Consider the following 57,671-nt stretch of genomic DNA (forward strand, 5'->3'; position numbering starts at 1 on the left):
TGCAGCAGGGTTCTTAATCGCTAGAATTCTAGAAGGTCCTCTGGTAGGGGTACTTGATATTGGTGGTTCCTTGATGACTGGTGTTGGTATTGGTATTCCAGCCCTTATGTTAGCATCAGGAGTAAGAGCACCAATAGATAATTTCCTTTTATCTTTAATAACAGGAGCAGGCATAGGTTTAGTTATAGGTGGAGTTATTATATTAGTAAGAAAGCTTATGCCTCAAGGGATTGCATCATCAGGAACAAATATTATGATGGGTGCAGGTAATGCCACTGGTAGATATCTAGGGCCTCTAATTATAATATCTGCCATACAATATGGAATTCCTGCAGGAATTGGATCTTTTATAGGAGCAGCAATATTCTATAAGCTTGATAAGCCAATAGCCGGTGGAGCCATACTAGGAGCTATGATTCTTGCCAGTTTCTTTCCTGTAATAGCATAGTTGAAAAAGAAGAATTTGGAAGATTCCTTCCTGATTCTTCTCTTTATTTAAGGAGTGATAGTAATGAATATATATGAAAAAATAGACTTGAACAAAGTAATTAATGCCAGCGGAAAAATGACAGCTTTAGGAGTTTCGACAATAAAGGATAGTGTTGGAGATTATATGAAGGAAGCTGCCATGAGCTTTGTTAAGATAGAAGATTTAATAGAAAAGGCAGGAGAACTTATATCTAAGTATACTGGTGGAGAAGACTCATGTATTACTTTAGGAGCTTCAGCAGGAATTGCTATATCTGTAGCATCCTGCATATCTGGCAATGATATTTCTAAGATTGAAAAACTTCCAATAAGTGAAGGGCTAAAAAATGAGGTTATTATTCAAAAAGGACATGCAATAAACTTTGGTGCACCAGTAACTCAGATGATAAGATTAGGGGGTGGGTTGCCAATTGAAGTTGGACAGTCAAATAAAGTAAACCCATACCATATAGAAGAAGCAATTAACGAGAAAACAGCTGCACTTATATATATAAAATCCCATCATGCAGTTCAAAAGGGAATGACATCAATAGAAAATATGGTTAATATATCGAGAAAGTATGATATACCTCTAATTATTGATGCTGCTGCTGAGGAAGACTTAAAAAAATATATTTTACTTGGTGGGGACTTAGTGATATATAGTGGCGGAAAAGCAATTGAAGGTCCAACATCTGGATTCATTACTGGAAGAAAGGACTTAGTAAAATGCTGTCGTCTACAGTATAAGGGAATAGGTAGAGCCATGAAAATAGGAAAAGAAAATATAATGGGATTGCTAAAGGCTATAGAATTATATGATAAAAATGATAATAGCAAAGAGGTTGTAGGTCAGAGAGAAGCTATGGAATGGTTATCGGATGAAGTTAATCAAATACAAGGTTTAGTGGCATCCATAGTAAAAGATGAAGCTGGAAGAGAAATATATAGGTGTCAGATTAAGGTTGAAAAAGATATATTAGGTGTAGATGCAAATTACATAATAGAAAATCTTGAAGAAGGAGATCCATCTATTTATACAAGGAATCACTATGCAAATATAGGAATTATTAATGTGGATCCGAGGCCTCTTAAAAGGGGAGAAGAAAGAGTTATACTTGAGAGAATAAAGGAAATAGTTAAAGATATTAAATAGGAGGTAATAGAATGGAGCTTAATAATTATAGTTTCTATAAAGATAGAGTTGCAATAAATCTATTGGCAAAAAACTTAGAAAATGCCAAGGAGGTTACTAAGGTATTAGATAATAATGCTGTGATTGGAATATTGTCTAAAGATTTTGCCACTGTAGATGAAGGTATAGGCTATGTTAATACTTGGAAAAATGATATTTCAGTTATATCCATTGGATTAGGAGGGGGAGACCCTAATCAATGGAAGATGGCAGCAGATATAGCTGCAGCAACTGACCCTGGTCATGTCAATCAAGTATTTACTAGTGCAGGTTTTACAGCTGGACTTTTAGAAGGGAATGGGTGCACTAATACAGTAGTTAATGCTCTAGTAAGCCCAACTGGAGAAATTGGGAAGGTAAAAATCTCAACAGGACCAATAAGCTCTCTTGGAGAAGATGCTATTGTAGATGTTGATATTGCCCTTAAAATGTTGAAGGATGTAGGGGTTAACTCAATTAAATTCTTCCATATGAAGGGTAATAAGTATTTAGATGAGTTAGCTGAAGTAGTAAGGGCATGTGTTAGAGTAGAAATACCTATTATCGAGCCAACGGGAGGAATAACTGTTGATAATATTTTCGATATAGTTAAGGTGTGTGTGGATGCTGGATGTGAAAAAGTGATCCCCCATGTTTATAGTGCGGCTATTGATAAAGAAACAGGGCTTACTGATCCAGATATAGTAAAAGATCTATACAATGAGATAAAGAAGGTTTTTGAGTAGAGGTGGTAATGTGTCATCTTATAAATTAGTAGCTTTGGACATGGATGGAACCCTTCTAGATGATAATCTAGAAATATCTAAGAAAAATAAAGATAGTATAATTAATTTGGTGAATAAAGGGACCCATGTAATATTAGCAACGGGTAGAACATTTAAAGCTGCAAGTTTCTATGCAAAGGAACTTAATTTAGATATTCCAATAATCACTTATAATGGATCATTAATTAAAGAAGTAATTACGGAAAAGATTCTTTACTCAAGGCATATTTCAAACAATGTGGCAAGGGAAATATTGAAGGTAGGAGAAGAACTAGATGTATATATTAAAGTTTATATTGACGATGTCCTTTATATTGAAGGTGAAGTAGAAGAAGCAGTATCTTTTTCTCGAAATCACAGGATAGATTATAAGGTAATAGGGAAATTAAGTGAAAATATTAATAAAGATCCTTATATGATAGTATTTAAGGATGATACAAGGAAAATAAATAAGATTATAGAGTACTTAAAAAAATCTAAAGATTTACCGGTATCATTTACTTTGTCAACTCCCAACTCTTTGGAAATAATGGATAAAGGAGTATCAAAGGCAAATGCTTTAGAATACTTAACTAATAAATTAGGTATACAAAGCAATGAAGTTATAGCTGTAGGTAATAGTCTTAATGACTATGAAATGATATCATGGGCTGGATTAGGTATAGCCATGAAAAACTCAGATAAACAATTACTAGATAAATGGGATACTATTTCTAAATATGATAATAATGAAGATGGTATTTCTCATATACTGGCTGAAAAGTTCTATAAAGGAGGAATTAATTATGCATAAAATAGATGTAGTAGTCAAAAATGAAACAGGTTTACATGCAAGACCAGCCACTATATTTATAACAGAAGCTTCAAAATACAAATCAGATATAACGGTTGAAAAAGATGGAAAAGAGTATAGTGGTAAAAGTATAATAAGTATTCTTAGTATGGGAGCTGTTAAGGGAGATAAGTTGACCCTATCCATATCCGGGGAAGATGAGAAGAAGGCTGCTACTGAGTTGGAAGGGTTATTTATCGACGGACTTACAGAATAATAGTGGTTTGTATGAAGAGCATTGAAAAATATATAGTTAAAATGAAATAGATTAATTGTATTTAAACTAAAATCAGCTGTCTAACCGATGATTTTAAAATCATTGGGTAGACAGTATTTTTTTATTATAAAAATAAAATCAATGTTTAAAAAATCTTCTATTCTGGCTATAGCCAAGTTGAAAGAAAATATGGAACATATTGACAAATATTGTGGGACAGCCCCTTTTTATTATATATTTTATAAATAATATAGTGATTTAAAAAAGGTTTTAATAAATATATCAAGGTAGAAAACAAATATATCTAAAGTTGTAGTTTTTATTAAGTTAAAAAAAGTTTATAATATTCTTGAAGGGGGAGGTTATTTATGACGATTCAGTTTAGAAATTATACTACAGAAGCAGGTATTACAGATGATTACTTTAAAGTACGAGACTTTCTAGTAAAATTAAGATCTACAAACTTTACATATGCTAGATGGGATTGGATGACAACTCATGGCTACTTAGCAAAAGAAGCAGTAGGTAAGATTGGTTTATGGGAGGATTCTGATAGGATAATAGGAGTAGCAACCTTTGATTGTCAACCTGGAACTGCTTACTGTTTAACATATCCACAATATGATTACTTAAAAAAAGAGATGCTATTATATGCAAAAGACAGTCTATCTAAGGATGAGAAAGTTACCGTAGTAATCCCTGATACGGATAAGTATTTTCAAGATGTTGCAGCTGATCTTGGATTTATTGCCACCGAGGAAAAAGAAGGCGATGCAATTTTTTACTTAGATAAAACAAGTACAGAGTATTCATTGCCAGAAGGATTTAAAATAACCACTATGAAAGAAACTTACGATTTATATCAGTATTATCGAGTTTTATGGAAGGGATTTAACCACGAGCTAAATGGAGAAGGAAAATTTGTTTTTTCTAAGGAAAAAGAAAAAGAAGGAAATGCTCAGATGAAGCGTCCTAATGTTGATTTAGATCTAAAAATTGCCGTGGTAGCACCAGATGGAAACTTTGTATCCTATTGTGGAATGTGGTATGACAAGGAAAATGATTATGCTGTAATAGAACCTGTAGCAACAGACCCAGATTATAGAAGAATGGGACTAGGAAAGGCAGCAGTTCTTGAGGGAATACGCCGTGTTGGAGAGCTGGGGGCGAAAAAGGTTTTAGTAGGTTCGACCCAGCAATTTTACTACAATATTGGACTAAGGCCTTTTTCTACAGCTACTGAGTGGAGAATTAAGTAAAAAACAAATCCTTACTTATTGAATGATTTTAAATTATGTATTTAGATGAGAAAAGTGCATATTAAAGTTTTATGTAAGATTAGCTTTTATGGCTCAGGTATTCAGCCACTTTACTATTTAATTTAAGGAAAAAGTGACTAAATAAGTCGTTTTTATCTGGATGAAATCTTGTAAAAGTATATTTAAATTGTAAAGATTCAATTTCATCAAATAATTAATATCTAAGATATTATTAAATATATAACTAGTATAGAAGTTTTCTTAGACTAAAGACCGACGGAACTTTTGTTTATAAGGAGAGTACTTAATGAATGAGATTTGAACATAAAACAAGAAGGATTCTTAAAAAATAGCATGGAATATTTAGGCGATGACTTTTTGAGTATTAACTGGAATAATTTCTAAGAATTTATTCCAGTTAATACTCTTTTTCTTTGATTTTCTAGGTAACTAGATAGAGCGTTATATGACTTATATTAATATACAATATTATAGTACTACTCACTTAAACTATAGGTTGCTTTATCGATTTTTTAATACCCACTCAATTATTTTTCTTGCAAAGCTCAGTTTATATTCTGGTATATTTGGTAAATTATCTAATGAAAACCAATCGGCTGCTTCTATTTCATCATTATCAATTTTAATTTCTCCGGAAGAGTATTCTGCTATAAATCCAAGCATAAGTTTATCTGGAAAAGGCCATGGATGACTACCAAAATATTTAATATTCTTTATTTCAATTCCAACTTCTTCTTTAACTTCTCTTCTAACACAGGTCTCTATAAATTCTCCTGGGTCAATATGTCCAGATATAAGACTGTACATATTAGGGGTAAAGTGAGGTGAACGTGCTAAAAGAATTTTGTCATCTTTTAAAATAGCAACTATTATAGCGGGAGTTATCTTAGGATAAATAACATGTCCACAGTTTAAGCACTTTATATGAGTCTCTTTAGGCTCTAATTTTACCTTTGTTCCACAACAACCACAATATTTATTTCTATTTAACCAATTTAAGAAATGCAAGGCACGTAGAGTAAGAAAGAATATATTTTCTTCAAGTTCACCATATGCTTCGCTTATGTGTTTTAAAAAGAAGTTTTCAACAGGATTTATTGTAGATACATTTGTAGCATAGTAATCAATATCATCTAAGGTTCCTATATAAATAATATTAGATACATCAATACCAAGTTTCTCAGCTTCATTAATTAATGGAAATTGAGTACGACCTTCACTTTTCTTAAATAAAAGTTGATTTTTATTAAATACAATACAATATGAAAGTTTATTAGAAGTACTTATAGATCTATCATTCATTTTAGCTTTCCCCCATAACAATTAAAATTTAAATCATAAAAATTGTACCATATTTTAAAATAATTACCAAATAAAACTATATATGAATTTATTTTATCTTTATTATGTTTCTTTGATAGAGATAAAAGTGTAAATATAGATAAAATGGTAATCTAATTGAACAGTAAAAGTTGATGTTATACGCATTAGAAATCTTTTAGATATTTTCTTTTGATTTCAGTGTACTGGTTGTATGAATAATGAATGCCTCCTAAGCTGAGTAGTAAAAAAACGTTAAATATCTTATATTGTGATATAATAAGCTATGGAAATCCCGTTATGTAAGGGAATTTGATAAGGAATTTGAAAATGATATTTCGAAATCTACTTGAAATAAAATAATTAAAATGAAATATGCTAACTTCGTGACGGATGAGCAGTTATCTGAGTTAAATAATTAATGGAGTTTTAGGTGATTTGATTTAAGGAGTTTTGTATAAATGATTGTTTGTTTTGGAACTAATAGGAGTTAATTATATGGATTATATTAAAATGATAGAAAGTATTATTAAATATATTGAAGAAAATTTAGAGGAAGAATTAAGATTAGAAGAACTTGCACAGAAATGCTATTTATCTAAATATTACTTTCATCGAATTTTCTCGGCTGTTATGGGATGCTCTTTGAAAGAGTACATTAATCAACGTCGATTAAATAAAGCATTATCCTATGTATTAGATACTTCTAAATCTATAGTAGAGATTGCCTATAAATTACAATTTGGATCTCAAGCCTCTTTTACTCGGGCTTTTAAAAACAAATTTGGATTTCCACCAGGTCGAGTACGTAAAGAATCAGAGGGGTTAAAACCTTCTCCTATTCCATTGGTAGTCAGAAGAGTAATGAAGAACTTTAATAGTGATGTAGTTACTGACTTTACATTTGTTGAGAAAGAAAGAGAAGTCCTAACAGGTTTTTATATGGATGTAGATTTATTAGATGAAGACATTCAATACAAAGTAAATAGTAAGGCTGAAAATCTTCTGAAGTCTATAAAGTCTAGTGAAGCATATAATGCTTTTGCAGTCTATTTTTATGATGAAGATAAAAAGAAAAAAAGTTGTATTCCAACGTTTTTCGGAATTGATTTAGAATCGAAAAATCAAAACTTAAATTGGCAGACATATGAGATACCAAGTATGCTTTATGCAAAATTTCGATATGTAGGTGATTTGCTGTATATAGGTGATACTGTTGTTACAGATTTAAAAAGATGGATGAAGATATCTAAAATTGAAATGATTGAAACGGAAATATCTTTTATACAAGCCTATGATAAGGAATACGACGAAAATGGTTTGTTTAATATTTATCTACCAATTGGAGAAATACCGCAAGAAATGTAAAGAATAGATACCTCCTTTAAATTATACTAAGAGTAGAAAAAAGGAGGTTATCATATGAAAATCGTTGCATATAATGGAAGTCCAAAGGGAAAAAATAGCGTGACTCATCTTATGCTTGAGGAAGTATTAAAAGGAGCTAGAGAGAAAGGTGCAGAGACTGTTAACTATACGCTCTCAGAGAAGAATATCAAGCATTGTAAGGGATGTTTTCATTGTTGGTTTGTGGAGAAAAACAAATGTATTCTAAATGATGATATGGAAGAGGCTATGTCTCATTTTGAGGATCTTGATATCCTTATATTAGGTACTCCACTTTATTTTGATAATGTATCTGGGATGCTAAAGGTATTTTTAGATAGGTGTATTGCCTATGGGTCATACTTTATAGAAAAAGATGAACATGGAGAAAGTAAGCACATTGATGCCTATAAGGAAAAGCATAATGGGAAGCCAGCTCCCAAAATTGTTATAATTAGCAACGGAGGATTTGGAGAAAAAAGTCAGTTTCAAGCTTTAGAGTTTATGATGAATCGAATGGCAAGAAATATGAGTTCAGAGGTTATTGCAAAAATATTTAGAGGACAGGGTCCTTTACTAGGCATGAAGGATGAAAAGTTGAGGCCAATTATTGATGATTATCGAAAATTGCTTCAACAGGCTGGTAGAGAAATAGTTATGGATAAATGCATTAGTATAGAAACACAAGAAAAGTTAGATATTCCACTTATACCTGTGGATATATATAACCAACAGATTAATAATAGATAAAGAATAAAGATGTATGGAAACTTAAGGGTTGCTCTAGTAGGATTAGTAGAGGCGATATTATCAATGATCTTCCTATATTATTATTTTATTCTGTTATCTAAAGTTAAGTAGCAAATTGTATTAAATTTAATTGTAGGATTTTAAAGCTATGAATTTTAACAATATAATAATAAGTATAGGTTATTAGGTAAATGAGAAAATTGCGTATTAAAATCTTAAGTAAAAATATATTTAATTTGTAAATATGCAATTTCCTCAAATACTAAAATACTTTTAAGGAGGAGGTTATATGAAAATATCACATCAATGTATTCATTGTCTTGCTAGACAAGCTATAGAAATAGCAGAAGAAGCTACAAGTGATAAAAAAGTGCAAGAGAAGATTATAAGAAAGTCTCTAGAGGAATTAGGGAAAATAGAATTTCATGAGACAGCCCCAGAGATAGCCTTTAGAATGCATCAGCATACTAAGAGTATTACTGGTATTGATGATCCTTATAAAAAATTGAAGGAGCAGTATAACGAAATTGCTGAAGAGATTTACGAAAGGATTATTGAAGAAAAATGGTTAGATAATGCAGATGATAGATTCGATATGGCGTGTAGACTTGCTATTGCAGGAAATATTATAGACTTTTCTGTTGGGCTTGAGTTAGAGTATGATGATATTGTTAAGTCGGTTGAGGACAGCATCAAACATGAGATATATGGCTCAGGATCATCTTCCCTAAAAGAAGCAGTAGGAAGGGCAAAGAAGATTATGTTTATTGCCGATAATGCCGGTGAAATTATATTTGATAAATTTTTACTAGAAGAGCTTCCGATGGATAAGGTTACCTATGCAGTAAAAGGAAGCCCAATAGTTAATGATGCTACTATGCAAGATGCAATAAGTTCAGGTGTTGTGAACTTAGTAAAAGTTATTGATAATGGACATTCTGCTCAAGGAACTATATTAAAAGATTGCTCAAGTGAATTTATAAATGCATTTAATGAAGCAGATCTTATCATAAGTAAAGGACAAGCTAATTTTGAAACATTAAGCGATATTAAAGACAAGCCTATTTTCTATTTATTAAGAGCAAAATGTGGCTCAGTTGCTTCTGCCATCGGATGCCAACGAATGGATTATGTTCTTACATGTTTATAATTAGTCTTGCTGCATATGGCAAAATATGTAATACTGATAATGGAAAGATAATAAATAGTATTATTGACTATCAAAAGGAGTAAATTATGAAGAAAATAATCTGTATAATTATAAGTATAGTATTACTTGGTGGCGTAATAAGCTGTGATAATGAAACCAGTAAAGCTGAAATTGAGAACAATGTTACTGATAACTTGGAAAATAATGATAATATTATATTGCCATTATCAATTACTAAAGCTGCAATTGATATGAATAATGATGGAAAGAATGAAACCATTAGAGTTGTTTTATTAAATGGAGTAAAGCTTGAAAATAATAAATATAAAGGGAATTTTGCACTGGAACTATTAGATGAAAAAGGGAATAAATCATTTCAAATAAACATTAATGGAAATTCAGATATTATATTAGAGAAAAATTTTGATATAAAGTTTAAAGATTATAATGGAGATGATATTTTAGACTTTAACATAGGGTATTCTAGTTTAGTAGAAGAAAAAGAATATCTCTATCATTTTTATACAATCAATAAAGAAGGAAAATTAGAAGAATTAAATATAAATGGCAATGACACTGTTTTAGAAAGTTGTGAGAAAGGATATTCTTATGATTTTAAAATAAACACTAATGATACTTTTTTCACATATGATTATGATGGAGAAAGATATGTATATAAGCATTATAGATGGGAAGATGACAACTTTATAGTCGCTAATTATATATATAGTCCAATTGATATTAAAGATATAAATGAAGATTCTATAAAAGAGAAAATAGATGAAATAGTATCTTCATCAAATATTACAGAGGAAAAAGATATATTAGACAGTTATGAAAAACAATATAATTGGCTTTTAGAGCATTCGGCTGAAACAAAAATATACTTATTTATGAAGGCAAGTAATGAATATGAACATAGGAAAATTGAAGGATTATTGTATAGTAAAATTGGACAACTTGAAAGAATTAATACTCATTTTGATGAGTACTTTAATATTAATGACATAAGAGAATGTTTAATTAGAGATATTAAGCAGTTGGAATCACCCTATGGAAAAGATGATTATAAATATTCAGAGTATACTTGGGAAGTGGGAAATAAAAATTATAAGGTACTGGCAGGGAGTTTTCATTTGGATAGCTTTGTTTTCTTGTTTAATCAATCTGGACAATATTTAGATGGATACATGTGGACTAATAAGACCAGAGACGAAGTTAATGTAGTTTTTAGAGATAAACAGAACTATATTACAGTATCGCCGATTAGGATGGCATATGGTACAGGAATATCACAATTTGGTGGTCAATGGTTTGAGATTTATAAGGATAAATTGTTGAAATCTTTTGAACATCCTATAAAAGGCTACAGTTCCCCACCATACACTTTAGGATATACTCAGAGATACAAAATAATAAATGAAAGCTATGATAATAAAACAGGAGATTTTAGAGCTACCTATAAATTAGGACTTGGGCTATATGGAACTGATAAATTGATTGGTATAGAAAAGATTATAAATTATCATTGGAATACAGATACAGAGAAATTTCAATATGCTGACTATGATATTCATGATCAATTGTACACATTATTATTTGTGCAAGGAATTGAAGATGATATATTAAATGAGAACCTTAAAGAAATCGAATTGATTATAGAAAAACCAGGAGAACGTAAAGAGGAGAATATGAAAGAAACAACAATATTTTTAACGAAATGTAGTAGCAGTGAAACTAGAGATGAACTTTTGAAGAAAATATATACGTGGTTTATAAGTAATAAAGACTTGGGAAATAGTGAGGAATTTATTAAAATTATAAAAGAGAAAATCTCAATTAATTAGTATAATAAATTCGATAATGAATAAAAAAGCTAACTTTATTGTTACGGAGATAATCAAATATAATACTATATGAAGACTAGTTGAAAAGGTTTTACATGAATATGATTACTACAAAACTATTACTAGTCTCTCAAAACTTCCTTTGGCAATGTACTCATAACAAAACTCCTTTCTGGTTTAATTATTCCTAAATTATCGCCAGAAAGGAGAGTTTTTTTCTTAGAGAACAGATTTTTTCACAATATCTTTTGCAATTTTGCTTTTCATGTTTAATCAAACTTTTTTGATTTTCAACCTGAAATATTCATTGATTACTGATTTGTTATGTAAGTATTATTTGTGTCTATCTGATAGTAGTGTAGTTCCATTTCCTATGTTGTCAAAATCATTCTCTCTAATAATTGTAACAACAGCTTGTTCAGGAACGTTAAGTATTTCGCTTACATTTGTAGCCAATGCCTTTACTAGGTTAGCCTTTTGTTCTTTGGTCATTTTGGGACCGTCAAGTGTAATAACTGGCATTATTTTCACCTCCTAGTAATTCTTTTTTTATGAAAACTTATGTAAAGTTTTTTGAAAATTAATCATGGGATTGATGCTTTATTTTAAGAGTATCAGTATAAAAGAAAGGTTGATTCTTTTATATTTTCTACTATTAAAGGCATTGTAGTTTATCCTAAAATAGTTGCAATCGCAACTATATTATAGCGCAAAATAGTTGCAATTGCAACTATTTTATGTCTCCAAGGATGGAATGAAATTTAACTGTCATTTTTTTGTGGTTTTCTCAATTGACCATTTTATTTTAAATTTGAACAATTGGCATATGATATAATAAAAAATATAAGAAATAAGTGAAATCTTGGACTGAAACAATGTATTTTTAGGCATGTATAGACTATAAAAAGTAGGAGAGATGTTATGAGAATAGATAGGCTATTTTCAATTTTAGTTATACTCTTAAATAAAAGTATTATAACTGCAAAGGAGCTAGCTGATAGGTTTGAAGTATCTACGAGGACAATTTATAGAGATATTGATACTTTATCATCGGCAGGCATACCAATATACGCAAATAGAGGTAGTGGAGGAGGCATATCTCTACTAGATAGCTATACAATTAATAAAACTATGATTTCTGAAAAAGATAGCGAAGGATTATTAGTTGCATTAAAAACACTTAAAGTAACTAAATATCCAGATATTGATGAGATTACTAACAAATTATCTTCACTGTTTCAAAATATAGGCGTTAACGATTGGATCCAGGTGGATTATTCACAGTGGGGTGCATCTAAAGAAAGTATAAGTAGGTTTAGTGAAATAAAAGAATCCATACTAAATAATCAATTAATTTCTTTTGTATACTTTAACTCCTATGGTGAAAAAAGCAAACGTAAAGTTAATCCTATCAGACTTATATATAAAGGACAGGCATGGTATTTATGGGCATTTTGTGAATTGAAGAAAGACTTTAGGTTGTTTAAGATAAACAGGATAAAAGAATTAGACATTATTGATGAGTACTTTAAAAGAGAAGAACTATCCCAATTAGAGAATTATAATTATGAAACACATGATAATAAGTCGAGAAGAAATGTTGAATTGAAATTAAGATTTAATCGCAGTATAATTTATCGTTTATATGATCATTTTGAAGAGACTGATTTGGTAAATAATGATGATGGAACATATCAATTAGAGGTTTGTTACCCAGAAGGGGAGTGGATTTATTCATTTTTACAATCTTTTGGTGATAGTGTAGAGGTAATATCCCCTCAGTATGTTAGAGAGGAATTAATATATCGGTTAGAACAGAATCTAAAAAAGTATAAGAAATAATCTATATATGACATGCAGTTGTCAAGTTCCCTTTGATACCATTATGTTATCAAAGTTTAAAGGAGTGGGTTTTATGGATTATGATACAAAATATTGTCAGAGCTGTGGAATGCCTATAGAAGGCAAAGAAATACTTGGTACTAATAAGGATGGAAGTAAAAACAAAGATTACTGCATGTATTGCTATGAAAATGGTGGCTTTAAAGCTGATATGACAATGGATGAAATGATAAAGGATTGTATACCGCACATGATAAAAGCTAATCCTAAAATAAGCAAAGAAGAAGCTAGAGAAAGCATGAGAAAATTTTTTCCAACATTAAAAAGATGGCAATAAGTATAGAAATAGTAGACATTATTTGACTAGAATGGTTTGTAAGTAAGTGTTCAAGAGAAATATATAATATTATAAAGTTAACAGCAACTATGTAAAGTTTAAAGACTCTACATGGTTGCTGTTTTTATTATTATTAAGATAGACACAATTAGAAGAAATGAAGATTTAAACTATCCAATATGAAATTAGTAGTCAAAATCTTATTGACAGCAATTGGAATATAGAGGTATAATAAAAGAAACCGACGGTCGGTCTGTAGAAAGGAGTGAAGTTTACTAATGAATCTAAAAGATAAGATTATTAAAGTGGCATATGAATTATTTTCTAGTAAAGGATATGAAAAAACAACAATTGGAGAAATAATCAAGCAAGCAGAATGTTCAAAGGGTGGTTTTTATCATCACTTTAAATCAAAAGAAGAAATTCTCGAAGTAATAGTATCCAACTATGTAGATACATTGTCAGAATTATTCAATGATATTATTTCAAATGATGAGGATTCATTTATTACAAAGTTCAATGCTATCTTTGGGGTAATTAATGAATACAAATTGAATCAAATAAAAGAATGGTCTAAGGTAAATAACGTTTTCTATTTTATAGGTAATGATAAGATACTCAGACAATTGGAAAAACAGTTTAAAGAGGTTACAACTAGAACTTATCTTGATGTAATTCAGCACGGGAAAAGACAAGGGATAATAAAAGCTGAATATCCAGAATTACTGGCAGATTTATGTACTAGAGAGGTATTGTGGATTTATGAAGCAGCAGCAAAGGCAATTAAAAATGAAAATTACTATAAAGACGAAAATATGTTTATTCAATTATTAAATTTTAGCGAAAATTTAATTAGTAATGCATTGGGATTAGAAAAGCGAGAGGTTAACTTTAAAGACGTAGCATTAGCATATCTTCATAATGGTAGAGGATATTATCTAGCTCATAAGGAGGAGTTACGATGATAAAATGGTTTAGTGATATTAATGAGAAGGATTTTAATCTAGTTGGAGGAAAAGGATTCAATCTGAGTAAAATGTTTAACTACGGAATAAAAGTGCCTAATGGATTTGTAGTTACTTCAATAGCTTATGACTCTTATGTTAAGGAGAATCGGCTAAAGCAGAAAATTGATACTATATTAAATGATAAAAATTCAACTGCAGGCAAAGCTCAAAAAATAAAATCACTATTTACTATTGAAGATTTCCCTCAGAATTTAAAAGAACAAATTTTTTCTGAAATGAACAAGATAACAAGTGGACGAGTTGCTGTTAGAAGCAGCTCAACTGTAGAAGATTTACCTGGCATGAGCTTTGCTGGGCAGTATAGCAGCTACCTTAATGTAACAGCAGCCGATGTGATAGAAAAAGTAGTACTATGTTGGAAATCATTATGGAACGAGAGGGCTATAGATTATAGGGCAAAATATAATGTGACTAATGAATTTTCTCATGGTGTTGTAATTCAAGAAATGATAAATTCTAGGTTAGCAGGGGTGATTTTCACAGCGAATCCTATAAACGGAATTAGAAACGAGATTTTTATAAATGCATCATATGGACTTGGTGAAGCAATAGTTAGTGGTGAAGTGAATCCCGATCAATACACAGTAAGCAAGAAAAACGGAAAAGTCTTAAAAAATGAAATTACTACGAAAGAAATATTATGTAAGTATTCAAACAATGGAATAGAATATGTTCCTGTTGATGAAGCAAGTAAGGAAATCAGCTCCTTGAAAGAAAATCACATAAAAGCAATTGTTAACGCATCTATTAAAGTTGAAGATTATTATGGTAAGCCTCAAGACATTGAGTTTGCATTTAATGAGATGGATGAAATGTTCATTGTTCAATCAAGGGATATTACCACATTATTTCCTATAGATAACTTTGAACAAGACGGCAAATTAAGGGCTCATCTTTCGGCAGGAACGGTTTTACTAGGTATGAAAGAGCCATTTACACCACTGGGATTCGATATGTTTAGCCAAATGTTCCCTACTATTATTAATGTTATGACCCATAAAAAGAAGCCTCTTGATAATAGTTTTGTTAAATATGCTGGTGGGAGGCTTTATATAGATATTACTTACTTATTAGCTAGTAAGTTTGTATCTAAACAATTCGCAAGCGCATTTTCTGGCAATGATCTGCCGCTTAAAGATGTAATGAACAAAGTAATTGATAAGCATGGTAAAAAATTCAGAAATCAAGGAATAAAATTTAAGTTCCCTTGGGGGGCTCTCAAATATGGTTTTAGTATGATAGGAAGTATGATGGAAATAAGAAAGATCCCAAATGAAGAACGTTATGATGCTATAATCCAAATTGGAGAAGAGGTATATCAAAAGTGGACTAAAATCTCTGAGAATCTTAAAACCCTTGAAGAAAAAATAGACTTTATAGATAAATGTATGGCCGAAGCATTTATTTTATCTCAAAAGCAAGGGCTTTACTGCACAGAGATGAACGATATTGTCAAGATAGAAAAAATAGTAAAAAAAATGTATGGTGATCGTTTTAATATGGAACTACTTATTCATTCTCTGCCAAGATGTATCACTCAAGAATTGTCTATTAAGATGAATCTTGCAGCTAAATATTTTAATGAGAATAATCTTACACCGAAGGGAGATCACCCTAAAGTAAAAGATATTCTCGATAAATTTGGACATAGAAGTAATATAGAGTTAGATTTTGGTACTCAACGATGGGCAGAAAATCCTGAATTTATAATAAATCAAATCAAGTCTTATATGGTTGATAGAATGTATGAAAGAAATCTAGATGATATTATTGAAAAGAAAAGAAGAGCTGAAGCATTGATTGAAGAGATATATCGAGTAGTTAAAAGAGATAAAGGGAAGAGAAAGGCTGAGAAACTTAAAAAACGTATGATAGATTATCGTATGGCAGCAGGTATGAGGGAATATCCTAAATTTGATATTGTAAGAATTATGGGTATAGCTAGGAAAGTTATGTTAGAACTAGGGGAGGAATTGGCAAAAGAAGGACTTATAAATAATAAAGAAGATATATTCTTTTTATTTAAAGAAGAAATTTTAAGAAAGGAAAACTTGAAGGATAGGGTAGAAAAAAATAAAAACTTTTATCAAAAAGAAATGACAAGAACAAGTATTCCAAGAATAGTTTTAAATACTGGAGAGACTCATTATTCAGCTCAAAAAATTAATCCAAATAGTAAGGTGATTCAGGGTATGCCATTATCACCAGGAATCTATGAAGGTACTATAAGGGTGGTATTTGACCCAATTAACAATGATCTTCAAGAAGGAGAGATAATGGTTACAGAAAGTACAAATCCAGCTTGGACACCGCTTTTTGCAACTGCAAAAGGGTTAATAATGGAATATGGAGGACCGGTTAGCCATGGTGGCATAGTAGCTAGAGAATACGGTATTCCAGCAGTTGTCGGTATACCATCTGCTTCAAGCAGACTAAAGGATGGTCAGAGAGTAAGGATTAATGGAGAAACTGGTGTTGTTGAGATCTTATAAAAACAAATTTAACTTATGAATATATGAATTTTTAATTTAATAAAAACACTATATATTATGAAAAGAGATGGATTTCGTTGATTATACACTTATGAACGCAAGCCATCTCTATTTTATTCAACCAATGAATCGAGCTAATTCGCTATTAAACTTATGACGCTGTTCGTAGAAGGCTCCATGACCACTATATTTAAAAGGGATAAGCCTTGAATTTTTAATTCCCTGATTTTGTGCAATAGCTAATGGATATAAGCAGACTCTGTCATGAATACCATGGATAATCAATGTAGGTACGGTTATTTTGCCAAGATCTGAAAATAGTCCTTCGTCTCTAAGTGTAATTAAGGATTCGGCTGTTGACCAACCAGCTGCATCTAATCCTAATTGAAATAACCAGTCTGAAATGGGGTTAGATACATTTTGAAAGAAAAACATGTTTCCAAATTCTCTTAGTAATTTAGGACGGTCATTATAAGCTTCATTAATAAACTTATTTACTGCTTCCAGGGATAACCCGTATGGGAAATTTGGTCTCATAGTAAAACTAGGTGCAGCAGCACCAAAAAGTGCGAGCTTTGATACTCCATACTCATTATGACGAGCCATGTATCGAATTACAATTGCTCCTCCCATAGAATGACCTGCTAGTGTGAAATTTCGTAGATTAAGTGATTCAACGACACAACGAATATCATCGGCTAGTCTATTGTAATCATAGCTTCTCCATGGTTTATCAGAATTTCCAAAGCCTCTAGTATCCATTCCAATACATCTATATCCTAGCTTGGGTAGCTGGTCAAACTGATATTCGTAGGCCTTGTGACTCAAAGGCCAGCCATGGATGAATAAAATGGTTTTCCTACCTAAAGGATTAATATCCCTTACAAAGACGTTAACATCCGATTCAACTTCTATATAATGCTCCATTTTACACCTCCAGTAAAAAAATCATTATCATAATATAATATTCCTATAGAGTTAGTCTGTGCATATTAATTTGTGTTAGATTAAAAATCAGTTTGATACTTAATATAAAGTACAAAGGAATAGAGTATAGAAAAATGATTTATTTAGAGGTGTAGTTATAAAGGTGTGATAAAGATAGTTTTATTAATTGTAATAGACAGTATATATCTAGAATGAGCATTATAGAATAACTATGCTATAATAGACTATCAGTATCTAAATATTGAACTAAATCTGATAGCATATCACATGATAATTTAAGTTCCTTTTCAATCATTTCAAGACCTTTATATTCTAGTCTTGTTTTTGGACCACTTACACTTATGGCTGCAATTACTCCATCTTCATGATATATCGGAGCTGCAATACAAAATAGTCCGTATTCATATTCTTCATTATCGTATGCTAGTCCATTAGCTTTTATTGAGTCTAACTCTTTGGTAAAACCTTCATAAGTTGTAAGAGAATACATTGTTCTCTTTGAACAGTTTTCACTACTAAAATATTTCTTTAATTCCTCTTCAGATTTAGCGCTTAAAAATACTTTTCCAGAAGAAGAGCAATTTAGAGGGCTTATTGGGGTAAGTTTTGAAACTAATGTAAAATTATCATTTGAAGATTTATAAATATTAAGAGAATTTCCTTGATACTCTATATTTAGGTTTACACTCTCTCCAATCCTCTCTGATAAAGCGTTAATAATTGGCTTTGATATTCCTATTAAAGATAAATTAGATGAAACCTTAGCACCGTATTTTATTAAAATCTTACCAAGTTTATAATTATCTGTATTATATTGTTTTTCAACTATATTCCACTTCTCTAATGTTACAAGAATTCTAAAAGCAGTTGCTTTTGGCATTTGCAAATCATTGGATATTTTACTCACACCAATTGGTTTATCAGAATTGTATAGATAATCTAATATTTCCCCAGCACGATCTATCATAGTATTGATGTTATTCATAAAAACACTCCTTACTAAAGTGAATTATTCTATATTTAGGACTTAAAAATCATAAAAATAAGGCTTAAAACGTTTATACAGATATAATTATAACATAATGGATCAACACTTGCTTAAATAATAGACAGTTCTTATTTATAATACACAAAAATGAAATAGCGTTTCATAAACACTTGTAAAAATTTGTATTCTATTATATTATATACATAAGAATGAAACAGAGTTTCAAAAATATAAAGGGGGAAAGTTTATGAATGTGAAAGGTAGCACCAAAAAAAGAAATTTTTCTACGGGGGAAATTTTAAAGTTTATTGTACCATCTTTTATTGGACTATTACTTTTCGTAATTCCATTGCCATGGGGTGGTGAGTCATTAACTATCGGTGTGGGATATATGGCATCTAAGTTCAGCGATTCATTTGGTGAAATGTTACCAGCATTTATGGTATATGTTGTAATTGTAAGTGCATTAATTACGTTAATTTCTACAATTATTAAACCAAAATTTATTTCTGAAAGGAAGTTTTTAAAAGAGCTCCTTATAGTCAGTCCACTGACTCTTGCTATTAGGTTAATATCAGCAGTATTAGCTTATTCAGTTTTGTATTCTCTGACTTCATTAGGACTAGACAAGGTATCTAACCCTAATACTGGTGGAGTTGTCGTTAATGATTTATTTCCTGTATTAGCTACATGGTTCTTTTTCTCAGGATTCTTTTTGCCACTATTAATGGAATTTGGATCAATGGATTACTTAGGAACATTAATTAGAAAGTTTATGAGACCTTTATTTAAGGTACCAGGACGTTCAGCAATAGACGCTATTGCATCTTGGATTGGTTCCGGACCAGTAGGTGTTGTTATCACAGACAAACAATATAAAGAAGGATACTATACGTCAAAGGAAGCCTCAATCATTTCTGTATGCTTTTCATTAGTTTCATTACCTTTTGCGGTCTTTATAGCCAGTTTTTTAGAGCTATCGGTAAGCTTTATAGCATTTTATGGAGCTATAAGTATTGCATCATTTATTGCAGCATTAGTTTTACCACGAATTTACCCTTTGAATAAGAAAAATAGTGAATATTTTAAAGGTGTAGATGTTAAAATCAACGAGGAAGTGCCACCGGGAAGAGGTATTCATGAGTGGGCTGTTGAACGAGGAATTATTAGAGCAGAACAAGCTCCAAGTTTTTTAGGATTGATTACTTCTGGATTAAAAACGGTTGTCGACGTGTATTTCAGTTTGATGCCAATAGTTATGCTGTTAGGGACTTTCGCATTAGTTATTGCAGAGTATACATCACTATTTAGTTTAATTTCTAAACCATTAGTCCCACTATTTAATTTAATGAGAGTACCTGATGCATCGGTAGCTGCTTCTGCTACATTAGTTGGATTTGCAGATATGTTCTTACCATCAATATTTGTTAAAGGCTGTGAATTTGAGATTACAAGATTTATTATTGGAGCACTTTCTTTTACCCAATTAATTTATTTAACAGAAACTGGTGCTATTATATTGCGTTCCAAGATTCCAGTTAATTTTAAAGACCTATTAATTGTTTTTTTGGAAAGGACTTTAGTCACTTTACCAATCATAGTTATTATTGCACATTTAGTTTATTAGTGAGGGAGTTATTATGAGACATAAATTTATTTCAAAAAGATATTGGAAAGATAAATCGACACCTATGGGTGCAGTAGATGAATTAGCAAAAAAATATGAAAATGTTATTGACTTAAGTTTAGGTGATCCAGATCAAAATACCGATGAAGGCATAATAAGATTTGCTTTTCAAGAAGCAATAAAAGGACACACAAAATATACTGATTTTAGAGGAGATCCTGAGCTTAGAGATGAAATAAAAAAATTCTATAAAGAAGATCACAAAGTTGATATACTAGATGAAGAAATTATGGTTTCCACAAGTGCATGCTTAGGTATGTATTTAGTTCTTGAATCAATACTAGACATTGGTGATGAGGTTATAATACATGCTCCATACTTTACGCCCTATTACCAGCAAATAGAATTAGCCAATGGTGTTCCAGTAGAACTAGAAACCTTAGAAGAAGAAGAGTTTCAAATTAATATAGAAAAGTTAGAGCAAACTATCAATGAGAGAACAAGGGCAATTATAATAAACTCGCCTAATAATCCAACTGGAGCGGTATTTAGTCTCGATACACTAAATAAAATTGCAGACATAGCAATTAAATATGATTTGCTGATTATAGCAGATGAAATATATGGAGCATATACATTTAAAGATGACTTTATATCTATGATAAGTATGCATAAAATAAGGGATAGATTAATTATTTTAAATAGTTTTTCAAAGGATTATGTGATGACTGGATGGCGTATTGGAAATATAATTGCTCCCAAAGAAATAATTTCTACATGTCAATTAGTTAATGAGAATGTTGTATTTACAGCACCTTCAGTTTCACAAAGGGCTGCAATTTACGCACTTCGAAATAGAAAATCTATACAGCCTCCATTAATTAAACTATATAAAGAAAGGGTGTTGTATTCCTATAAACGAATAAATAATATATCATGGATGAGTGTACCAGAGCCTAAAGGAACTTTTTATTTATATATAAATATTAAAAAAACTGGATTGTCTTCAGAGGAGATAAGTAAAATTATATTAGATAAAGCTAAAGTACTTACAATACCAGGGAATTCATTTGGTACCTGTGGTGAAGGATATATAAGGATTGCTTGTACTGTAGGTATAAGTGAATTAGAAAAGGCCTTTGATAGAATTGCAAAGATAAAACTTTAGTTTGTAAGTAAAACATGGATAGTATAACATATAAAGACTAAGAGGATGGAAATTTCCATCCTCTTAGTCTTTATATGTTTAACTTCATTAGTTCTTGCTTATCCTAAATATGTAATACCTATTTATCTTTATGATATAATAAAAATGAATTTAAAATGTTAAAAATAGTTGATTTAGTGTTATATTGTCAATAAAAAGACGTAAAAAATGTTTAGGATAGAGGGTATATATGGAATACAATTATGTGTATAGTATTATTTGTTTAGCTTCGTCCATACTTGTCCTTTCTCTTAGTTTATTAGGGAGAGTTCATTACAAATCTACATCTTATTCAAAGCCTTTTAGCTATTTAATGCTCTTCTCTGGAATTTATACTTTTGGATATGGTTTTGAAATTATAAAGGGAGATCCAAGTTGGATATTTTTTTGGTTACGAGTTGAATATGTAGGTATATCATTTATAGCGGCCTGTTGGTTGTGGCTTTCTATGGATTTTACAAAAAAAGATAAATATTTAAAGCTTCCTTTTTTTGTTTTAATATTTGGAGTATCTATGTTTTTTCTTATATCAGTATTGACAAATAGTTTGCATCATTTGTTTTATTCTTATATCAAAATAATTGACAGTGGGTATTTCAAATTAGCTGACTTAGGTAAGGGACCTCTGTATATAGCCCATTCTGTGTGGTTATTTATATGTTTTATTATAAGTTCAATAATGTATATTTTATATTATCTTAGATCAACTACAATATTAAAAAAACAAGCGGCTATAATGGTTATTATATCAATCGAGATTATTATTAGCTCAGTATTTGACTTATCAGGATTTGCGCCTTGGGGAGTTAGTGTTGATATAGGGCCAATGATCATTACAGCTAATGGATGTATTTGTGCTTACATTATATTTAAAGCTGGAATTCTTAATATTTCGCCAATTGCAAGGGAGAAAGTATTTGAAAGTATGAGAGAGGGAGTAATTGTAACAGATTTAAATGGTGTGATTGCTGATTTTAATCCTGCTGCTCAATATTTCTTACCAAAATTATCTAAGAAATGGATTGGAGAAAGACTGCTAAATATTGTACCACAATTCGAAAAGTATACTGATGATTATGGACCCTTAGAGATAGAACCATTTGTTTTAGAAGACAAGAATGAAATCGAGTACTATGAGATAAGACAAGTTCCCGTTATGGTTAATACAGATAAGAGAATAGGAACAGCATGGTATATGAAGCAGATAACAGGACAATATAAGTTAGTGGAAAGATTAAAAGAATATGCTGAAATAGATGAATTGACAGGAATTTTTAATAGAAGAAAATGGACTGAAATGGCCGAAAATGAGATGAAAAGGGCAAATAGATATAAGAAAACATTTTCAATAATGCTGATAGATATAGACTATTTTAAAAGAGTTAATGATACAATGGGTCATGAAATAGGAGATAAAGTTTTGGCTAATATCACCAATACTATCTCAAATGTACTTAGATCATCTGATATATTTGGCAGGTTAGGAGGAGAAGAGTTTGCAATAATATTTCCTGAAACAAATAAGGAAGAAGTGTCTAAGATATCTGAACGTTTATTAGAAGAAATATCTAATAATATAATGGTCTTTGAGGCTAAGAAATTTACTGTTACAATTAGTGCTGGAGTTTCAGTATGTGAAAATGGCTCAAATATATCTTTGGAAGAACTGTTGAGGAAGGCTGACGAGGGATTATATAAAGCGAAAAACAATGGTAGAAATAGAGTATGTTTTACTTAGATGTATTTCTAAAATTTTATTAAAATTTAGATAATATTTAGAATAGTTCATAAAAGGGTATAGAATAAATACAGGATTTGTTATAAAATGTTTAGAAAGATAATAACTTACTATACTAATATAAGAAGTAGAATCTACTATTACATATACAATATTATACTTATTATTACAAAGGAGAATATTAGATGAATAGAGTCGATGAGTTTATTCAGACATATAATGACTTGGATAGAGAGATGAAAAAATCACTAAAATTAGATAATCATATATCTCATATGAAAACTTTAGATATTCTTTCTAAAAGAAGTGATTTAATATCTAGAAACATAGATGTTTTGAAACAATATGCCAGATTAAGAAATTGTATAGTACACAATACAGTTTCGGGAGTAGAAGAACCAATAGCTGTTCCTTTGCAAGAGGTTGTTGAGAGGTATAAAAGCATTTTAAATAGATTCAGAAACCCTTTAACTGTATATGATATATGTACACATAGGTCAAAAATGCTAGTGGCATCTCCAAATAGCTTAGCAATAGATGTAATGAAATCAATGGGCAAATTACTTATTTCAAGAGTTCCAATTATAGAAAATGAAAATGTCATTGGGGTATTTAATGGTAATGTATTAATAAATTATTTAGCAAATACAGAAAAATGTCTAGTTTCTAATAAGACTCTTATGAAAGAGTTGGGTGAATTTACAAACTTAGAGCATAATAGAAAAGAGCAATTTGCTTTCATAGAAAAGAGTCTAAACATATATGATGCACAGAAGTATTTTAAGGAAAAGAATAAGAATGATCATAAGCTAGTAACATTGTTTATAACTTCCAATGGTTCTAGGCACGGTAGACTTCTAGGGTTGCTAACAGAATGGGATTTGTATAACAAGATAGATTAATTAAATAAGGATATTAGTAGTAAATGGCTATTGTTAAAGACAGTTTCAATAATAGCTAATTTTTTTGAGTAAAATGAGTTTAAGAGGATGGCATTCTAAAAAAAGACACCGCTTTTTAACACAAAACTACTGATTGACTTAAAAATAATTATCAGCTATAATTTTGATAATGATAACTATTATCGACATACACATAGATACTAATAGGGAGGGGAAGCATTTGAAAAGACTGAATATTCATAGTATAAGATTTAAAATCATTTTTTTAATGATGATAAGCTCATTAATTTCTATTTTACTAGTAGGAGGATTTAATGTATATCAAAGTAAAAGCATAATAGAGGATTATTCTAGAGAAAACCTTGAGTTACTGGTAAAATCCTATGCTAATAAAATAGATGGGTTAAGCGGAGCTTCATCACAAGAAAGTATTAATGAGCAGATAGCACAAGAGAGAATATATGGCTCAGGATATCTTAGTCTAATAGACGATAAATACAATATTATGGTACACCCTGATTTCACTGAGAAGAGCAATTTAAGGGAGTATTATAATGATGAAGAATTTGATATATTGTTTAATAATATACAAGACAGGCAAAGTGATACCATAGAATATACATACAAAGGTTCTAAAATGATAACTAGCTATTACATACTTGATAGTGGATATATATTAATGGGAAATGTATTGGAAAAAGAAATATTTCAAGAATTAAATAATAATACAGAATCAGGAATAATTGTAATTATTATTGGACTAACTCTTTCATTAATTTTAGCAATTATTTTTGGTCATCGATTGTACAAGCCTTTACAATTATTGACCAATTATCTTGATATGACATCTCGATTTGATTTAACTAATAAAACTGATAAAAGAACAGAGAAATTATTAAAGAGAAAAGATGAGGTAGGCATTATGATTAGAGCCCTATCAAATATGAGGCAAAAGCTAGCAGGAATAGCTAAAGATATTAAGTTAGATTCTAGTAACCTCAATAACTATGCAGGAAAAGTAAATGACATAATGAATGAGACTACCTTGGGAATAGAGAATATAGTTGAAGTATCTAGTGATCTAGCTAATGGAGCTTCAGAGTTAGCTAGTATAACTGAAAAAGGGGTTAAACATCTAGATGACTTGGGAGAAAATGTGGATACAGCAGTAACTAATTCTAATGAAATTAATGTTCATGTTGACAAAATAACTAATAGTAGCAAACAAGGCTTAAAGGATGTAAATATACTACATAAATCTGTTAAAAATACATTGATGAGCTCAGAAAAGGTTATAGATAAAGTGGCTTTACTTGAAGAAAAATCAGATGGTATTAGAGAAATCATAAGTACTATATCTAGTATTGCAGAACAAACAAATCTATTAGCGCTAAATGCGAGCATTGAAGCAGCTAGGGCCGGGGAAGATGGAAAAGGGTTTGCTGTAGTTGCAGATGAGATAAGAAAGCTAGCAGAAGATGTTTCACTTAATGCAAGTGAGATAAATAATACAGTGCAGGAGATTAATAGAGAAATAAAAGAAACAAAAGAATCAGTAAAAGATGCTAATGTCATGGCAAATGAAACGAAGAAAGCAACGGCAAATACAGAGAGTCAATTTAAAAATATCGAAAGTATCATAGTAGATATAGTTGTTAAAATTAAAGGATTATCAAAGAATATTGAAGATATTCATAAGAATAAAAATGTAGTATTATCATCTATGGAAGAAGTGTCAGCTATATCACAAGAATCAGCAGCATCAACACAAGAAGTTTCTGCAGCACTTACACAACAGTTCAGTCACATCGAACAAATTAACAACTCAACTAATGAACTAAATGAATTAACTGAAGGGTTGAGAAAGTTGATTGGTACATTTAAATTAGAATAAATTAAAAATGATTGACTAATTAGAGATTTTTAGATAAAGGACTGATATAGCCATGGAGAAATGGACCTTTGATAATTTCAGACCAACTCAAGGAGAAAAATTGTGGACAGAGAGAAAGAAGATGAACACATTTTATCGTGAATACATACCGTGTGAAGAGTTACAAGAATACGTAGTATGTTATTGGGTATCTAAGACTATAAATATATCTGGTGAATCAATTTCAAGTAGAGTTATTCCTGATGGTTGTATGGATATGGTTTTTAATATGAAAGAAATTAGAGAAGGGAAATCTGGAGTAATCTCTGGAATAATGACTAGGGCTAGTGAAGAAGAGAATAAAGAGATTAATGAATTTATTGGAGTGAGGTTTTGGCCAGGAGGTATAATTCCTTTTATTAAAAGCTCAGCCGGTGATTTCACTAATCAATTAGTTTCTTTAGATAATATTTTAGGTATAATGTCTTTAGAATTAAATGAAAAGCTTCACCTTGCATCATCAGTCATAGAAAGACTTACAATTGTTGAGCAAGAGCTAAAGGAAATACTACTGAAAGCTAAAACAAGGGATGTAATAATAATTAAGGCCATAAACTCTATTTATAAAAAAAGGGGAGTTCAATCAGTAAAGGAATTATCAAAAGAATTAAATATAAGTCAAAGGCAGCTATCTAGAAAATTTAATGACTGGATAGGGATAAGTCCTAAAAAATTTCTTAATATAATAAAGTTTCAGCATGTTGTTTTGACATTTAATAATAATGAAGATGTTGATATACAAAGGCTAATATTAGAAGCTGGATATTATGATCAAGCTCATTTTATAAAAGAGTTTAAAGCTTTCTATGGAAAAACACCTGGCCGGTTATAAAATGAAAATGTCTACTTTTTACAATACAAAATTCATCCTTATTGATAAAATGAAATTGATAAATAAAGATATAATTAAGGAGGATGAAGAATGAAATTAACCCATAGCTGTATTATAACTGAAGATGTTAAAAAGCTAAGTGAGTTTTATGAGAACGTATTGCAAATTGAAGCTCAACTTTATGGGGAAGATTATGCAGAGTTTGAAGTAGGAAATGCTAAACTAGCGATTTTTGATTTAAAGTCACATGAGAGTTCGGCCCCGAATTCAGCTAAACCTGCTTTAAACAAAAGTATGATACTTGAGTTCCATGTTGAGGACGTAGATATTGAGTATGCAAGACTAAATAAGATGGAGATAAATTGGGTGAAATCTCCGACTACTCAATCGTGGGGAAATAAGTCTATGTATTTTCGAGATTTAGATGGAAATATGATTAGTTTTTATTCTGATGCAGAATAAAATAGAAAAGTTATAATAAGGGAGTCTGTTTGTTTGAAAGATAGCTATCTCAGAGCATATTGCTTTGAGATAGCTATTTTAAAATTGAGAACCTATAGAGGCAAATTTCTTCTATTAAAAATAAAAGCTGAAAGTCCGTAAATTAAAATACCACCAATAATAAAAATTATAGATAAGGGAAAAATATTAGAGGTATTATTAATGATTTTAGCTGGAATAAAAGCACCAAAAATATTGAGTTTATTTAGCCAAGACAGGCTATCGCTTAAATTTCCAATAGTGTTCATTGCGTAAAATAATAGAGTTAATCCTACGCTTATAGATATTGAATACTTCTCATCATTAAATATACACGAGAATAAAAATGAATATGATCCTATAACAAAGAATAATATCAGACCCATTATATTAACTTTAATGAAAGAAGGGATATCTAAGGCAGAATTTCCAAATAGTATAATTGAGAATAGAATTGAAAAGACGGTTAAAAGAAAAGCCATAATAATTTGACCCAATATTAAAATACTTGCATTAGTTAAAGCTACTTTAGTTCTAGAGACTGGAGTAGATAAGTAACAAGCCATAGAACCTCTAGTAACATTTTTTGCTATTAAACTATTAGCTGTGATTAAAGAAAATATAATCATGAAAATCATATATGGCATTGAGTACATAGTGGTTCCTAAAAAAGAAGTTAAGCCTGGTTCTACTATGGTGAAACCAAAAGCTTTAATAAAATTGTCAGGCATCATTTCCATAAATACTTTACTCGATTCTGCATTACTTGGATCGAACATACTGATTATTATAATAGAATACATTACCAATGCAGCTGAACAAACAAGCATAAATTTATATTTTGATTTTAACGTGGATAAAAATAAAGCTCCGTTCATATTATTCTACCTCCTCTTTATATAAACTTATAAAAGCATCTTCAAGACCTTTTTTTTCAACATCAAGATTAACTATGTCACATTGAGATAATATATTTAAAAACTTCTTATAATTATTGCTTACTTTTATATATATAGTGAGATTAGTAATAGAATTAATATTTAGCTCGGAGTTTTGTAGTATTTGAATGTCTTTTGGTGACTTTACAGTGACTTTATATATCTTTGTTTGCATTGATTCCAGGTTATCAGTTGTATCTGTTGTTACAAGACGGCCATCTTTTATAACAGAAATACGGTCACAAGTACGTCTCACCTCATCAAATATATGTGAGGAAAGTAGAATCGTTTTACTTCTTTTTTTCTCTTCAAGAATAAGATTAATGAGTTCATTCTGCATTAGTGGGTCAAGGCCAGATGACGGTTCATCTAGTATAAGTATTTCAGGATCATGCATAAAAGCAGTAATGAGCCCTATTTTCTGTTTCATTCCCTTAGACATTTTTTTGATTTTTATATTTGGATTTATATTAAAACGTTCAATTAAACTATTGCGCATAGAATGATTTTTTAATCCACGCATATTACTTATTAAATCTAAGAGTTCTATTCCTGACATACCTTCTATAAAATTTATTTCTCCTGGAAGGTATCCTATATACTTTTGAATTTCGGTTCTATCATTCCAGCAATTAAAGTCTTTAATTGATGCATTACCTGAATTAGGCTGCATAAACCCCATAAGATGACGAATAGTAGTGGTTTTTCCAGCACCATTTGGTCCAAGATAACCAAGTACTTCTCCTTTATTGACTTGAAAATCAATGTTAAAAATACCTGTAGTCTCTGAGAAAGATTTTGTTAGATTACTTACAATTATACTCATAAAATCACCCCTTATAAAATTATGAACTTTATAGCTTCTTGAGTTCATAATATAACGAAGGGCTTTGTTTGTCAACACATTTTTGAACTTATATATTGAATTTGTTCAAAAGTTTTGCTACTATAGTAGATAAATGAGGTGATAAAGCATGAATGGATTCGATAGACGAAAGCAGAAAAAAATGAATGATATTTTAACCGCGGCATTTGATTTATTTAAAAAGAATGGAATTGAGGCTGTTAAAATTACAGATGTTGCTGAGAAAGCTAATGTTTCAAAGGTAACTATATATAACTATTTTGGGAGTAAAGAAGAGCTAGCAAGACAAGTAATATTTGACTATATGGATAAAAAAGCAGAAGAATTTAAGACATATATGAGTAGTGACTTATCTTTTAAAGATAAATTTAATTTGATGATAACAGTTAAAATGGGTTCAGTAGATGAATTAACAGATGGTTCGACAGATGGGCTGTTGGATAATGACATGATATTATCTCCACAGGTACAGGAATTTTTGAAGACATATGCAGAAACTAAGATTAAACCAATTTTTATAAATTTCATTGAGCAAGGTAAGCAAGAAGGTGAGATTGATAGCGAAATAAATACTGAAACAATATTGAAATATATACAATCAATTAATAATATTCTACAATATCCTATTTCAGTTCAAGAGAGAATTGATTTAGGAAAGTTGTTTTTTTACGGTTTAAGAGGTAAATAATTAAGGCAAATTATAGAAAGTGATATTACCACAAGACATAATTTTACTAGAAAATCATTAAAGAAAATATTACAATATGAGGGATATTAAATTCAACGAAGAATTAATCCATATAAAGAAAAACGTCAATAGCTTTAAAGTTATTGACGTTTTTAAATGCTAATATCATCATTCTGTTTTTAGATAACAGCTAACTAAAGTGAATAACTTCATGTGAGTCAATTATGAGATTTATATCATGATATTATAAAATTATATATCACTGAGTGAGCTATTAAGGAGCCATTCAATGGATAGTAAATCAATAATAGACGAATACTATTTAAAAAGCTTGTGAATGAGGAGGAATAATGATGGAGAAACATCATAAGGGTCTAACAGCAGTTCAATTAGCTATGATGGCACTGGGAACTGTAGTAGGAGGGTCTTTCTTTCTTGGTTCAGCTGTTGCAATTCGAAGTGCTGGACCATCTGTTATCATTTCATATATTTTTGGAGGCTTTTTAGTCTATTTTATTCTTTTCGCATTATCTGAAATGACAGTCGCAGACCCAGAACCTGGGTCTTTTAGAACTTATGCTGAAAGAGCATTTGGTACAGGATTAGGCTTTGTTGTAGGATGGGTTTATTGGACAGGGATAGTATTAGCAATGTCTAGTGAAGCAATTGCTATATCTGTTTTTCTAAGGTCATGGCTTCCAGGAGTTTCATTACCAATAATGGGCTCGATAATAATCATAATAATTACAGGATTAAATCTATTAGGAGCAGAAAAATTGAGCAAATTAGAAAGTGGTCTTGCTGCAATTAAGCTTTTAGCCATTGTGGGATTTATAGTATTAGGAGTAATGCTGATCTTTGGAATATTTTTTAATGGTCAAAAGATAGGATCTGGAGCCTTGTCTCAAGAAACATGGTTTCCTGGCGGATTTAGTGGAATTGCTGGAAGTATGCTTATTGTTATGTTTACGTATGCTGGATTTGAAATTATTGGGTTAGCTGCATCAGAAACTGATAATCCTCATAATATAGTACCTAAAGCAATATCATATACAGTGATTAGTCTTGTAGGACTCTATGTAGCTGCAATCATAGTGCTTTTACCATTAATACCTACTAGTGTTCTTACAGAGGAAAGAAGTCCTATGGTTTTAGCTTTATCTAGATGGAATTTGGGATGGGCCGGTGGTGCAATGAATGCAGTACTAATAACAGCTATTTTCTCAACTATGTTAGCAGCGATGTTTGGTCTTGGTAGAATGATAAAATCCCTAGCAGATGAAGGACATGGACCAACTTGGCTAAAGGATAATAAGGACATTCCGTATAGAGGAATTCTTTTTTCAGGAGCGGCAATGCTTGTAGGGTTATTTTTTGGGTTCGTTTTACCAAAACAAGTTTATATCTTTTTAGTTAGTTCGGGAGGATTCTCTTTACTTTTCACATACTTAATCATTTTGGTTACCCATAAAAAATTTAGAAAGAAAAGTGGTTGTCTACCTAAGGGAAAATGTCAATTGCCAGGATATCCATATACTTCGTGGATAGCTATACTAAGTTTAATTGGAATCATAGTAAGTATGCCATTAGTTCCAGGGCAAGGATATGGGTTAATAGCAGGTATTATACTAATATTATTATATTTAAGTTTATATTTAGTTCAAAAGCATTTTTTCAAAAGCAAAAATAATAAGGATAAAGCCATAAAAGAGAAAAATTCGTTGAACTCTAAAATGTTTCCTGTACCTAGAACAATAGTAGAAACTTCAGAAGAACTAACTCCTGAAGATTTGAATGATGAAAAAAATAAAAAGTAAAATTAATATTGATATTAGGACAATGAAACGGTAAAAGCTATAAAAAAGGTAAGAAATTAAATTACTAGAATAAGATAAACAAATTACAGACGGTCTTAGACCGTCTTAATCTTTATGCAGAAATAAATTAATGACCAAAGATAATCTTGAATGAATTAGAAACAGATTTAGTAATAATTGAATACATATTTTACAATAATGATGATTTTTTAGATGTAGCATTAGGATAAATTAAATAGAATTTTATAAATTTAGATTATGCAAGTTATCTATCAGCTGTTTTATATATCCTAATTTATAGAAAATATTTATGGACAAAGCAAAAAGTATAATATTTACCTATAATAGCAAGATTAACCACATACTTGTACTATAATTTATTATGAGAATAAAAATAAAAATTTTAAGGGGGCAACAAAATGGCTGATTACAGGGAATTGTGGAAATCACTAGATATGGACTTGGAAAAGCATGATCAATTGTGCGAAGTTTTACCTAAATTTTACGACGAAATTTACTTATCACAAGAAAAGCGACCTGAAGGAATGAATTATTTTAATTTTGTTATTGCAGAAGTTCATGGATTGAGAATCCAAGAATTAGCAGAGCATAGAAAAAATGGTCAAAAAGTGGTTGGAAGTTTCTGCGTATTTGTACCTGATGAAGTAATAAGTGCTGCAGATGCAGTTGGAGTAGGTTTATGTAGTGGGTCTGATTTTTGGATACCTGATGGTGAAAAATATCTTCCAAGAAACTCATGTCCATTAGTAAAAGCAGCTGTTGGAGCAAAGACAAGTGGAACCTGTCCTTATTTTCAATCATGTGATTTATTAGTAGGGGAGACTACATGTGATGGGAAGAAAAAAGCATGGGAGATACTAGGGGAGCATGTACCTATGCATGTTATGGACTTACCTCAAATGAAAAGAGAAAAAGACAAGATTCACTGGATGGATGAAATAAGAATATTTATAGATGAGCTTGAAGAATTAACAGGTAATAAGATTACAGAAGAGAGCTTAGCAAGAGGAATAGAGCTAATAAATAAAAAGCGTGAGGTTTTACAAAGATTATATGATTTAAGGAAAGAAGAAAACCTACCTATAAGTGGTAAGGATGCGTTATTAGTAACTCAGATTGCATTTTATGATAATCCAGAAAGATTTATTGAGAAAACAAATGAGCTATGTGAAGAGTTGGAGAAAAGAGTACAAAATAAAGAAAGTGTATTTGCAGAAGGGACTCCAAGAATTCTTGTTAGTGGGACACCAATGGCAGTTCCTAATTGGAAGTTGCATCATATGATTGAAACTAGTGGAGGCTCTGTAGTTTGTGAAGAAACCTGTACTGGAACTAGATATTTTGAAAATTTAGTTGATAATACGGGAGAAACTATGGAAGAGCAAATAAAGGCTCTATCAGACAGATATCTCAATATTAACTGTGCATGTTTTACACCGAATCCAGGTAGAATAGATGATATACTTAGACTTTATAAAGAATATAAGGCCGATGGAGTAGTTTATTATACATTACCATTCTGTCAAACCTATGCTACAGAATTTAAAAAAGTGAAAGAGGCACTAGATAAAGCAGATATACCAGTGATTATGATAGAATCTGATTATAGTTTACAAGATGCTGGACAACTTAAAACTCGCCTTGAAGCCTTTTTTGAAATGTTAGAACCAAAAAAGGAAATAGCTGCTGCTAATAAATAAGGGGGTTATATGAAGACAAGAAAATATTTGTATATACTTTTTCCTTCATATAATGATGGATTGGCACTTGAGAGTATTTTAAAAACAAAATTTATAAGTTATACAATAGTGCCCACTCCAAGAGATTTAAGTAAGTGCTGTGGTATATCTATGAAAGTAGAAGATAAAGACGTTGAATCTATTAAAGATATAGTTGATGGAAATCCTAATATAAGTATTGAAGGAATATTTGAGTTAAAGAAACCAAGGAAAAGCTTATTTGGTTCTTTATAAATTAAGTAGGAGGAGCATATATGTATTCTATCGGAATAGATGCTGGGTCTGTAGCAACAAAAGGTGTTATTTTTGACGGAGAAAAGATTGAGCATGTAATAATTCCTACCGGCTGGAGTCCTAAGACGGCATCAGAAGAAGTTTTAAAACAGCTATTAGTAAAATCCAATATAAAAAAAGAAGATGTAGAAAGGATAATAGGAACAGGTTATGGAAGGATATCAATGCCATTTGTGGATAAGGCTATTACAGAAATAACATGTCATGCTAAAGGAGCACATTATTTGAATAAAAAGGTAAGAACTATCTTAGATATAGGAGGTCAAGATAGTAAGGTTATAAATATAGATGAAAATGGAAATATAACTGACTTTTTGATGAACGATAAGTGTGCAGCAGGTACAGGGCGCTTCCTTCAGGTTATGGCAAACGTTCTTGGAAAGGATGTAAGTGAGCTTGATGATTTAACTAATAATGCACGTCCTGAGGCAATAACAAGCATGTGTACTGTTTTTGCAGAATCAGAGGTTATTAGTCTTTTAGCGAAAGGTATACCTAAAGAAAACATTGCATCAGGCATTATGCATTCAATCGCTAGCAGAGGGGTTTCTCTGCTAGAAAGAATAAATATACTGGATGACGTAGCCTTTACTGGTGGCGTTGCTAGAAGTGATGTAATAGGAAGGATTATAAATGATAAGATTAGCAAAACCATTTATAAACCTCCAAACTCTCAGATAGTAGGTGCATTGGGAGCAGCAGTAATAGGATATCGAGAATTACTATAACTAAAGTTCTTGAAACATACGAAATAGGATAAAATATATGTTCATATATTTTATCCTATTTCATATGTTAAGATAAAAATCTCTAGTTAAAAAAATAATTTTATTACATTTGTTGCAATTATTGATATTATTTAACAAATAATATACAATTATATATGATAAAAAAATAGGGGGGAAACTAGAATGAAAAAAATATCGATAGTAGTAGCTTTGCTACTTCTGCTAAGTATGCTAGCAGGTTGTGGTGGAAGTAGTGTTACAAATGTAGAAAAGAAAAATGATAGTAATAATGAAATGGCAAGTGATACTACTGGAGAAGAGACACAGAATGAAGGTGAGGAAGAAGCAGGGAAAGATAAAACTGAGGAGCCAAAAGTATATCAAATAGGTGATAAAGTAACAGTAGATGATAAGTATGCACTAACTATATTAGGGGCACATACAACTGAAGAAAGAAATCAATTTTCTGACAAAGAAGTTGCTCAGGTTGTGATTATAGACTATATGTATGAAAATATAGCTGAGGAATCAGAAGATATATACATATCTGATATGGATTTTAAGTTTATAGATGAGTATGGAAATATGTGTGATACATACCCAGTAGGCGGGGTTTATCAGCCCGAAAATACACCAGTTGGGGCAAGAAGTTTAACATCAATGACTATAGGTACCATCGAGGAAAGTGATAAAATAAAACTAAACTATTATGGTAATATGTTTAGCTCAGATCCAACAATTGAATTTGAAGTTAAAATTGGAGAAGCTGTCGAACCTGTACTTGAAGGAGAAGCGCCAAGCTATGAAAATACTTTTAGTATTGGAGATACTATAGAAGTAAAGACTGAAGCTGGAGATTACACACTTAGCATAGATAATATAGAGCTTGTAACAGATAGAAATCAGTTTGCAGAAAAAGATGCGAAGGAAGTATATAAAATAACATATACTTATTCAAATGTTAGTTTAGAAGAAGATTTGTATATTTCTGAAACAGACTTTAGAGTTATAGATGGAAATGGCAACATGGCATTTACTTATCCAGGAAATATCACAAAATATCCTCAAGCGACTATAAAAGGAGCTAAGACTACTGCAGAAATGATTATTGGGACTCATACCGAAGGTGACACTTTAACATTATGTTACTCGGATAATATGTTTTCAAGTGTTTCTGATTTCAAAATAGTTTTAGAAAATATCAAAGGTAACTAAAATATTTTAAATGAAAATCATCCCCAGAAAATTGTCTGGGGATGATTTTTGTGATTTATTTAATTTAATATATAAGTAAAAATGTACAAGTTAATTGCTAGAATTATATATTTTCGATTTGCCAGTCAATAGTCTCTTCACCAATTGACTCAAGAAATTTATTAGTTTTTGAAAAAGGCTTGCTTCCTAGAAAGCCTCTGTGGGCTGATAAGGGACTTGGATGAACGGATTTTATTATATAGTGTCTAGAATTCTTAATCAACTTTTGTTTAGATTGCGCATTTCTTCCCCACAGTATAAAGATAATAGGCTCTTCTCTATCATTTAAGAGGCTAATAACTTTATCAGTAAATTTTTCCCATCCCATATTTCTATGAGAGTTTGCTTGCCCAGCTCTAACTGTTAAAACAGTATTTAAAAGCATGACACCTTGGTCAGACCATTTTTTCAAGTAACCGTTATTTGGGATAAAACAACCTAAATCATTATGTAGTTCTTTATAAATATTCTTAAGTGAAGGTGGCGATGGAACTCCTGGTTTTACAGAAAAGCTTAATCCATGGGCCTGATTTGGGCCATGATATGGATCTTGCCCTAATATAACTACCTTGACATCTCTATAGTCTGTATAGTGTAGAGCATTAAATATATCATACATATCTGGATAGATAGTTCTTGTTTTATATTCTTCTATTAAAAATTTCCTAAGCTTTAAATAATAATCTTTGTTAAATTCATCTTCTAAATAATTATTCCAATCATTTTTCAATATTTTCATATAATCACCCTAATAAATTATATCATAAAGATTAGATATAATCATAGAACTAGACATCTCTTTTGGATAAAAATGGTTGGCGAGAAATAGGAAGAAATTATATAGGTATAAATGTATAATAGAGTTAAGAATATTTAATAAGGAGGCGAAAATTGTGCATAAAGAAGAGAAATGCAAGGCTAAAACACCATTGAAGCAGAATACTCTTTTCTTTGACAGTGCACATGAAGCCTTAAAAGAAGGGTTTAGACCATGTAAACTATGTAGACCTGATATAGATATTTCAAATTTTGATAAAAGAAAGGAACTAATGAGTCATACAAGAGAGATGTTGGATAGATGCTATGATACGAATATAAATATTAATTGTGTAGCAAAAAGTGTAGGATTGAGTAAAAGACACTTAATGAGACTTTTTAAGGCGGATTATGGTATCACCATTAACGAATATATCAATGAGCTGAGAATTGCTAAATCAAAGGATTTGTTAACGAATTCAAATAATGAGATTCTTGATATCGTATATGAAGTAGGATTTAAAAGTATTTCCAATTTCTATAAATGTTTTAAGGAAAAAGTAGGAATATCACCCAAGAAATATCGGGAGAAGATGTCTAGAGACAAAGATTTAATCTAAGATAGACTTTATAGTTTGCTAAAATACCTTGTGATTTAAAAAGAGTTAATGATTTGGATTAAATGAAATTTACCGTGATAGGAGGACTGAAGTTGAAAACTTTATTTGCACCTGGGTGTGCTTTGTTAATTTATAAGCCTGCTCTAGGAGAAAAAGTGTTAAAATTTTTAAAAAACTATATAGGTGATATCGATAAACACATAACTTGTTGTAGACATGATCCTAGTTTAGATGAGGAGACACAGATAATAAACATTTGTCCTGGCTGTGATAAGCGATATAGACAGCTTTACGAAGGAGTGTCTACTATTTCACTTTGGGAAATATTAGCGGAGAGTAAGAACTTCCCATTTCCTGATTATAGGGGTAAAAAAATGACTATACTTGATGCATGTCCTACTCGAAATAAAGATAAAATTCATAGAGCCATAAGAACTTTATTAGAGAAAATGAATATAGTGTTAGTTGAACCAGAAAGGACAAGAACAGAAAGTGTTTGTTGTGGAGATAGCTCTTATGGAGTGTTATCAGTGGAAGAGGTCAAGAAAAAAATGAGAGATCGTGCAGATGAAATGCCCGTGGAAGAAGTAGTTGTTTACTGTGTGTCGTGTTGTAAATCAATGTATATAGGAGGAAAAAAGCCTAGATATCTAGTAGATTTGGTTTTTGATGAAGAGACAATCATAGGGACATATGAGCCTGACGAATGGCATAAAGAAATTGATGAGTTCATAAGTAGTCATTAAAAACAAAAAAGACTTTAGTTTAAAAGAAGAAATTGCATTTTACTACTTTATGCAATTTCTTCTTTTAATTTATTAAGATCCTGTAGATTTATAATGTCTTACTCCAAAGCCCCATAGTAAAATACAAGGAATTATAAAGAGCATTCCTAATAATGGGGTAAACATATATATAAGACTATTACCCTCAACTTTATCTAGAACAAACATCAAGGGAAGATAATTAACTGTCCCAAAAGGAATGACAAAGGTAAAGAACCTTTTGATCCATTTATTATAAATACTTAAGGGATATTGTGATATTTCTCTACCTCCGTCTGTGAAAATATTTATAACCTCTAGGCCCTCAATGGTCCAGAAACATAATGTAGCACCAATCATATAGATTCCTGAAAATATAAAAATGCCACTTGCTAGCATGAATATTAGAGTTAATATTTTATTAAAATTCCAATCTATATTAAGATTAGAAAGAGCGTATACAAAGACTATAACCGCTTGAGATAGACGACCTATCCTTGTAAATTCAAATTTAGACCCTAGAACCTGTAATATTGTTGAACGAGGTCTCACAAGTATTCGATCAAAGTCTCCATTAACAACTAGAGAGGAAAAAGAATCAAAGCCTCTAACAAAGCATTCACTAATGGAAAAACCCATATGTATAATTCCATAGCATAAAGCTACCTCATATAGTGACCATCCTCCGATGGTATTAAACCGTTGGAATAAGAAATACATAGATACAAAAACCAAAAATGGAACAAAAAACTGACCAATGGAAAGTAGAATAAATGATGTTCTATATTCCATTTGACTCCTAAATAAGATAGATACATATTTAAAATATAATTTCATTTATTACCCTCCTTGAACTATGATTCTTTTCAATGCCTTATTCATCCATAGCTTACCACCAATGATTAGTATAGAAATCCATAATATTTGAACACCAATACTAATGATGGCTTCTTTAAAACCAATATTTCCAACATATATTCTAAATGGTAAATCTGATGCATATCTAAAGGGAAATACATATACGATCTTTCTTAAAAAATCAGGCATTAAAGGCACAGGGATTAGCAAGCCTGAAAGAAACTCACCTAATACACTAAACATTAACAAAGATCCTGTAGGTGACATAGTGTAAAACATAGAAATATAGATTAGCATAGAAATTGCAACAATTAAAACCAGTCCTAAAGTTAGAGCTATAAAGAATAAAACAAATGATGATATACTAGGTGGAAAAGAAAAATTATATGGATATGGTAATAAAAATGCTATAAGTAGTATAGGCAAACATCTAAGCATAGCACCAGATAATCTTTGAGCTAAAATCTTTGCATACCAGAAGCTATATATATCAGTTGGACGACAAAGTTCATAGGAGATACTTCCACTAGTTATATGATCAATAAGCTCTCTATCTCTAAACCAAAGCATAATAAAAACTAAAAAACTCTGTTGTAGCCACAATACTTGAATTAACTGTCTTAAAGATATGGGTTGTGGAGAAGAAGTGCTACGATAAAATGCTTGATAGATCATTATATACATAAAGCCCCAGAAAAATTGAGTAGATACTCCTGCTAAGGCAGCAGTTTTATACTGTAAGCCCTTAAGAAGCCTCATCTTGAATAGGGAGTAATAGGCCCTCATATTTGGTACTCCTTATATAAATCTATTATCACTTCTTCAATCGGTCTACTATCTACGCTTAGGTCAATAATATCAATCTTATTTGATAAAGTACTTATTACTTCTGAAACTTTAACCTTATTTAAATCCACAGAAAGAGCGATTCTTTCCTTTGACCTTGATAAGATGCTTGTACCTTCTATATTAATGTCTGAGGAATTTTCTTTAAAATCGACAGTCAATGTCTTGTGGGTTGCAAATTTATTTTTAAGTTCAGTTAAGGAACCATCTAGTAATATTCTACCTTTACCTATAAGTATGATTCTCTCTGCAAGGGCTTCAATATCGCTCATATCATGGGTAGTTAATATAACAGTAACATTTTTCTCTTTGTTAATAGTTTTGATAAAATTACGAACAGCAATTTTTGAAACGGCATCTAGCCCAATAGTAGGTTCATCTAGGAATAAAATTTTTGGATTATGTAATAAAGAAGCTGCTATTTCACATCTCATTCTTTGTCCAAGACTTAATTGTCGAACAGGAGTTGTTAGTATTGAAGATATATTCAAAGAGGATGTCAATAAATCTAAGTTGTCATTAAAATCTTTAGTAGGGATTTTATATATGTCCTTCAGTAAATTAAATGAGTCTATTACGGGAACATCCCACCAGAGCTGAGAACGCTGACCGAAAACTACCCCAATATTTTTTACATGGTCTATCCTATTCTTCCAAGGGGTTAACCCGAGGATATCACATTTGCCACTATCGGGAACTAGGATGCCACTTATAACCTTAATGGTAGTGGATTTGCCAGCACCATTGGGACCTATGTAGCCAACGATTTCACCTTCATCAATGTTAAAAGATATGTCTTCCAGGGCATGAATAGTGGAGTACTGAGGTTTAAATAAAGACTTTACAGCTGACCCTATTCCGGCATTTCTCTTTGCTACTTTAAAGGTCTTATTTAGAGACTTTACTTGAATCATAGTATACCTCCTTCGTAAGTATGAAATTGTTATATAATTTTTGACAGGGAATATATTATATATTAACTGGAATTGTATGTCAATGTAAAAAATGGTTTTATAAAACTCTTTTTTTATTATGAACAGATGGATATTATATTATGAAGATATGATAAAAGGTAATAGCAAGGGAATGTAGAAGTTATTAATACAAAAAGATTTTTAGATTACAATAGGAGGAAGATTTTATGCAAGATATTAGTTTTAACCCTTTTCCAATTCTAAAGACTGACAGACTATTATTAAGACAATTAAAAAATGAAGATGATATAGCTATATTTGAGTATCAATCAAATAAAGATAACTTTAAATTCGTAGATATGCCAGTATATAAGAATATTAAAGAGGCACAGAACTATATAGAAAAAATGAATTCTGGAGTAAGAGATGACAAATGGATTATTTGGGCGATTGCAGATGCAACTACAGATAAAGCTCTCGGAACTATATCAATTTGGAATATTTTAAAGGAACAATCGAAAGCTGAGTTAGGCTATGGACTTTTCCCTGGAAATGTTGGAAAAGGCATAATGAGTGAAGCACTAAAAAAGGTTGTTGAATATGGGATTAATGTCATGGGACTTGAAACCATTGAAGCCTATACAAATATTGAAAATAATAAATCTAAATGTCTTTTAAAGAGAAACAATTTTATTAAAGTATCTTTAGTTACTGATGAAAAAACTTATAGTAGAGTACCTATGGAAATGGTGATTTACGAATATAAACTTAATAGATAAAATAGTGATTTAAGGATTTTTTATGCCTTTAAGAGTAATATAAAAGCCATGAGGTTGTAGAACTACAACCTCATGGCTTTTGTTACTCTTAATAATCAATCGCCATAAATATCGTTTGAATTTATGCAAACGATATAATATAATGACTACTATAGAGCAAACTAAAATAAATCATGTCCTAAATAATTTATTTTAAGGTGACAATATTAGTACTAATTAATAGTAAGAGGAGGAAATAAAATGGCAAAATTAGAGAATTTCTTAGACGAAAAAGGGAGGATTAAGCAGTGGCCTTCGAAGTATAGCTTAAAAATTGAAGTAGTAAAGTATGTTGCTGAGAAATTTGAGGAAGGTCGAGTATATAGTGAAAAAGAAGTGAATGAAATAATCAATGAATGGCATACCTATAATGATTACTTTATGCTCAGAAGAGGTATGATTGAATATAAGTTGCTAGCCCGTAAAAGAGATGGTTCGGAGTATTGGAAAGTAAAAGACTAATAACGTAAATTTGAGAGTAAATAGTGGAATACTTCAAAAATAAAAAATTATTCAATAGTGACAAATAATACGCGACATATAGTTGTCGTATATTTTCCTTTATAATATAAACAAATATAAATTATGGAGGGATAATATGACAATAAAAAAGGTGAACGTTGATAATCACGATTACACATATTCATCATATGTTGTTGCAGGAGACTTTATATTTACTTCAATAAGAAGTGGAGATGGCTCAACCTTAAAAGAACAAGCAAATAATAGTATAAAGAGTTTGGATGCACTATTAAGAATAGAAGAACTAAGCTTAGACGATATAGTAAAGATGACAGTGACTTTTAAGAAGGGTGAAAATTTTGGAGAAGTAAAGGAAGTTTTTAGGAAACATTTTAAAAATGGTTACCCTGCAAGAAATACCATAATTGTAGATGAATTTTTATCTGAAGAAATCTTATTTCAAATTGAGGCAATAGCATATAAACCTAATAAAATAGTAAAATAGAATGCTTTTTCAAAGGCTTAATTTGGATTGGAAAAAATAATTTTAATTAAAAATTATCTTTAGTTCCCAATATATAAATGAAATAATATCAGTAAAGAAATTACGCTATTAGGTATGATTTTCATGATATCTAACGTAATTATCTAATTAAATTAGACTGATGAAGTATAACACAATATATTGGGGAGGTTATTATAATATTAAAATTAAAGTATTTATTTCCAAACATTGATTTAGCAACAATGATAGTGAAAAATTGGGAGTATGACGACTTAGACTTATTTAAATATTGGAGGATATCATCGAATGCAATTTATCCATTTAGAAATAAGGAAAATGTTTATTACCTCAGGTTTAGTCCAGTTGATGAAAAAAATAAGGATGAGATTATTGCAGAGTTAGAGTTTCTACAATATTTGAAAGACAGTAAATATAATGCTATAGAGACAAGATTATCTATAAACAACAAGAAATTAGAAGTTGTTGAAACACCTTGGGGTAGATATAATTCAGTTGTTTTTAAGAGGGTAAAAGGCGAATCCTTAGGAGAAATGGAATTAACAGATGAAATAGTTTTGCTTTGGGGTAAAGCATTAGGTCAGCTTCATAGGCTGAGTGAAAAATACAAACCATCAAAGAAAAAGAGATGTAATTGGGAAGATAAGCTTGATTTGATAGAGAAAATATTGAGTGAATTTCCAGAAGAGAAACAAGGATTAAAAGAAGCAAAAATATTGAGGGAAAAGCTAGCTTCTCTACCTATAACAGAAGAAAATTATGGATTGATTCATTATGATTTTGAGCTAGATAATATATTTTACAATAAATCTAATAATGAAATTATTCCCATAGATTTTGATGACTCAATGTATCATTGGTATATGATGGATATAGAGCGTTCAATTAATAGTATTAAGTCAGAGGTAGACCCAAAGAAGGTAGATAAGTTTGTAGAATTATTTATAGAAGGATATAGCTCTGAGAAGTCAATACAGAGTAGTTTGCTTGAACTAATTGAAGTCTTTGAAAGGTTTGGCAATCTATATGGATATGCTAGAGTATTGCGTGCAAGTAAAGAAAGATGGAAAAATGAACCAGAATGGTTAGAAAACTTAAGAAAACACCTTAATAGATTATTGGATGAGAGAAGTAAATTTTTTGGACTACCAATTAACTAACTAATAAAGTAAAATTGTATTTTTAAAGCAAAATTAAAAAATAAGAGGTATGCTAATTTAGTTAGTGTATCTCTTTTTCTATATAGAGTTTATGGGAGTTGAGTTCTAATTCTTCTAAACTAGAATATACTGTGTCTCCAGACGAGATTAGTTCAATTTGATATAATAAAGTTTATAATAAATAAAATGAGGTGAATGAAATGGGAAGTATTAGTAGAGTAGCAAATGAAGTTAATAAATTTGCTGTGGACAGAAATTGGGGAGAAGCCCATAATCCTAAAAATTTAGCAATGTCTATAGCAATTGAAGCAGGAGAATTAATGGAGATTTTTCAATGGAAAACGTTAGAAGAATCAATACATATTATGAATAGTGACGAAGCAGAACATTGTGAAGAAGAACTAGCGGATGTCTTAATATATTGCATTACTTTAGCAAATAAACTGAATCTAGATATTGAAGAGATAATATTAGAAAAGATAAAAAAGAATGGCAAGAAGTACCCGTTAAATTCCAGTGAACTAAAGTAGAAGTTACATTTATTTATAGAGCATATTTGATAGTAATTTAAGTAAAGGGGGGATTATATGTCAGGGGATTATGGTAAATGGTTTAATAATTTTATGGAATATATTAATAGTAAAAGTTATGAGGAAGCAGTCGAACATTTTAAAATAGGGTTTGAAATAGTATTTTCATCATCAAATATTTATGAGGTATATTGTCTAGCTTCTAAAATTCCAAAACAGTATTATAAAAGTAGTTTTTCTAAACTTTTACTAGGTTGGTTATGTTTTGCGTGTGGAGATAATAAAATGGTTGAATGGGTTTTGCTAAATGTTAATGAGAATGAATTAAAAGAACCAGAGTACAGATCTACTTTTTATGCACTAAAGTCAATGACTACAGCAATGTACTCAAAAGAAGAGAGCTTAAGATATGGAGAGCGTGCTATAGAAGTGTTACAAAAGGAAAATTGGAGTTTTATTGCGGGAAATGCATATATGACTTATGGACGTCAGTTAACTAATAATAAGTTATATAGGAAAGGGGCAAGGTATTTTGAAAAGGCATATAATATTTTTAGAAAGTTAGAAGGAAATTTTCTATCTATCAACTGCTTTGTCAGTAATTGTTTAAACCTATATGCACTTGGCGAATGCAGAGAAGTTATAAACAAATGTAATGAAGCTTTAATGTTTAATACTTCTAAAAACTCTCAAGCAGATGATTATATAAGTATAATAAAGTTACCAATGGGGATGTCTTATTATGAGCTAAATAAAATATCACTTGCAATAGAAGCATTAAATGATGCTAAATCAGCAATTGTTAATCTAAAATTAGTTCATATGCATGGTATTTTAGAACAGTATTTATTTGAATGCTATCGAATTGCAGATGATAAAAATAGTATGGAGAAAATAATTGCAGAATTAGAGTCTATATTTGCAAATGTTCATTATCCAGAGGCCAATAATCTAATAGCATCATTAAAAATAAAGATGGCTTTCTATAAGGGTGAAGATCCAAAAAAAGAATGGGTTGAAAAACTAGAACTAGCTTATCAATTAGAAAAAGAAGGAACACCTACATTCTTGTATGAAATATTAACTGAATTAAAACTGAGAGGTTATAGTAAATTAATGTCAAGTGATATCTTATTAAATAAACTCACAGGATTACAGTTTGAGGGTCATGTTCCTGAGATTCAGTCTATAAGCTTATATTTAGCAGAATTTTTTTATAATAAACATAAGAATAGTACGTCTAAGGTACATTTAAAAAATGCCTGTGAGATTTATGATGAATATAATATTTCAGCTAAATTTTTTAATGGTAGCCTAAGGTGTTATATATATCTTAGTGATATTAATAGCTCCATAGAATCAAAAATGAGATCTAGTGGACTATTACATGACAATGTGAATGCTAGTGAAATAAAGGAAAATTTGACAAATAGAGAATTAGAGATTCTTCAACTAATCGGTCAAGGTAAGTCAAATAAGGAAATAGCAGAAACACTATTTATAAGTATTGGAACTACAAAGTGGCATATCAATCATATATACAGCAAACTGTCGGTAAAGAAGAGATTTAATGCTATTGAAAAAGCTAAAAGACTTAACTTAATCTATTAATTTTAACTATTATATAAATAAAAGGCTTATACCTAACTAAAAACACAACTTTAGTTAGGCTTTTTTTATTGCTATTAATAATATAATGATAAGCAAATAGATTTAAGGAGGTTTTTTAAAATGCAAGAAACATTACAAGAGCATTTTCATCAGTGGGGTGGAGTACTATTTTTTATAATCTTATACTCTATACTGTTACTTTTTATCCCTTTTTATAAGAAGGCAAATAGAAAGCCTACAACGGCTTATATGGCTTTCGTTTTGGCATTTGCAATAGAGATGCATGGAATACCTATGAGTATGTACTTTATATCCTGGATAATTGGAAGAAAATTACCTAACGGGATACTTTGGGGTCATACCCTTAATCAATATATTGGATATTGGGGAATGTATTTAGGCATTGGATGTGCAATATTATCTATAATATTAGTGGCAAATGGCTGGTATAATATCTATCATAAATACTGGTCAAGAGAAAAAGGTGAGGGAAGAGTAGTAAAGACTGGAATTTATAGATATATAAGGCATCCTCAATATACGGGGTTTGTTTTGATGACAATTGCTATGATGATGATATGGGCGACTCTATCTATGATTATTATTTGGCCAATTATGGTATACACATATTATCGTTTAGCTAAAAAAGAAGAGAGGGATATGGTAATGGAATTTGGTGAGGAGTATATTAGATATATGAAAAAAACGAAAATGTTTATACCTTATATCATCTAGAGAGTTATAATAAAAATATATAAATACTATTGACTCTAACGTTACGTTATAGATTATTATATAATTGCAAGGGAAAATAAAAAAACAAAGGAGAGATTTTTATGGGATACAAAGTAAAAGATGTGGCTGATTTAGTTGGGATCAGTGTGAGGACTCTACATCATTATGATCAAATAGATTTATTGAAGCCAGAATCTGTAACTGCGGCCGGGTATAGATTATATTCCAATAAGGATCTTGAAAGATTACAGCAAATCTTATTTTTTAAGGAACTAGATTTTTCTTTGCAGGATATTAAAGATATTCTCAATAGTCCAGACTTTGATAGAGTACGTACTTTAAAAATGCATAAAAAGCTACTAATAAAAAAGAAAAAAAGATTGGAGAATATTATTAACTCTGTAGAAAAAACTATTGATTCGATTGAAGGAGGGAAAGAAATGAGCAATAAAGAGATGTTTGAAGATTTTGATATGAAAGAGATAAAGCTACATCAAGAAAAATATGCTGAAGAGACAAAGAAAAAATACGGCAATACTGACGCATATGCTGAAAGTATGAAAAAGACTTCAAAATATACAGAAGAGGACTGGAAAAGAATAAAGGATGAGTCTCAAGAAATTAATAGTATGATAGTAAAGAATATGGAAAAGGGACCGGATAATCCAGTTGTTCAAGAGTATATTGATAAGTTTAGAAAGCATATAACAGATAGTTACTATAACTGTACTCTAGAAATATTTAGAGGATTAGGTGAATTATATGTTAGTGATGAAAGATTTACTAATAATCTTGAGAAAGTTAAGGAAGGCTATGCTGAATTCCTAAGAGAAGCAATCCTTATATATTGTGATAGATTAGAAAAATAATAAAAAGTCTGGCAAGGTTTAATTTTAGGTGAGTTTTAGCTATAAAAGTGTAAAAAGGATATCTAAATGTTGTGATAAACTAACTTAGATATCCTTTTATACATAATAGGGCTATGGCAAACCTAGTTAATAATATCTAGTTATATAAATTCCTCGATTATTCTTTTTTAAGAATCTTGCTATAATAATCTGTCTCTAAAATTTTAGCAGAGAAGTGAAACTTGCTGTCTACAAAGGCAGATACTTTATCAATATAGTCTTGGTTAACCTTTATGCCATCTACTGGTGTGAACCTTCCAGTTTTTGCATCATACCGTCCTTTATCTGTTATAAAGCTTTTATCTAGAAAAACTACTAAAGGTGTTGAGTTGGAGAATATATCACTGCCCATAAGTAGTCTGGAATCATATTCTAGTCCCAACAGATTAGAAATAGTTGGATTAATGTCAAGACTTGAACAAGGTTTGTCTATCGTAATAGGCTCAATATTCTCTGTATATATAATAAGAGGACTTTTGTAAAGTTCAAAGGTGTGTTCAACATCGTGACCTGCAAGTTCATCTATTGTTTTATATTCTAGTCCATATGGATAGTGATCAGCGCTCATAACTATTAGAGTCTTATCTGCGAGACCTGCTTCTTCTAGTTCTTTTAACAAATATTCTAAAGCTTTATCTAGCTCTATTTGAGTTGCTATATAAGCCTTAGCTTGTTCTGAGTATGGCAAATCTGCTACATATTCCTTATTCTTTAATGCGATATAATTTCCTGAAAAAGAATACTGCATATGTCCACTTACAGTCATATAATAAGCATGAAAAGGCTCTTCATTTATGTACTCAGGAATTGTTTTCTCCATCATTTCTATATCAGATTCAGGCCAAGTTTCTTTTACGTCGAGACCATGACCTAGAGCTTTATATTCATAACCCATATTTGGATGAGATATATCCCTTCTATAATAAGAATAGGTATGATTGTGATAGGCTATAGTTTTATAACCAATATCTTTAAGTTGATTACCCATTACAAATGGTAGTTCTATTGCTCCTGATTTATAAAAACTCCAAACACCACTTTTAGGAATTAATCCTGTACATGCCACATATTCACCATCGGAGGTGCTTACTCCCCAAATAGGATTATAGAAATTTGTGAAATTATAACCTTTATGGACCATTTTATATAAAGTCGGAGTAAGGTCTTTATTCACTGCATAGGGAGAAAAGCTTTCAGCAGTTATAAATATTAGATTGTAGCCTTCGTACTTTCCTGTAAATTCATTCTTAGCAGTTGGCTCTAAATTACTAAAATATGTATGAATTGCTTTAATATTCTTATTTTCTTCATTAGCAATAAGCTGGCCGAAAGGTATATCTAGAATATTGTATTCAATCTTAACTCCCTTAACCTTCTTTTCAATTGCTGTAGCATTTTTGAAACCATTACTATCTTCAGTTAATACATTATCTAATAGTATTTTTTCACTAGGACTCAAATTAGTAGGTAAATATGCAGTGGTTGAAACTTCGACTACTGGTGACCACCCAGAAACAAGTCTTTGTAAATCTATACGCATGGTAGTAATGAGTCCGATTTTCTGAATTGAAAGAATCGGATAATTATTTTTGAAATAGAGGTCATAGGCAGAGTACTGACCACTATTATTCATATATACAGTTCCTACACCTATTAAATGAGATATGAGTATTAAGAAAATAAAAATAATTCTAGGTAATTTACTTATCTTACTAAAAGAAAGCATCTTTTTGCCTAAAATAATTATTAATATAACAGGAATGAAAAATAATAAAATCCAAAAAGAATTTTTAACTGTAGCTGATAGTATATCTTTCCAAAAATCTAAGATTTGGGCAGAGTTTCCTGCTGAATATAAGCTGTAGAATGTCCTAAAGAATTTGAAATATATGAACTGAGAGGCAAAAATGAAAGAAACTACTGTGAGTAAGGCGATGGATAATATATGATTAATTTTATCTTTGAATAGGCTACATATTAAGTACAATATTATTGAAAGAGAAATTAGAAATATTAATGATATAATTAATCCAGACGTTAAAATTTTAGTGGAAGTAGCTATTCTAAAAATTATTTCCATAAAAAATAGTGATAACATGAAATAAATTAATAAACTAAAGGGTTTTTTGAATTTTAACATTAGTGTTATCTCCTTTCATTTTATATTATAGTATAATATGAATTAATATACGATTATTATATTTAGACAATATGACTGTGAAATAATGGTATTCATATCATTGTAAATAGCATTATGTTGATGGAACTGCATTACATAATTACTATTATCTAATACCCTGTTTTTCATATACTAATAAGATATTCAAGGAGGACAAACTATATGAAGAAAAAAGCGTTAATAGGTGTACTTATATTAATATTATTAATAGGAATGTCATACATAGTCTATAAAGTTATGAATTCAAGAACATTTCAATTAATGGGAGAAATCATACAAAAGGCTGATACAGAAGAAAAGGTTGTTGCAATTACATTCGATGATGGACCAACTGATAATACAGATAGTATTTTAAAGATATTAAATGACGCTGATATTAAGGCAACCTTCTTTTTAACTGGGAAAAGTATAGAGGAAAATCCAGAGGAAACTAAGAAAATTGTTACAGCTGGACATGAGTTAGGAAATCATACGTATTCTCATAAGAGAATGGTTTTCAAATCGCCTTCCTTTATTAAAGAAGAGATTAATAAAACAGACAAACTTATTAGAGAAGCTGGTTATAAAGGTGAAATACATTTTAGGCCTCCAAATGGTAAGAAGTTAGTGTTCTTGCCTTACTATCTAAATAAGAAAGATAAAAAAACAATTATGTGGAATATTGAGCCTGACTCATATCCTGAAATAGCTAAGGATAAAGATAAGATAGTCAAATTTATAAATGACAATATAGAACCAGGATCAATTATACTTTTACATGTAATGTATGATACTGAAGAAAGAAAATCACTAGAATCTATAAAGGATATAATTTTAAATTTGAAAGAAAAAGGATATGAGTTTAAGACAGTTTCAGATTTATTAAAATATAGTGATAAATAAATTATTAACATGAGCTTCAGAAAAGCGAATAAAAATATATTCTATGTCTGTGAATTGTAATGGGGAAGGAAAGAGATGATGATTATAGAAATATAAAATGAACTAATAATTTAGTCTCGTTATTATAATTGGGAGGAGAGATGGGAATGAAACTTAAAATACTACATATCAATGATTTGCATAGTAGATTTGAGAATTTAGCCAAAATATCTACTATAATTAAAAATCTCGAGGATGACAATACCATTATTTTAGATGCTGGAGATAATGCAGACTTTATGAGAATTGAAACAGAAGGAACAAATGGGGAAGTAAGTTCAGCTATATTAAATAAAATAGGATTTGATGCCAGAGTTTTCGGGAATAACGAAGGCTTTGCAGGGAAAGAAAAAGGAAAAGTGATTTCTAAAACTAGCGAGTTTCCGACAGTGACATGTAACTTATATCATTCAGATGGTGAGAAGCTAGAATACTTAAAGGATGCCATAGTAATAAATAAAAATGGTATTAGAGTACTTATAATTGGAGTTACGGCACCATATAATGAATTTTATAATTTATTTGAAGTCCATGCAAAAGAACCAATTGATGAAATAAGAAGGGTTTTACAAAATTATTCAAAATCACAATATGATATGGTTGTATTATTATCTCACTTAGGACTGAGAGAGGATAAAGAGCTAGCTGAGAAGATAGGGGAAATTGATGTAATTATTGGTGGACATAGCCATAGCATACTAGATGAACCAATTAGTATAAACGAAACTATTATTCATCAAGCAGGAAGCTATGGAGAGTTCTTGGGAGAGTTAAGTGTTGATTATGATACTCGAGAGAATAGAATTACGGATTATTCAGGGAAATTAATTAAGAGTAGTGATTACAGTGAAGACCAGGAAGTTATAAGTATAATAGAAGAATATAGTCTAAAAGCAAATGAATATTTAAGCAAACCACTTTTTAAGATAGAAAAAATATTAACTCACTCTCTCTCGGAAGAAAATGATATTGGCAATCTATTAGCAGATGCTCTAAGAGACGTATTAGGTACAGATATAGGAATAATAAACAGTGGTGTAATGAATAAGGGAGTAGAAACTGGGTCTATTTCTAAAAAAGAACTACTAGAAATATGTCCATCTCCATTAAATCCTACTTATATAGAAATACAAGGAAAGGATTTATTGAATGCACTAGAAAAATCGTTATTAGCAGAATACCATAATGCCGATGGCAAAGGTTCAGGCTTTAGAGGAAAGTGGCTGGGGAATATCCAAGTTTCTAGTAATGTTACGGTAAAATATAGGGAAGAGGAGCAGCCATTGAGCAAAATAGAGAATATTACTATTAATGGAGAGCTATTAAATCTCAAAAGATGGTATACTGTAGGGACATCAGACTATCTTCAGAGAGGTACAGGTTATTCAGAATTAGCAAATTGTAAAAACGAAAGATATAATCCAGAGTATTTAAGAGATACTTTAGAGGATTATCTAAAAAAACAAGAGTTCGTTTCCAAAGCCTTTAAAAGAAGATTTATAAAAGTAGGATAAAAAAGATAGAAGAAGATAATGTAATCCTAATATATTACATGGATGGTGGGGAACTAAACTTATTTGATGCAATAAATAGAGGTGAGATATAAATATATAGTCTGAGAAAGTTGGGTCATTACCTAATAGCCTAGCTTTCTCTTTTTATATAAATAAAAGAGTTATTTATACTTCAATTAATATAAATAGCTTATAGCTAGAAAGATTTTTGACTTGATATTTTAAACAATAAGAAAAATTTTAAGAGAAAGGGGTTAGATAGTAAGAGTGGAATTGTAAAACTAATTTAGAATTATATATCAGATTTGTTAAATACTATTGGTATGGAAATAGCATAATGATTTAATTTAAGAGGATTATCACTTTTCTTAAGACAAGATTTATAGTAGAATGAAATTATCAAGAATTAACAAAACGTAAATACTTAAAGATAAGTATAACTAATATGTGTGTAGAATTGACAATAGATATACAAATTAAAAGATAGTTTGCGATTTTTTTATGAGGAGATGGATTAATGAAGAATAAAGCTGTTATTCTAGGAGCTAATTATTACATAGGACTTAGTGCTATTCGTTGTCTAGGAATTCATGGAATAGAGGTTGTGGCAGTTGATTACTCATGGAAAGGAACTTATGGATTTTATTCAAAATATTGCTCAGAAACTCTTATAGCACCACATTATAAAAAAGACTCTAAAGGATTAATTGAATTTCTGATTGAGTACGCTAAGAAACAGAATGAGATACCAGTCCTAATTCCGTGTGGAGACCCTTATGTGGAGCTTATAGACGAGTATTTGTTGACTCTGAAAGAGTACTATTTAATACCTCAAACGGAGCAAGGACTCTATACTAAGGTAATGAATAAGGGAACTCTACATAGCCTTGCAGAGAAGCACGAAGTTGCTGTTCCAGAGACAGTAAAAATTGATGATGAAAACTTTAGACAAAAAGTAGAAGAAATTATTAAGTTTCCATGCTTAGTTAAACCCACTGATTCCCCAACTTTTGTATCAATTTTCAGGAAAAAAATGTTTACAGTTAACAATATGCAAGAGTTAGATGAAGCAGTAGAGAAAGCTAAAGATGCAGGGTTAGAAGTCATTATACAAAGAATTATTCCAGGATTTGACGATCATATGCATACATTTGACGCATATTTAAATCAAGATGCTAAAGTGACTCACTGGTTAACCTGTCAGAAATATCGTCAATATCCAATCAATTTTGGTGCATCTGTATATACAGGACAAAAGTATATTCCAGAGCTATATGATATTGGGGCAAGATTCTTAGAGGACATTGGATTTAAAGGATTTGCAGAAATAGAGTTTAAAAAGGATGCTGAAACAGGAAAGTTTTATCTAATAGAAGTGAATGTAAGACTTTCCAATCTCAATAGTTTAGTATATAAAGCTGGACTTAATATGCCTTATATAACTTATAGAGATTTGATTGGAAATCCTTTAGAGCCTAAAGCAATTAAAAATAATACAAAGTTAGTTTTTTGGTATGCCTATGAAGATATTTTAGCGGTAAGAAACTATATTAGAAAAAAACAATTGACTATATCGCAGGTATTAAGGTCATACTTTCAACCAAAGGCTTATGCTATATGGGATTGGAAAGACATCAAGCCAGCTTTAGTCTTCTTTAGAACAAAGGTCGGACGTGCTTTTAAAAAAATATTTAGTAAATAAGAAAAGAAAAAAATTCAAAATACATTTTGATAAGTGAAGGGAGATAACAATCGTGAAATTATTTGATTTGCTACAAGCAGTCGATGTTGTTGAATCGTGGAACAAAAAGAATATCGATATTAGTGGTATAGCTTACCATTCAAAAAAAGTCGCTCCCGGAGATATTTTTGTTTGTATAAAGGGCTATAAAACAGATGGACATCGTTATGTAATGGGGGCAATAGCTAATGGAGCATCTGCCATTATCGTTGAAGACTATCAAGAAGGGTGGGATATTCCTCAAATCAGAGTTGAAGATAGTCGCAAGGCATTAGCGGCATTAAGTGATGAATTCTATAACAATCCGTCAAAGGATATGAAGATTATTGGAATTACTGCTACTAATGGGAAGACGACCACATCTTTTATGACTAATGCAATCCTAGAAGGTCATGGACTAAAAACTGGGCTTATAGGAACGGTAAAGGTTAAAATAGGAGATAGCTATGAGCCTTCTAAACTAACCACACCAGAATCACTAGATTTGCACCATTACTTTGCTAAAATGAGAGACCAAGGTATAACTCATGTTACCATGGAAGCATCATCTTCGGCTCTATATCTTAAAAGAGTAGGTAATGTCGATTTTGATATTGTGACTTTAAACAATATTAGTAGAGAGCATATTGACCTACATGGTTCCTTTGAAGAATATTTTGAAAGTAAATCGAGCTTAATTAAGAATGCAGGACCAGATAAATGGGCCATACTGAACTTAGATTGCCCATATTCTTCATCTCTAATAGATAGTACACAGGCGCAAGTGTTAACTTTTGGCGTTGAGAGGAGAGATGGACATTTAGCATGTAAAAACTTAGATTTATCCACTGGTAGAGCAAAATTTACTGTAGAAATAGGTAGATCTTTTAAAGTAGGGAATATAAGATATGAGCCTAGGAGTTTTGATATTGAGCTTTCAGTTCCTGGATATCATTCGGTTTATAATTCGATGGTAGCTATTTCAATTGGATTATTATGTGGTATTCCAATTTCTACTATACAAGAGAGTATAAAGAGTTTTAATGGAGTAGAGAGAAGATTTGAATTTATATTTGAAGAAGATTTTAAGATTATAGACGATCATTTTGCCAATAGTGGAAATATTGATGTAACTTTAGGGACATTGGATTTCATGGACTATAATAATCTAAATTTAGTATATGCTATTAGAGGTGGACGAGGTCCAACTGTGAATAGAGAAAATGCTGAAACGATTGTTAAGTGGGCATCTAAGCTTGGAATATCAGAAATAGTAGCTACGCTAAGTAAATCTCATGTGACTGATAAGGATATAGTTACGGAAGAAGAGCTAGAAGTTTTTTTAGAAGTAATCTCTGATGCAGGTATTAAGGTTCAATTATATGAGGAGCTACCACAAGCTATATCCCATGCACTAAAAAATGTAGGGGATAATGATGTAGTTTTATTATCTGGATGTCAAGGAATGGATTATGGTGCTCAGATTGCATTGGAGCAGCTACACAAGTTGAGACCAGAGATAGATAAGAAGAGATTATTTGCACCTCTTGAAAATAGAGTAGCAGGAATAATATAAATTTAAAAGATGATCATTTAGTGATCATCTTTTTTGTTACCGCATAGATGTGTTTAGATTAATATATATAATGGTAAAAAATATATAAGATGCTTTTGTAAAAAAAGAACGATAAAAAGTTATTTCAGTTTTTGAGACAACACATATAAGTGTATAATATAGAATATAAAGAATATATAAAGTCAAAAAATAAGTATCTAAGGAGGAAAAGTATGAAATTAATTTCATGGAACGTAAATGGTTTAAGGGCTTGTGTACGCAAAGGCTTTATGGATTATTTCAAAGACATAAATGCAGATGTATTTTGTGTTCAAGAAATTAAATTGCAAGAAGGACAAATAGAATTAGACTTGGAAGGATATGAACAATATTGGAATTATGCAGTTAAGAAAGGATATTCAGGAACAGCAGTATTTACTAAGAAGAAGCCCTTATCTGTAAAATATGGGGTAGGTATTGAGGAACATGAACAAGAAGGAAGAGTTATAACATTGGAATTCAAAGAGTTTTTCTTAGTAAATGTATATACGCCAAATGCTCAAAGAGGTTTAGCTAGATTGGAGTATAGAATGACATGGGAAAATGTGTTTAGAGAATACTTAATGGAGTTGGATGCAAAGAAACCTGTTATCCTTTGCGGAGACTTAAATGTAGCTCACAATGAAATAGACTTAAAGAATCCAAAATCCAATAAGAAAAATGCTGGTTTCTCAGATGAAGAGAGGGGAAAGATGACTGAATTATTAGGGACTGGATTTACAGATACATTTAGATACTTATATCCTGATAAGGAAGAAGCTTACTCCTGGTGGTCATATATGAGAAAGGCAAGGGAGAGGAACTCTGGATGGAGAATTGACTATTTTATTGTATCTGAAAGGTTAAATGACAAAATTGTTGATTCAGAAATTCATTCAGAAATAATGGGAAGTGACCATTGTCCAGTAGCATTAGAAATAAATCTATAAAAAAATATAAAATATGAGCTAAAATCATTGCTTTAATTGTATTAAGAGAGTGAGGTTATTAATCTATGAGTTATAAGAAATCTATAATAGAAAATATAAAAAAAAGAATATCTGATAGAACCTTCGAGAGTAAGGAAATAACTGAAGAGCATTATGATTTAATAAAAAACTATATTAGTGAAGAAAAGAACTTGATTAGTCCTTTGGGAAACAGAATTAAATTTGAATTAATTGATGTTAAAGATAATAATACTGGTAAAGGTTTAAAAATAGGAACATATGGAATTATAAAAAATCCACAGGCTTATATTGCTGGAATAACAAAAAAAGATAAAATATCATTAATTGAGTTTGGTTATATTTTTGAAAAATTAGTTTTGTTTTTAACTGAATTAGGAATAGGAACATGCTGGTTAGGAGGAACTTTTACTAGAGATTCCTTTGAAAGGGAAATTGAGTATAAAAGTGATGAGATAATACCTTGCGTGACGCCAATAGGGTATCCTAAAAACAAAAAAAGACTTTTAGAAAAGACAATGAGAGCATTAGTTAAGGCCAATAATAGAAAGGATTGGGAATCGCTTTTTTATGACAATGATTTCAACTCACCATTGAGTAAGGAAAATTCAGATATATATGCTGTTCCGATAGAGATGGTAAGATTAGGTCCGTCTGCATCCAACAAGCAACCTTGGAGAATTGTACTTTCTAAAGATAGAAAAAACTGCCATTTTTATCTCGAACATACTCCAAATTATGGTGGAAGTAAGATGGGGTTTGATATGCAAGTGATAGATATGGGAATAGCTATGTGCCATTTTGATTTAACTTGTAGAGAATTAAATATGGATGGTGAATGGAAGATTGATAATCCTAATATAACTTTACCAAAGGAGAATATGGAATACATGATCAGCTGGCACTTAAATTAAGGGAAATAATTGCGTAGTATAATAAATATTGTCTATGAACTAATTTCATTAGAGAACATTAGATATTGTAGATTGGTTTATATGATTATATAATATGGGTAATTTTAAATAATTTTATAGGGGGTTATTCCCATGAATGAAGTTAATGAAAAAAATCAATATGAAACTGCCATATTTGCTGGTGGATGCTTTTGGTGTATGGTTTCTCCTTTTCATGTCTTAGATGGAATAATTGAAGTTAAGGCAGGTTATACAGGAGGCCATATAAAGAATCCTACATATGAGGATGTAAAATCTCAAAAATCAGGACATTATGAAGTGGTTAGAATAACTTATGATCCTAAAGTAATAAGTTATAATAAGCTATTAAAGGCTTATTGGTTACAAGTGGATCCAACTGATGATGAAGGTCAATTTCATGACAGGGGACCATCATATAGAACGGCTAT

At 30.6% G+C, this 57,671-nt stretch carries 57 protein-coding genes (1 of these 57 running past the window's edge); 46 read left to right on the forward strand and 11 right to left on the reverse strand.

Translation table 11 applies throughout. From position 1 onward, the window contains the following. The 6 genes from JMO20_RS11295 to JMO20_RS11320 all read left to right on the forward strand — a co-directional run. Positions 1-448, forward strand: a 448-nt coding sequence (locus JMO20_RS11295) for a DUF4310 family protein (RefSeq protein WP_202709779.1), incomplete at its 5' end; no start/stop codon positions are given. Positions 449-511: 63 nt separating this feature from the next. Continuing rightward, entirely contained in the window at positions 512-1,624 is a 1,113-nt protein-coding gene (locus tag JMO20_RS11300) for a DgaE family pyridoxal phosphate-dependent ammonia lyase (RefSeq protein WP_202709780.1), read from the forward strand. Between the two features lie 11 nt (positions 1,625-1,635). Beyond that, positions 1,636-2,388 (forward strand): 2-dehydro-3-deoxy-phosphogluconate aldolase, encoded by a 753-nt coding sequence (dagF, locus tag JMO20_RS11305; protein WP_202709781.1) that lies wholly within the window; start codon positions 1,636-1,638, stop codon positions 2,386-2,388. A 10-nt stretch (positions 2,389-2,398) separates the two neighbouring features. Next, positions 2,399-3,220, forward strand: coding sequence for a Cof-type HAD-IIB family hydrolase (locus tag JMO20_RS11310; protein WP_202709782.1), 822 nt, complete (start codon positions 2,399-2,401; stop codon positions 3,218-3,220). Then, positions 3,213-3,476: an HPr family phosphocarrier protein gene (locus JMO20_RS11315; protein ID WP_202709783.1), complete on the forward strand. Its 264-nt coding sequence runs from the start codon at positions 3,213-3,215 to the stop codon at positions 3,474-3,476. The genes JMO20_RS11310 and JMO20_RS11315 overlap by 8 nt, the downstream gene beginning before the upstream one ends. A gap of 368 nt (positions 3,477-3,844) precedes the next feature. Then, positions 3,845-4,735 (forward strand): GNAT family N-acetyltransferase, encoded by an 891-nt coding sequence (locus JMO20_RS11320; protein ID WP_202709784.1) that lies wholly within the window; start codon positions 3,845-3,847, stop codon positions 4,733-4,735. Positions 4,736-5,257: 522 nt separating this feature from the next. Here the strand turns inward: JMO20_RS11320 and nudC are convergent. Beyond that, on the reverse strand, positions 5,258-6,058 hold the full coding sequence (gene nudC / locus JMO20_RS11325; protein WP_202709785.1) for an NAD(+) diphosphatase: 801 nt from the start codon (positions 6,056-6,058) through the stop codon (positions 5,258-5,260). 516 nt (positions 6,059-6,574) lie between these two features. Here nudC and JMO20_RS11330 point away from each other — a divergent pair. From JMO20_RS11330 to JMO20_RS11345, 4 genes are all read left to right on the forward strand, one after another. Continuing rightward, positions 6,575-7,444, forward strand: a complete 870-nt coding sequence (locus JMO20_RS11330) for a helix-turn-helix domain-containing protein (RefSeq protein ID WP_202709786.1) — start codon at positions 6,575-6,577, stop codon at positions 7,442-7,444. Between the two features lie 54 nt (positions 7,445-7,498). Further along, entirely contained in the window at positions 7,499-8,212 is a 714-nt protein-coding gene (locus tag JMO20_RS11335) for a flavodoxin family protein (RefSeq protein WP_202709787.1), read from the forward strand. 289 nt (positions 8,213-8,501) lie between these two features. Continuing rightward, complete coding sequence (locus JMO20_RS11340; RefSeq protein WP_202709788.1) at positions 8,502-9,362, forward strand: damage-control phosphatase ARMT1 family protein; 861 nt, start codon at positions 8,502-8,504, stop codon at positions 9,360-9,362. Between the two features lie 86 nt (positions 9,363-9,448). Beyond that, positions 9,449-11,209: a hypothetical protein gene (locus JMO20_RS11345; protein ID WP_202709789.1), complete on the forward strand. Its 1,761-nt coding sequence runs from the start codon at positions 9,449-9,451 to the stop codon at positions 11,207-11,209. Positions 11,210-11,542: 333 nt separating this feature from the next. Here JMO20_RS11345 and dmpI read toward each other — a convergent pair whose 3' ends face one another. Further along, entirely contained in the window at positions 11,543-11,731 is a 189-nt protein-coding gene (gene dmpI / locus JMO20_RS11350) for a 4-oxalocrotonate tautomerase DmpI (protein WP_202709790.1), read from the reverse strand. Positions 11,732-12,130: 399 nt separating this feature from the next. Here dmpI and JMO20_RS11355 point away from each other — a divergent pair, with 399 nt between their 5' ends. The 4 genes from JMO20_RS11355 (at position 12,131) to JMO20_RS11370 (ending at position 16,908) form a co-directional block, all read left to right on the forward strand. Beyond that, positions 12,131-13,051 carry a helix-turn-helix transcriptional regulator gene (locus JMO20_RS11355; RefSeq protein WP_202709791.1) on the forward strand — a complete coding sequence of 307 codons (921 nt, stop codon included), beginning with the start codon at positions 12,131-12,133 and terminating at the stop codon, positions 13,049-13,051. A gap of 73 nt (positions 13,052-13,124) precedes the next feature. Further along, positions 13,125-13,388, forward strand: coding sequence for a zinc ribbon domain-containing protein (locus JMO20_RS11360; protein WP_202709792.1), 264 nt, complete (start codon positions 13,125-13,127; stop codon positions 13,386-13,388). Between the two features lie 278 nt (positions 13,389-13,666). Continuing rightward, complete coding sequence (locus JMO20_RS11365; RefSeq protein WP_202709793.1) at positions 13,667-14,353, forward strand: TetR/AcrR family transcriptional regulator; 687 nt, start codon at positions 13,667-13,669, stop codon at positions 14,351-14,353. After that, positions 14,350-16,908 (forward strand): PEP/pyruvate-binding domain-containing protein, encoded by a 2,559-nt coding sequence (locus JMO20_RS11370; RefSeq protein WP_202709794.1) that lies wholly within the window; start codon positions 14,350-14,352, stop codon positions 16,906-16,908. The genes JMO20_RS11365 and JMO20_RS11370 overlap by 4 nt, the downstream gene beginning before the upstream one ends. Positions 16,909-17,025: 117 nt before the next feature. Here the strand turns inward: JMO20_RS11370 and JMO20_RS11375 are convergent, their stop codons facing one another. Together JMO20_RS11375 and JMO20_RS11380 are read right to left on the reverse strand one after the other, a co-directional pair. Further along, positions 17,026-17,835 (reverse strand): alpha/beta fold hydrolase, encoded by an 810-nt coding sequence (locus tag JMO20_RS11375; protein WP_202709795.1) that lies wholly within the window; start codon positions 17,833-17,835, stop codon positions 17,026-17,028. A gap of 235 nt (positions 17,836-18,070) precedes the next feature. After that, the gene (locus JMO20_RS11380) at positions 18,071-18,841 is read right to left on the reverse strand and encodes an IclR family transcriptional regulator (RefSeq protein ID WP_202709796.1); all 771 of its coding nucleotides are present in this window, start codon (positions 18,839-18,841) and stop codon (positions 18,071-18,073) included. Between the two features lie 250 nt (positions 18,842-19,091). Here JMO20_RS11380 and JMO20_RS11385 point away from each other — a divergent pair, with 250 nt between their 5' ends. From JMO20_RS11385 to JMO20_RS11415, 7 genes are all read left to right on the forward strand, one after another. Next, complete coding sequence (locus tag JMO20_RS11385; RefSeq protein ID WP_202709797.1) at positions 19,092-20,471, forward strand: YjiH family protein; 1,380 nt, start codon at positions 19,092-19,094, stop codon at positions 20,469-20,471. Between the two features lie 13 nt (positions 20,472-20,484). Further along, positions 20,485-21,639, forward strand: a complete 1,155-nt coding sequence (locus JMO20_RS11390) for a pyridoxal phosphate-dependent aminotransferase (protein WP_202709798.1) — start codon at positions 20,485-20,487, stop codon at positions 21,637-21,639. Between the two features lie 229 nt (positions 21,640-21,868). Continuing rightward, positions 21,869-23,416, forward strand: coding sequence for a histidine kinase N-terminal 7TM domain-containing diguanylate cyclase (locus JMO20_RS11395; protein ID WP_202709799.1), 1,548 nt, complete (start codon positions 21,869-21,871; stop codon positions 23,414-23,416). 185 nt (positions 23,417-23,601) lie between these two features. Next, positions 23,602-24,318: a hypothetical protein gene (locus JMO20_RS11400; RefSeq protein ID WP_202709800.1), complete on the forward strand. Its 717-nt coding sequence runs from the start codon at positions 23,602-23,604 to the stop codon at positions 24,316-24,318. Between the two features lie 220 nt (positions 24,319-24,538). Continuing rightward, the gene (locus JMO20_RS11405) at positions 24,539-26,212 is read left to right on the forward strand and encodes a methyl-accepting chemotaxis protein (protein WP_202709801.1); all 1,674 of its coding nucleotides are present in this window, start codon (positions 24,539-24,541) and stop codon (positions 26,210-26,212) included. Between the two features lie 52 nt (positions 26,213-26,264). After that, positions 26,265-27,083 carry a helix-turn-helix domain-containing protein gene (locus JMO20_RS11410; protein WP_202709802.1) on the forward strand — a complete coding sequence of 273 codons (819 nt, stop codon included), beginning with the start codon at positions 26,265-26,267 and terminating at the stop codon, positions 27,081-27,083. Positions 27,084-27,173: 90 nt separating this feature from the next. Continuing rightward, positions 27,174-27,545, forward strand: coding sequence for a VOC family protein (locus JMO20_RS11415; RefSeq protein WP_202709803.1), 372 nt, complete (start codon positions 27,174-27,176; stop codon positions 27,543-27,545). Positions 27,546-27,637: 92 nt separating this feature from the next. On the opposite strand, the gene JMO20_RS11420 is transcribed toward JMO20_RS11415, so the two are convergent. Then, positions 27,638-28,441, reverse strand: coding sequence for an ABC transporter permease subunit (locus JMO20_RS11420; RefSeq protein ID WP_202709804.1), 804 nt, complete (start codon positions 28,439-28,441; stop codon positions 27,638-27,640). Position 28,442: 1 nt separating this feature from the next. Beyond that, positions 28,443-29,327, reverse strand: a complete 885-nt coding sequence (locus tag JMO20_RS11425; RefSeq protein WP_202709805.1) for an ABC transporter ATP-binding protein — start codon at positions 29,325-29,327, stop codon at positions 28,443-28,445. A 148-nt stretch (positions 29,328-29,475) separates the two neighbouring features. Between JMO20_RS11425 and JMO20_RS11430 the strand changes: the two genes are divergently transcribed. The 6 genes from JMO20_RS11430 (at position 29,476) to JMO20_RS11455 (ending at position 35,868) form a co-directional block, all read left to right on the forward strand. Beyond that, positions 29,476-30,054 (forward strand): TetR/AcrR family transcriptional regulator, encoded by a 579-nt coding sequence (locus tag JMO20_RS11430; RefSeq protein WP_202709806.1) that lies wholly within the window; start codon positions 29,476-29,478, stop codon positions 30,052-30,054. Between the two features lie 353 nt (positions 30,055-30,407). Continuing rightward, entirely contained in the window at positions 30,408-31,871 is a 1,464-nt protein-coding gene (locus JMO20_RS11435; RefSeq protein WP_202709807.1) for an amino acid permease, read from the forward strand. Between the two features lie 419 nt (positions 31,872-32,290). Further along, positions 32,291-33,592: a double-cubane-cluster-containing anaerobic reductase gene (locus tag JMO20_RS11440; protein ID WP_202709808.1), complete on the forward strand. Its 1,302-nt coding sequence runs from the start codon at positions 32,291-32,293 to the stop codon at positions 33,590-33,592. A gap of 9 nt (positions 33,593-33,601) precedes the next feature. Next, entirely contained in the window at positions 33,602-33,865 is a 264-nt protein-coding gene (locus JMO20_RS11445) for a putative Se/S carrier protein (RefSeq protein WP_202709809.1), read from the forward strand. A gap of 20 nt (positions 33,866-33,885) precedes the next feature. Next, on the forward strand, positions 33,886-34,653 hold the full coding sequence (locus tag JMO20_RS11450) for an acyl-CoA dehydratase activase (protein ID WP_202709810.1): 768 nt from the start codon (positions 33,886-33,888) through the stop codon (positions 34,651-34,653). Positions 34,654-34,836: 183 nt separating this feature from the next. Next, a complete protein-coding gene (locus JMO20_RS11455; protein WP_202709811.1) occupies positions 34,837-35,868 on the forward strand; it encodes a hypothetical protein in 1,032 nt (343 codons plus the stop codon). Positions 35,869-35,971: 103 nt separating this feature from the next. Here JMO20_RS11455 and JMO20_RS11460 read toward each other — a convergent pair whose 3' ends face one another. Further along, complete coding sequence (locus JMO20_RS11460; protein WP_202709812.1) at positions 35,972-36,646, reverse strand: uracil-DNA glycosylase; 675 nt, start codon at positions 36,644-36,646, stop codon at positions 35,972-35,974. 154 nt (positions 36,647-36,800) lie between these two features. On the opposite strand from JMO20_RS11460, the gene JMO20_RS11465 reads away from it, so the two are divergent. Both JMO20_RS11465 and JMO20_RS11470 read left to right on the forward strand, forming a co-directional pair. Then, complete coding sequence (locus JMO20_RS11465; RefSeq protein WP_202709813.1) at positions 36,801-37,283, forward strand: helix-turn-helix domain-containing protein; 483 nt, start codon at positions 36,801-36,803, stop codon at positions 37,281-37,283. Between the two features lie 92 nt (positions 37,284-37,375). Then, the gene (locus JMO20_RS11470) at positions 37,376-38,029 is read left to right on the forward strand and encodes a (Fe-S)-binding protein (protein ID WP_202709814.1); all 654 of its coding nucleotides are present in this window, start codon (positions 37,376-37,378) and stop codon (positions 38,027-38,029) included. A 72-nt stretch (positions 38,030-38,101) separates the two neighbouring features. On the opposite strand, the gene JMO20_RS11475 is transcribed toward JMO20_RS11470, so the two are convergent. The 3 genes from JMO20_RS11475 to JMO20_RS11485 are packed head-to-tail and all read right to left on the reverse strand — an operon-like array spanning position 38,102 to position 40,665. Further along, positions 38,102-38,884 carry an ABC transporter permease gene (locus tag JMO20_RS11475; protein ID WP_202709815.1) on the reverse strand — a complete coding sequence of 261 codons (783 nt, stop codon included), beginning with the start codon at positions 38,882-38,884 and terminating at the stop codon, positions 38,102-38,104. A 3-nt stretch (positions 38,885-38,887) separates the two neighbouring features. Beyond that, complete coding sequence (locus JMO20_RS11480) at positions 38,888-39,691, reverse strand: ABC transporter permease (protein ID WP_202709816.1); 804 nt, start codon at positions 39,689-39,691, stop codon at positions 38,888-38,890. Beyond that, positions 39,688-40,665 carry an ABC transporter ATP-binding protein gene (locus JMO20_RS11485; protein WP_202709817.1) on the reverse strand — a complete coding sequence of 326 codons (978 nt, stop codon included), beginning with the start codon at positions 40,663-40,665 and terminating at the stop codon, positions 39,688-39,690. The genes JMO20_RS11480 and JMO20_RS11485 overlap by 4 nt, the downstream gene beginning before the upstream one ends. A 227-nt stretch (positions 40,666-40,892) precedes the next feature. Between JMO20_RS11485 and JMO20_RS11490 the strand changes: the two genes are divergently transcribed. The 8 genes from JMO20_RS11490 to JMO20_RS11525 all read left to right on the forward strand — a co-directional run bounded on the left by JMO20_RS11490 (position 40,893) and on the right by JMO20_RS11525 (position 47,373). After that, the gene (locus JMO20_RS11490) at positions 40,893-41,444 is read left to right on the forward strand and encodes a GNAT family N-acetyltransferase (protein WP_202709818.1); all 552 of its coding nucleotides are present in this window, start codon (positions 40,893-40,895) and stop codon (positions 41,442-41,444) included. A 240-nt stretch (positions 41,445-41,684) separates the two neighbouring features. Beyond that, positions 41,685-41,945, forward strand: coding sequence for a DUF2087 domain-containing protein (locus JMO20_RS11495; RefSeq protein ID WP_202709819.1), 261 nt, complete (start codon positions 41,685-41,687; stop codon positions 41,943-41,945). A gap of 136 nt (positions 41,946-42,081) precedes the next feature. Next, complete coding sequence (locus JMO20_RS11500; protein WP_202709820.1) at positions 42,082-42,450, forward strand: RidA family protein; 369 nt, start codon at positions 42,082-42,084, stop codon at positions 42,448-42,450. A gap of 242 nt (positions 42,451-42,692) precedes the next feature. Continuing rightward, positions 42,693-43,628 carry a phosphotransferase enzyme family protein gene (locus tag JMO20_RS11505; protein WP_202709821.1) on the forward strand — a complete coding sequence of 312 codons (936 nt, stop codon included), beginning with the start codon at positions 42,693-42,695 and terminating at the stop codon, positions 43,626-43,628. A gap of 200 nt (positions 43,629-43,828) precedes the next feature. After that, the gene (locus JMO20_RS11510; protein ID WP_202709822.1) at positions 43,829-44,158 is read left to right on the forward strand and encodes a nucleotide pyrophosphohydrolase; all 330 of its coding nucleotides are present in this window, start codon (positions 43,829-43,831) and stop codon (positions 44,156-44,158) included. 57 nt (positions 44,159-44,215) lie between these two features. Beyond that, positions 44,216-45,769, forward strand: coding sequence for a response regulator transcription factor (locus tag JMO20_RS20390; protein ID WP_279380114.1), 1,554 nt, complete (start codon positions 44,216-44,218; stop codon positions 45,767-45,769). 120 nt (positions 45,770-45,889) lie between these two features. Beyond that, positions 45,890-46,504: a methyltransferase family protein gene (locus JMO20_RS11520; RefSeq protein WP_202709823.1), complete on the forward strand. Its 615-nt coding sequence runs from the start codon at positions 45,890-45,892 to the stop codon at positions 46,502-46,504. Between the two features lie 101 nt (positions 46,505-46,605). After that, positions 46,606-47,373 carry a MerR family transcriptional regulator gene (locus tag JMO20_RS11525; protein WP_202709824.1) on the forward strand — a complete coding sequence of 256 codons (768 nt, stop codon included), beginning with the start codon at positions 46,606-46,608 and terminating at the stop codon, positions 47,371-47,373. Between the two features lie 157 nt (positions 47,374-47,530). Here JMO20_RS11525 and JMO20_RS11530 read toward each other — a convergent pair whose 3' ends face one another. After that, positions 47,531-49,045, reverse strand: coding sequence for an LTA synthase family protein (locus JMO20_RS11530; protein ID WP_202709825.1), 1,515 nt, complete (start codon positions 49,043-49,045; stop codon positions 47,531-47,533). A gap of 31 nt (positions 49,046-49,076) precedes the next feature. Here JMO20_RS11530 and JMO20_RS19850 point away from each other — a divergent pair, with 31 nt between their 5' ends. The 9 genes from JMO20_RS19850 to msrA form a co-directional block, all read left to right on the forward strand. Further along, positions 49,077-49,277, forward strand: a complete 201-nt coding sequence (locus tag JMO20_RS19850; protein WP_207753489.1) for a hypothetical protein — start codon at positions 49,077-49,079, stop codon at positions 49,275-49,277. Between the two features lie 96 nt (positions 49,278-49,373). Beyond that, the gene (locus JMO20_RS11535; protein ID WP_202709826.1) at positions 49,374-49,517 is read left to right on the forward strand and encodes a hypothetical protein; all 144 of its coding nucleotides are present in this window, start codon (positions 49,374-49,376) and stop codon (positions 49,515-49,517) included. 236 nt (positions 49,518-49,753) lie between these two features. Beyond that, positions 49,754-50,473 carry a polysaccharide deacetylase family protein gene (locus JMO20_RS11540; RefSeq protein ID WP_202709827.1) on the forward strand — a complete coding sequence of 240 codons (720 nt, stop codon included), beginning with the start codon at positions 49,754-49,756 and terminating at the stop codon, positions 50,471-50,473. A gap of 146 nt (positions 50,474-50,619) precedes the next feature. Continuing rightward, entirely contained in the window at positions 50,620-52,026 is a 1,407-nt protein-coding gene (locus JMO20_RS11545) for a bifunctional metallophosphatase/5'-nucleotidase (protein ID WP_202709828.1), read from the forward strand. A 517-nt stretch (positions 52,027-52,543) separates the two neighbouring features. Next, positions 52,544-53,728 carry a carboxylate--amine ligase gene (locus JMO20_RS11550; RefSeq protein WP_202709829.1) on the forward strand — a complete coding sequence of 395 codons (1,185 nt, stop codon included), beginning with the start codon at positions 52,544-52,546 and terminating at the stop codon, positions 53,726-53,728. A gap of 52 nt (positions 53,729-53,780) precedes the next feature. Then, a complete protein-coding gene (locus JMO20_RS11555) occupies positions 53,781-55,322 on the forward strand; it encodes a Mur ligase family protein (protein WP_341534023.1) in 1,542 nt (513 codons plus the stop codon). Between the two features lie 212 nt (positions 55,323-55,534). Beyond that, the gene (locus tag JMO20_RS11560) at positions 55,535-56,290 is read left to right on the forward strand and encodes an exodeoxyribonuclease III (RefSeq protein ID WP_202709830.1); all 756 of its coding nucleotides are present in this window, start codon (positions 55,535-55,537) and stop codon (positions 56,288-56,290) included. Between the two features lie 65 nt (positions 56,291-56,355). Continuing rightward, positions 56,356-57,222, forward strand: coding sequence for a nitroreductase family protein (locus JMO20_RS11565; RefSeq protein WP_202709831.1), 867 nt, complete (start codon positions 56,356-56,358; stop codon positions 57,220-57,222). A gap of 132 nt (positions 57,223-57,354) precedes the next feature. Continuing rightward, positions 57,355-57,671 carry the 5' portion of a peptide-methionine (S)-S-oxide reductase MsrA gene (gene msrA, locus JMO20_RS11570; RefSeq protein WP_202709832.1) on the forward strand. It continues 250 nt past the right edge of the window, so only the first 317 of its 567 coding nucleotides appear in the window; it begins with the start codon at positions 57,355-57,357; its stop codon lies beyond the right edge, outside the window.

Source organism: Sporosalibacterium faouarense, from assembly GCF_016765695.1.
Classification (GTDB): Bacteria; Bacillota; Clostridia; order Tissierellales; family VENL01; genus Sporosalibacterium; species Sporosalibacterium faouarense.

Bases quoted from the DNA above. Each gene is read 5' to 3' on its own strand.
- JMO20_RS11300 (WP_202709780.1), top strand. From the start codon at position 512: ATGAATATATATGAAAAAATAGACTTGAACAAAGTAATTAATGCCAGC.
- dagF (WP_202709781.1), top strand. From the start codon at position 1,636: ATGGAGCTTAATAATTATAGTTTCTATAAAGATAGAGTTGCAATAAAT.
- JMO20_RS11315 (WP_202709783.1), top strand. From the start codon at position 3,213: ATGCATAAAATAGATGTAGTAGTCAAAAATGAAACAGGTTTACATGCA.
- JMO20_RS11320 (WP_202709784.1), top strand. From the start codon at position 3,845: ATGACGATTCAGTTTAGAAATTATACTACAGAAGCAGGTATTACAGAT.
- nudC (WP_202709785.1), bottom strand. From the start codon at position 6,058: ATGAATGATAGATCTATAAGTACTTCTAATAAACTTTCATATTGTATT.
- JMO20_RS11330 (WP_202709786.1), top strand. From the start codon at position 6,575: ATGGATTATATTAAAATGATAGAAAGTATTATTAAATATATTGAAGAA.
- JMO20_RS11335 (WP_202709787.1), top strand. From the start codon at position 7,499: ATGAAAATCGTTGCATATAATGGAAGTCCAAAGGGAAAAAATAGCGTG.
- JMO20_RS11340 (WP_202709788.1), top strand. From the start codon at position 8,502: ATGAAAATATCACATCAATGTATTCATTGTCTTGCTAGACAAGCTATA.
- JMO20_RS11345 (WP_202709789.1), top strand. From the start codon at position 9,449: ATGAAGAAAATAATCTGTATAATTATAAGTATAGTATTACTTGGTGGC.
- dmpI (WP_202709790.1), bottom strand. From the start codon at position 11,731: ATGCCAGTTATTACACTTGACGGTCCCAAAATGACCAAAGAACAAAAG.
- JMO20_RS11355 (WP_202709791.1), top strand. From the start codon at position 12,131: ATGAGAATAGATAGGCTATTTTCAATTTTAGTTATACTCTTAAATAAA.
- JMO20_RS11360 (WP_202709792.1), top strand. From the start codon at position 13,125: ATGGATTATGATACAAAATATTGTCAGAGCTGTGGAATGCCTATAGAA.
- JMO20_RS11365 (WP_202709793.1), top strand. From the start codon at position 13,667: ATGAATCTAAAAGATAAGATTATTAAAGTGGCATATGAATTATTTTCT.
- JMO20_RS11370 (WP_202709794.1), top strand. From the start codon at position 14,350: ATGATAAAATGGTTTAGTGATATTAATGAGAAGGATTTTAATCTAGTT.
- JMO20_RS11375 (WP_202709795.1), bottom strand. From the start codon at position 17,835: ATGGAGCATTATATAGAAGTTGAATCGGATGTTAACGTCTTTGTAAGG.
- JMO20_RS11380 (WP_202709796.1), bottom strand. From the start codon at position 18,841: ATGAATAACATCAATACTATGATAGATCGTGCTGGGGAAATATTAGAT.
- JMO20_RS11385 (WP_202709797.1), top strand. From the start codon at position 19,092: ATGAATGTGAAAGGTAGCACCAAAAAAAGAAATTTTTCTACGGGGGAA.
- JMO20_RS11390 (WP_202709798.1), top strand. From the start codon at position 20,485: ATGAGACATAAATTTATTTCAAAAAGATATTGGAAAGATAAATCGACA.
- JMO20_RS11395 (WP_202709799.1), top strand. From the start codon at position 21,869: ATGGAATACAATTATGTGTATAGTATTATTTGTTTAGCTTCGTCCATA.
- JMO20_RS11400 (WP_202709800.1), top strand. From the start codon at position 23,602: ATGAATAGAGTCGATGAGTTTATTCAGACATATAATGACTTGGATAGA.
- JMO20_RS11410 (WP_202709802.1), top strand. From the start codon at position 26,265: ATGGAGAAATGGACCTTTGATAATTTCAGACCAACTCAAGGAGAAAAA.
- JMO20_RS11415 (WP_202709803.1), top strand. From the start codon at position 27,174: ATGAAATTAACCCATAGCTGTATTATAACTGAAGATGTTAAAAAGCTA.
- JMO20_RS11420 (WP_202709804.1), bottom strand. From the start codon at position 28,441: ATGAACGGAGCTTTATTTTTATCCACGTTAAAATCAAAATATAAATTT.
- JMO20_RS11425 (WP_202709805.1), bottom strand. From the start codon at position 29,327: ATGAGTATAATTGTAAGTAATCTAACAAAATCTTTCTCAGAGACTACA.
- JMO20_RS11430 (WP_202709806.1), top strand. From the start codon at position 29,476: ATGAATGGATTCGATAGACGAAAGCAGAAAAAAATGAATGATATTTTA.
- JMO20_RS11435 (WP_202709807.1), top strand. From the start codon at position 30,408: ATGGAGAAACATCATAAGGGTCTAACAGCAGTTCAATTAGCTATGATG.
- JMO20_RS11440 (WP_202709808.1), top strand. From the start codon at position 32,291: ATGGCTGATTACAGGGAATTGTGGAAATCACTAGATATGGACTTGGAA.
- JMO20_RS11445 (WP_202709809.1), top strand. From the start codon at position 33,602: ATGAAGACAAGAAAATATTTGTATATACTTTTTCCTTCATATAATGAT.
- JMO20_RS11450 (WP_202709810.1), top strand. From the start codon at position 33,886: ATGTATTCTATCGGAATAGATGCTGGGTCTGTAGCAACAAAAGGTGTT.
- JMO20_RS11455 (WP_202709811.1), top strand. From the start codon at position 34,837: ATGAAAAAAATATCGATAGTAGTAGCTTTGCTACTTCTGCTAAGTATG.
- JMO20_RS11460 (WP_202709812.1), bottom strand. From the start codon at position 36,646: ATGAAAATATTGAAAAATGATTGGAATAATTATTTAGAAGATGAATTT.
- JMO20_RS11475 (WP_202709815.1), bottom strand. From the start codon at position 38,884: ATGAAATTATATTTTAAATATGTATCTATCTTATTTAGGAGTCAAATG.
- JMO20_RS11480 (WP_202709816.1), bottom strand. From the start codon at position 39,691: ATGAGGGCCTATTACTCCCTATTCAAGATGAGGCTTCTTAAGGGCTTA.
- JMO20_RS11485 (WP_202709817.1), bottom strand. From the start codon at position 40,665: ATGATTCAAGTAAAGTCTCTAAATAAGACCTTTAAAGTAGCAAAGAGA.
- JMO20_RS11490 (WP_202709818.1), top strand. From the start codon at position 40,893: ATGCAAGATATTAGTTTTAACCCTTTTCCAATTCTAAAGACTGACAGA.
- JMO20_RS11495 (WP_202709819.1), top strand. From the start codon at position 41,685: ATGGCAAAATTAGAGAATTTCTTAGACGAAAAAGGGAGGATTAAGCAG.
- JMO20_RS11500 (WP_202709820.1), top strand. From the start codon at position 42,082: ATGACAATAAAAAAGGTGAACGTTGATAATCACGATTACACATATTCA.
- JMO20_RS11505 (WP_202709821.1), top strand. From the start codon at position 42,693: ATGATAGTGAAAAATTGGGAGTATGACGACTTAGACTTATTTAAATAT.
- JMO20_RS11510 (WP_202709822.1), top strand. From the start codon at position 43,829: ATGGGAAGTATTAGTAGAGTAGCAAATGAAGTTAATAAATTTGCTGTG.
- JMO20_RS20390 (WP_279380114.1), top strand. From the start codon at position 44,216: ATGTCAGGGGATTATGGTAAATGGTTTAATAATTTTATGGAATATATT.
- JMO20_RS11520 (WP_202709823.1), top strand. From the start codon at position 45,890: ATGCAAGAAACATTACAAGAGCATTTTCATCAGTGGGGTGGAGTACTA.
- JMO20_RS11525 (WP_202709824.1), top strand. From the start codon at position 46,606: ATGGGATACAAAGTAAAAGATGTGGCTGATTTAGTTGGGATCAGTGTG.
- JMO20_RS11530 (WP_202709825.1), bottom strand. From the start codon at position 49,045: ATGAATAATAGTGGTCAGTACTCTGCCTATGACCTCTATTTCAAAAAT.
- JMO20_RS19850 (WP_207753489.1), top strand. From the start codon at position 49,077: ATGAGTATTAAGAAAATAAAAATAATTCTAGGTAATTTACTTATCTTA.
- JMO20_RS11540 (WP_202709827.1), top strand. From the start codon at position 49,754: ATGAAGAAAAAAGCGTTAATAGGTGTACTTATATTAATATTATTAATA.
- JMO20_RS11545 (WP_202709828.1), top strand. From the start codon at position 50,620: ATGAAACTTAAAATACTACATATCAATGATTTGCATAGTAGATTTGAG.
- JMO20_RS11550 (WP_202709829.1), top strand. From the start codon at position 52,544: ATGAAGAATAAAGCTGTTATTCTAGGAGCTAATTATTACATAGGACTT.
- JMO20_RS11560 (WP_202709830.1), top strand. From the start codon at position 55,535: ATGAAATTAATTTCATGGAACGTAAATGGTTTAAGGGCTTGTGTACGC.
- JMO20_RS11565 (WP_202709831.1), top strand. From the start codon at position 56,356: ATGAGTTATAAGAAATCTATAATAGAAAATATAAAAAAAAGAATATCT.